Genomic DNA, 42,442 nt, shown 5'->3' with positions numbered 1-42,442 from the left:
ACGTCAAGTTAGTAAGACCCCTTGAAGACGACGAGGTAGATAGGGCAGAGGTGGAAGTGCAGTAATGCATGGAGCTGACTGTTACTAATAGGTCGAGGGCATAACCAAGCAAGGTGATAGGAAATGGATGTTTAAAAGATTCTTTGTATGTAGTTTTGAAGGTACACAATTATAGGTAATATTCCTCGATAGCTCAGTGGTAGAGCATTCGGCTGTTAACCGAAGGGTCGTTGGTTCGAGCCCAACTCGGGGAGCTTGTAGACCGTGAGCACTACTTACGGTCTATAAAATTGTTAAGACTGTTACAATATAAGGCTCCGTGGTCAAGCGGTTAAGACATCGCCCTTTCACGGCGGTAACACGGGTTCGATTCCCGTCGGAGTCATTTAGTTTTGGACATTTGGTGATGAGTAATGATAAATAGTTAGTTACTCAATGGAAAACTAAGTATGCCGATGTGGCTCAATTGGCAGAGCAGCTGATTTGTAATCAGCAGGTTATCGGTTCGAGTCCGATCATCGGCTTTGTTCCTTTAAGGGACATAATACACGTGGACCTTTAGCTCAGTTGGTTAGAGCAATCGGCTCATAACCGATCGGTCCTGGGTTCGAGTCCCCGAAGGTCCACTAATTAAATAAGGCCCAGTGGCTCAGTTGGTTAGAGCGCCGCCCTGTCACGGCGGAGGTCGAGAGTTCGAGTCTCTTCTGGGTCGTTGACATCGGAGCAAAAAAGGTGTATAATCTTTTCCGATGGATAATTAAATATTGTGGGATCTTAGCTCAGCTGGGAGAGCATCTGCCTTACAAGCAGAGGGTCATAGGTTCGAGCCCTATAGGTCCCATTTTGCAGTAAATATGCTGCAAAATTTAATTTAATTAACTGCAAAATGTGACACGATGCCTGGCATCGATGCACACAGCTTAAAAGCTGGCGCAGTAATGCCGCAGTGGCGGAACTGGCAGACGCCCGGGACTTAAAATCCCGTGGGTAGTGATACCCGTACCGGTTCGATTCCGGTCTGCGGCATTAGTGAGAGGTGCTTCAAACCCTTATAAACAGAGGGTTTGAGGCATTTTTTATTTGTTAAAAAAAGTTGTACAGCCAGTTAATCATGCGGGTTAGGCCAATACTCGAGCCATTTCAGAGGTATCTCTTTTGGCGACTGCAACGTTTGGAAGGATCGTACTACGCAGAAGTAGGGTAGCGCTGGGGTTATTGTGGCTGGCAGGGCAGTCTCAGACAGAAAACGGGACCTCCAAGGGGGGAATCCTCCACCCAGATTTTTCCTTTGTGCAGGTGCATAATCTCTCGTGCAATACTAAGTCCGAGGCCAAAATGCTGTTTATCCTTTCGTGAGGTGTCCGCACGGAAAAAACGGTCGAAAATCTGTTCCTTTTGCTCATCGGGAATAGACGGTCCGGTATTCGCAATCCAGATTTTCAGAGTACGGTTTTCCTGCATGATACCGAGTGTGATCCGGCCGCCCCGGGTCGTGTAGCTGATTGCATTGTCCAGCAGAATGCACAGGACCTGCTCCATACGCAGTCTGTCGCAGACGGTGCAGGGGAGGGAATCCTCCGGCAGTTCTATGGTAGAATCAATTCCTTTTTCGTGGATTATCGGAAGATAGGCTTCATACAGATCGAGCAGCATCGTATCCATCGGAACCTGTACAGGATGCATAGGCCAAACCTGATTATCTGCAGCGGTCAGAGAAAGCATATCATCGATCAGACGGGACATGCGCCTGCCTTCGGATGCAATCACCTCATACAGGGAGTCTTTTTCCCCTGCATCTGCGGCCTTCAGAGTCTCTGCGCTGGATAAAATAACGGCAAGCGGAGAGCGGAGCTCGTGGGATGCAGCCGCGGTAAACTGTATTTGTTTTTTCCGGCTCTCCTCCACAGGCTTTAGTATACGGGCGGAAAAAATCCTTGCAAATAGAAACAGCAGTAAACAGGCAATGACAATGATAGCCAGCATACTGAAACGAAGCAGCCAGATCTGCTGATTCAACTGGCTGCACTGGTAAGCAATGACTATACATACGGTTCCGTATTTCCTTGTGAGTGGAGCAAGTGTGATCAGATAAGAGACATCGTCAAGCTCCAGCGAAAAATTTAGCGTGGTGATGATTGCCCCAGGTTTTGGCGGGGTCTGTATGTCAAAATTGTATTTCTCAAGGGCAGTTTCACAGGCGGTCTCCATCAGAGCCTCCTCTTTTGGACTATGATGTCTGGAATAAACGGTTCCTCTGTCATAGACAGAAATCGTATAAAAATTATTATCTGCAATTCTGTTGATCGTGTCATAATCCAGAATATTCTGTCCGTCAAGATAAGCAAGTACTGAGGATACTGTTTTTTCATAGGAGGCTGTATCGTTTTTACCAAGTAAGGACTCAAATACTCTCAGACCGGTAAGCGCCATGAGGATTAAGATGCCCCCCGTGACTGCCGTACAGAAAAGAGTCATTTTAAGATGAAGTTTTCGAAACATTTACACCTCCAGGCAATATCCGATGCCCCGTACTGTTCGAATGGACATAGTACTGTGCACCGATCTCAGCCGTCTCCTTAAAAAATGGATATAATTGTCCAGGTTGCCGTCTTCAATCTCCGTATCAATTCCCCAGACTTTGGTCAGAATTAGATTCCTAGCAAGAACCGTGCCCGGATGCCTTAAAAAGACTTCCAGCAGGTCTCCTTCCTTTCTGGAAAGACTGCATGACTCACCGTTGCAGCTTAAAATCTTAGAATTGAGATCGAGAGAGAGATCATGATACCGGAGAAGCTGCCCGTCCGTCAGATTTCGCGGTCTTCGCTGGATACTTCGGATTCTGGCCATCAGCTCCTCAAAGGCAATCGGCTTGACCAGATAGTCATCTGCCCCGGCATCCAGCCCCTGAACCCGCTGGGAGATATCACCTAAGGCGGTGACAAGAATGACGGGCGTTTGAATCCCATCCTCCCGGATGGCTGATAATACTTCGGTGCCGGAAAGCCCCGGAAGCATACGGTCGAGCAGAATCAGATCGTATATGTCTTTTCCCGCAGCCTCGAGTCCGTCCTCACCGTTTAGGCATATATCGGCATTGATCCCTTTCTTTTTGAGTTGATAGGCAAGATTCTGACAGAGCTGTCCGTCATCATCAATAATCAGTATACGCATTGTAATGATACCTCCTGAATTTCTAGCACATTGAAGAATAGAAACTTCGTTGCCGGTGCAGATGCTTTCATACCGACCTTACGCCCAGTATACCATCTTATCGTTTCCAAAGACAGCGGACAGGTCAAATTAGATATTAATTAGAGATTGGATAGAGGATGCATAGAGAAAACCCATGTTATACTGAACGGGTAAACAAATCACTGTATACAAAATGGGATACAGGAAATAAAAGAACGGATGCGCAGCCGGCGGGAAGGGGAAGAAAATATGAATAAATGGAAACGGATACTGGCAGCAGCTATGACAGGAATGATATGTCTGTCTTTTACAGCATGTGGAAAAGACGGCGGGGAAAATAAAGATTTGAACGGAACGAAGGAGGCCTCTGCCGAAGACGGGGAAGGCAGTGGTTCCAGGGGCAGACTTGTCGAACATATTCAGGATGGTCCCAAGGGTGAACTGCTGGATATACAGGTCGTAAAGGATGGGAATCTGAGGGCATTTACCAGCACAGGAATCTATGATTCCCCGGATCGGGGGGACTCCTGGAAACCTTGGGATGCACAGCCGAAAGAGCTGTCAGACGGCTTTGAAACTTCGCTTCGTGAAGACGGTGATACAGGTTTGAGAATCTCGGCTGCCGCAATCGGAAGCGACGGGAGTCTGTTCTATGCTGCCTTACGGGACGAGGCCGAATATAAAGTCATTCGCCCGGACGGATCAGAACAGATTCTGAATCTGGAACTGCCTGCGGCAGAACCGGACCAGAGAGGGATGACGGCTTTATCGTCATTTGGTTCCAGAATCTATGCAGCAGCATTTGCAGAAAACGGAGATTTGTTTTGTACAGACAATCTTAATATTTACCAGATAGATGCCGATTCTCTCACCGTAAAGCATACATACGAAGTTGAGTTGACAGATTATGAAGGGATGACCGGTGGTTTTGAATTCTGTACTTCAGGTGACAAGCTGTATGTGATCGTTCAGGAGTATCAGCCTCAGGGCAGCTCTGCCACGGAAGAATCCGGTGCTTCAGATATTAAGTTTGACATTGAAGTCAGGACGTATCAGACGGATACCTTTGAGAATACAGAGGACGAGGATGTGTTGAGTGATTTTCTCTCAGGCAGTGAGGGAGGCGCGGGGGATTTTGCCAATCTGACTCTGCCCGGAGCTTCCGATCATGCGCTGTACTTTGTAAATAAAAATGGAATATACCGGTACGACACACAGGGAACCATCGTGGAAAAAATCTTCAACGGTTCCTTCGGACAGATGAGCAATCCCGCAGTCATGTTATCAATCGGTGCTGCTCAGGATAAAGATCACCTTTATCTGAGTGACACAGATGGAAGAATCATCCGGTATGAGTATGATCCGGATGCAGCCTCTTCACCAGAAAAATCTCTGGCTGTCTATACACTGTATGACAACCGGGCAGTCCGTCAGGCCATTTCCGCTTTTCAGACGCAGAATCCGGATGTACTCGTAAAGCTTGAGGTGGGAATCACGGGAGAAAATGCAGTGACCAGAGCAGATGCCTTAAAGACACTTAATACAAGTATCATGGCAGGGGATGGCCCGGATATTTTGCTTATGGATGGTATGCCTATAGAAAGCTACATGGAAAAGGGACTTCTGGCAGATATGTCCGATGTCATAGAGAAAGTGGATCAATCGGACGGATTATTTAAAAATATCCTCGGTTGCTATCAAAAGAAAGGGGAGTATCTTGCGGTCCCTACCCGTTTTGCAGTACCTGTTCTGATGGCAGAAAATGATTTTTTAAGTCAGACGGAAACGCTTGGGGATCTGGCGGACGCACTTACGGAGTATGGACAGGAATATCCCGATAAGAGCACTTTCATGGAAAATATCGCTGCATCTAATCTGCTTCTAATCCTGATGCCGGCATCATCCCCGGCCTGGATTAATCAGGATGGAACACTCAATCAGAAAGCGCTTAAACAGTTCTTCACGGACGCAAAGAGGATACAGGACATTCGTCAGCCTTATGAGTCTTTTGAATATACTGCTTCGGATGCAGAATTTTTTAATCAGGCGCCCTTTATGACCAGCGCGGAATATTTAACTACAGAAAGTGGTTTTACAGATTCCGAAATGTATCTGGCAAATATCAGGAGGGGCATGGACCTATGTGCACTTATTTCAAAGATCAATACAGTATCAGACGGCAGCTACAAGCTAGCACCGGGGCAGGCAGAGGGGACTTATATCCCGATGAGCACCATTGGCATAAGTGCGAAGAGCACAAAAACAGAGCTGGCAGAGGAATTCTGTACCTTTTTGCTTCAGGATGCACAGGATTTTACGCTGGAGGATTCATGGCCGGTAAATATTGCTGCTTTTGATAAGAAACTGTTAAAACCGGAGGATATACAGGAAGGAATGCGTACGATAGAAAGTGATATAGGAGAGGGCACTTTTGAGATGGAATATACCTGGCCCTCAAAGGAACAGGCCGATGCCTTTAAAAAGCTGGCAGGTGAGTTGAAAACGCCGGCAGTTACAGATGAATTTATAACAAGGACTGTCTTTGAGGAAGGAACAAAATGCATGAACGGGGAGAGCAGTGTTTCGGATACGGTGGATAAAATTACACAGAAGGTGAATCTGTATCTTGCTGAGTAAGTATACTGGAAAACGGAGAAAACAGGCCATTACCGGTTTGTTGTTCATCCTGCCCAGTCTGGCAGGGGTAATGGTCTTTGTCTTCTTCCCGTTTCTGGATGTATTGTGCCAGTCTTTCCAGGGACCGGTTCTAAGGGAATGGAGGGGCATCGAAAATTACCGTATCCTTTTTGAGACGTCTGCATTCCGGCTGGCAGCCATGAATACGCTTCGGTTCACTGCTGTATGCATCCCTGTTCTGGTCGTATTATCGCTGCTGCTTGCAATCGTTCTTCAGAATATCGGTACATCTGGCCGTATTTTTAAATCTGCCTTCCTTGTACCTATGGCAGTTCCGGTAGCGTCGGTTGTCCTGTTCTGGCGTGTGATGTTTCACGAAAAGGGGCTCCTTAATGCCCTGCTGGCAAAGCTGGGAGGGATTTCAAAGGACTGGATGAATACAGGGACGGCATTCTGGATTCTGGTAGGCAGCTATATTTGGAAGAATCTCGGATATGATATTGTACTGTGGATGGCAGGGCTCATGGGGATTCCTTCCGCTATCTATGAGGCAGCCAGGGTGGATGGGGCAGGCCATTTTCAATGTTTTCTGCATATCACACTGCCGAACTTAAAACCGATGTTCTATACTATTACTGTTCTCTCTTTTTTAAACTCCTTCAAGGTGTTCAGGGAGGGGTATCTGGTGGCGGGAGATTATCCGCATGAGAGTATGTATCTGTTGCAGCATTTGTTTAACAACTGGTTCGGGAAGCTGGAATTTGACAAGATTGCCTCTGCCGCAGTGCTGGTGGTTCTAGTGATCACATGTCTGATCCTGCTTCTTAAGAGAATCTGGGAGCAGGAGGGGAAGCATAGATGAAAAAGAAAATAATCAGCATATGTCTGCTGCTTATGATAAGCGCGCTCGTCTGTTATCCCGTGTTGTTTTTGCTGACGGGCTCTGTCATGGGGGATCAGGAGCTCAGTCAGGAGCTGGGAACCGCGTTATCCGAAGGGAAAGGTTATGTTTCCTGGAGACTTTTACCGATGACACCAACTCTTCGTCATTATGTGGAGCTGCTTCTGGATTCACCCGAATTTTTCCACATGTTCTGGAATTCAGTGAAAATTACAGGGGGAGTGCTTATAGGGCAGCTTTTGGTGGGAATACCGGCGGCTTGGGGATTTGCTAAATATCGTTTTCCATTAAAAAAAGTCCTGTTTTTTCTCTATCTTATTTTAATGATGATGCCGTTTCAGGTGACTATGCTCCCGAGTTATCTGACGTTGAACAGGATGGAGCTGATTGATACACAGTGGTCCGTAATTCTGCCTGCCGTGTTTTCCACCTTTCCAGTCTTTATCCTGTATCGTTTCTTTTGCAGTGTGCCGGAAGCTCTGCTGGAGGCTGCGAGAATAGACGGGGCAGGGGAAAAGGAGGTTTTTCTGTATATAGCCCTGCCAATGGGGTCATCTGGCATCATTGCGGTCTTTGTGTTGGGATTTCTGGAATACTGGAATTTGATTGAGCAGCCACTGGTCTTCTTAAAAAGTAAGAATTTGTGGCCGCTTTCACTTTATCTTCCCAATATTGATGCCGGGAGTGCGGGAATAGCCTTTGCCGCTTCGATGGTCACATTGCTGCCGGCCTTTCTGGTGTTTTTGTGGGGAAGAGATTATTTGGAACAAGGCATCGTTGCATCAGCCGTAAAGGAATAGGAGGTCATAAAAATGCAGTGGATGAGGCTGGTAACATATAAGACAGAGAAAAAAATACCCGGAGGGAACCACAAAGCCGGGAAAGCTCTGGCCGCTTTTCTGGCGGCGATGATATTTTGTACTATTTTATCGAGAGCGGCATCGAATATGATTACCCCGACGGTGAAAGTGGCAAGTCCCCGGAAGGGGACTATATCGCACAAAATTTTTGCTGCAGGAACGACGGTGGAGAATCAGAACCAGGCCGTTTTTACGGTATCGGATATCCGCATAAAGCTGGTGCCGGTCAAAAAGGGGGAATCTGTTCAGAAAGGAGACACGCTGTTCGTACTTGATCTGGAGGACCTTCGGGATAAGATAGAGGAGAAAGAACGGGAGGTGCAGAAAGCGGAACTTCAGATGAAGGATATGGATTCGCAGGAATCTCTGCAGCAGGAGAAAAAGACGCAGGCACAGCAGCGGGCGCAGGAGGACTATGACAGAACCGTGCGCAGTACGGATGCGCAGGTGGAAGAAGCATACCAGGCAAAACTGGACGCAGAAGAAAGACTGCGTGAGTTTATGGAACAGTCAACTGGCGAGACATCCGAAGACATGGATACGATTCAAAAGGTCTTACAGCAGACCTGTGATGATAAAAGCAGACTTCTGGAAGAGGCTCAGGCAAGACTTGACGAGGTACAGGGGAATCCGGATGCCACCGATGCAGAGAAGCAGTCTCTTGAACAGGAAGCAGCTCAGGCAAAGGCTGATAAAGAGGCTGCAGATGCGGCGCTGGAGCAGTTCACCGCAAAGCAGGAGTCTGCACAGAGCGAGAGTAATAAAGAGCAGATTCAGAGTCTTCAGGATGCCAGCAAACAAGCCGATCAGGCATATCAGGAAGCACTGCGTAATCAGGAGGAAAGCTTGGCTGCAGCGGATCGGAACAGAGAGGATGCAGGGACACCTTCTGCATCGGACAGCAGCCGGAAAATTATGGAGCTTGATAAGAAGACACTGGAAAAAAAGCTGGATAAAATGAAGGCTCTTTTGAAACAGAAAGGGGTTCTCACAGCCCCTGTCAGCGGTGTCATACAAAAGTTGAATGTAGAACCAGGGAGTTTTACCACAGAGGCACTGGCTGTTTCCATAGCGGATAGCTCTGCTGGCAGCAGGTTCGTTGCCCAGATACCAAAGGAACAGAAAATGTATGCCGCCGCAGGAGATGAGGTCACCTTAAAGACCGTGGACAAAAGGGAGCTGACCGGTCTGACTGTGGATACGATAACGGAAAACCGGGAGAACAGTGAATTATATGATATTTCTGTTCTGCTTAAAAAGGGAGAGCTTGGAATCGGAGAGTCCGCAATACTGAACCTGGAGAAAGAATCGTCTGCCTACGGATGCACAATTCCGACGGAAGCACTGCGTACAGATGAGAACGGATGGTTCGTGCTCGTGGTTCGGGAAAAGGAGACAGTCCTGGGAACAGAGTTGTCGGCGGAACCTGTCTATGTGCAGATACAAGAAAAAAATGAGCAGACTGCTGCACTGGAGGATGGGATTCTTGGGGGCGGTGACCGTGTGATTATAAGTTCTGACAAGCCCATAGAAACGGGAGACAGGATACGGCAGGGGGAGGAATCATGAAACGGGTCAGAGTATTGCTGCCGGTCAGTCTGTCAGTCCTCTGCCTGGTATGCATCGTACAGTCAATGATATATGGCATGAAGCCGGAGCATGAAAAAGAGGTCTGTATTGTCAGGCTGGATCAACCTTATAAAGGAGGCGATGCCGGGGGCTTACAGGAAGCAGATTCAGATTATGACAGCAGTTATACACTGTGGGGAGAGCAGAAGGAATGCTTCGCTGTCAGTCCAAAGCTGGGACGGAAAAGTAGAGGGACTGTGCTGACGATCAGCGGGAAATCAGGTCTGGTTATGGACAGCAGCCGGGAACTGGGTGCACAGCAGAAGGAGCAGTGTTTGATCGATGATAAAATGGCATGGAATCTGTACGGCAGCATGGATGCAGCCGGACAGATCCTTACAGTCAATGGGAAGGAATATCAGGTTGCCGGCAGACTGTATCACGCGGAAAATACGGTACTCATTCAGCAGGGGAATGAAGAGGCGCATACTTTGCAGTCGGGCAGTAATGGGGGAGAGAGCAGCAACACCACAGGGATTGGGCTTATACCAGGGGAAGGCAGGAATAAGTCAGAAGAAAATAATGCAGCAGGAGGAAATGAGAATATAATTGAGGGGACGACAAATGCGGCAAATGGTTCAGAATGTTCAGACCGCAAATTGAATTATGCATCTGTAATGGTTCAGATAAATGAAAGCCGGGAGGATGCTGTGAAAAGATTTGAGAAAACGACCGGCCTGGGCGCAACGGAGATTTCGAATCATCTGTATCAGTTCTGGGGAGAGACGGCGTCCCGTGTGATGCAGATACTTTTGCTGATTCCATTGTTTTATGAATGGGGAAAACTTCTACTGAAAAGCAGGCGATACCCGGTTTTATTCGTGCTTCTTCTGGCTGGAGGAATATTTATTCTTTCTGCTTTTTTCTGGATTATGAACGTTCACCCGCACATTCCCGGGGAATATCTCCCATCCAGATGGTCCGATTTTGAATTCTGGCCATCGCTGTGGAAACGGAAATGTAAGGCAGCCAGAGAACTGATGCTCATGGAGAAGACGCTGCCACTGGTTCACGATTACGAAAACTGTATCCGTTCTGTCTGTTACAGCGTGGCAGCTCTGCTTCTGGCACACGTTACCTTCTTAAAACATAAGATTGATTCAGAAAAAAAGCTCTTTTTGGGAGTACTGATCTCTCTTACTATTACTTTTGTAATCATAGTGAGTAATAGTGACACAGGTAGTTATGCGGTGGATATAAGAATGGTATGGCTGTTCATTCCTGCCTGGCTTACCGCAGAGTATTTGCTTACACTGCTTCAGAAACGGCAGGCAGAAAAATAGAGTTCCTCACGGCCCGTATTCATGACGCTGATTAGGTGAATGGGTTTTCTACGGGCGGGGATGATTATATTGTCGAACGATTCTCTCTGGTGGAGCAGATTTCAAATATCCGCTTTGCCCCTGTAAACGGTGCGATTATTTTGGTGATGAATACAACCAATTTTGTGCTCTATCTTGTTAATAAAATTCTTTTGATTTATACTAACTAAAATATGATTTATAAGGCTGTAAAAGTACTGCTTTAAATTTACAGTATTTATAAAATATAAAGGGAACGTTGATGACAACGTTTCCTTTTGTTGATATAGTGTGTCCAGCGAAGCAGGACCACGCTTGCCGGCGAGAAAGTAACCAGCAGATACAATGAGAATTTCCGGAGGGGGATATGAAATTTGGAAATGAATCAGAAGAAACATGTATTGATGTTAGGAGTTCGTATAGTTCTTGTTTTTCTTGCGGCCTTTAGTATTTTAGTATTTACAGTTTATGTTGTGTTTTCAAAGAATTTTCAATCTATGTTGACAGATTATACAATGCAGCTGATAGGGTCTATGGTCGACCAGGGTGTGATATCGGTAGAAAATGAACTTAACAGCAGCAAGGAGGCACTGGAAGATTTTGCAGGATCTTTTGAAGTACCATCAGATATAGAGCAGATTGAATTTCCTAAAAATTTTAATGCATCCAATATGCTGAGGTTAGTCTATGTATCTGAGAGCGGTACGGTTTCCTCTGATGGCCGAGAGCTTGACGTGCGTGAACGCCAGGATATCAGGAAGGCTTATACAGGGGAAAGCTGTTTATATGGTCCATATTTTAATGAGGAAAAGGAATATGTGATGTGTTATTCTGCACCTGTATATAAGAATGGCAGAGTAGCAGGTGTTTTGAGTATGGAAAAAGACGGGTACTATTTTTCTAACTTGATTAAGAATCTCACTTATGCTAATACTGGAGAGTCTTATATTATTAATGCAGAGGGGACAGATATCGCAGTCAGTAATCAAGATCATATTTCCTGGGTGAATGACTGCTACAATGCCAGACTGGTTCTACGGGAGGGAGAAGAGGCTGAGGTGCGTTCCGTAATGGAACTAGAGGAAAAAGGACTAAGTGGGGAATCGGGTGTTGGAACGTATTATTGGGATGATGGCCTTTGTTACCTCGCTTATGCTCCCATACCATCCGTACACTGGGTATTGCTGGCAGGTATTCGGGAGGAAGAATTGATTTCGATGATGAAGTCTACTTTTATTACCTCGCTTGCAGAAGGTCCGATTCTTCAGATGTGTTTAATTGTATTCTTTATTATGATGTCACTCATCTCTTACTGGATTATTTCCAGTGCAAAGAAAAATGCTGCGATTCATCAAAAATTAAATATAATTGCAAATTACGATACTCTTACAGGAACAAAGAACAGAAACAGTTATCATACGGCTATTGATACATTCGATGGTCAGAGCTATCATTCCTTTGGGTGTATTTATACAGATGTTAATGGTCTGCATGAGATTAATAATAGATTGGGACATCAGGCAGGAGATCTTATGTTGGAGACAGTTGCGGATAAACTTGTTGAGGCTTTTCAGAAAGGGGAAGTCTACCGTATTGGCGGGGATGAATTTGTAGTATTGTGTCAGGACATGGAGAAGCAAGATGTATATGATTATATAAATCAGGTACGACAGGACTTAATGCTGAAAGGGTATGAAATTTCTATCGGGGTGGAATGGAGAGATAAAGAGATTGATATTAAATCAATGGTAACTCTGGCCGAAAAAGCGATGCAGCGGGATAAAGAGCACTTTTATAAAGAAAATGGAAAAGAACGGCAGATGCGTACCTTAAATCAAGCAATAGAACAGATGGTTCTTGAGAAACAGGATGCGGATACATTTCTGTCTGTGTTATCGCCGGAATTTAAAGGCGTTTATTTCGTGGATTTGGCAAGTGATACGATCAGACATTTATTTATCCCTTCCTATTTTGAAGAAATGCTCAAAGAATCAGGAGATAAATTCAGTAAAGCGATGGTACTGTATGCAGAACGAATCGTAAAACCAGAATTTCGTAAAGATTTTATAGAATTTTGTGATTACCAGAATTTAGAAATACAGTTGAATAGCAGCTCCTCTACGGAATATTCATATCAGAGAATGGATGGGAGCTGGTTGACGCTTCGTATTCTAAAGTTTAAAAATTATAAACCTCAGACTCAGGAGACTTTATGGATTTTTGAAGTGAATGATAATGAGAATACCATGTGAACTCTTTAAATGAGAATATTTTTGTCAAGAACCAGAAGTACTAATTATTTAAGTACTCCTGGTTTTTTGTATATACAGGTATGTGTGATAAAAAATCTTATTTATAAATATAATAATGTTTCACATTCTGCAATAATATTGTAAACAGAACGGCTAAGGAATTGTTAAAAAACATGAATTATATTGACAAATACATAAATTGAATATACAATATTGTATACAAATACATATACAATTATGAAAAACTAGAGGAAAGGAGGTATACTCCATGGGTATGAGGCAGATTGGAAGTAAAAAGTCACTTTCAGAACAGGCGTATGAAGTTTTGAAGGAAGCAATCATTACTGGAGAACTAAGGCCGGGACAAATTCTAATAGAAGAGCAGTTGGCAAGTCAGCTTGTGATCAGCAGGACCCCAGTCAGAAGTGCAGTACGCAGACTGGAGGCAGACAACCTTGTGGAAATCACACCTTCCAAGAATATTGTGGTTGCAAGCATTTCAGAAAAGGAGATACAGGATGCATCTCAGGCCAGACAGCTTGTCGAAGTGGAGGCAGTTGGGATGCTTGCTGAGACGATTACAGAAGAGCAGTGCGGGGAATTAGAGGCGATCATCCAGAAACAAAAGGATGCCATGACAAGGAAAGAGTATCTGGAATTTATGGAATATGAATATCAGTTCCATGTTAAGATCGGTGAATTCTGCGGCAATATCTGGTATGGGAAGATGTTGGAGAGTATCAGCCTTCTCCAGCGCAGAGTATTGATTCTTACCTGGCATCTGGAAAAAGACTGGGATTATGTAATTGATGAACATACACAGATTCTGGACGCTCTTAGGAGCCATGATAAAGAGAAAAGCCGAAAGGCGATGCAGTTTCATATTATTAATACACCGATGGAGTTGAAAAATCAAAAATAAAGAAAGGGGCAGTAAAATGGGAACAAAGAAGAAAATAGTAATGGTCAACACAGAAGGTGTTGGAAAATCTGTAGAGGAGGAGTATTTAGCAAGAAACGGCTATACAGATTATGATCTGATTCGAATTGACAGTGAGGACGACGAAGATTTTTTCAGAGAGGCAGAAGATGCGGATGGTGTAATCATTGTCTATGCAAATATGAATGAAGAGGCATTTTCCAGATTGAAGAACTGTAAAGTCCTGACAACACAGTGCATCGGAGTGAACAATATTGATCTGGCTGCAGCAACGCGGCATGGTGTCTATGTGGGAAATGTCCCAGATTATTGTATCGAAGAGGTGGCAGTACATACGGTTGCCATGTTCCTGAATTGTGTGCGTAAGATTGGAATCTATGACAGAAGCATCCGGGCAGGTCAGTGGGATGTTGCAGTAGGAAAGGAGCTCCACCGTACAAAGGGAAAAACCTATGGATTGATTTCTTATGGAAATATCCCGCGCAGGATCGCAGAACTTCTTAAGCCATTCGGAATCAAAGTTATCGCCTATGATCCATATACAAAGGACAGTGCTTTTGAGAATGGCAATGTAGTCCGCGTGGATACATTGGAAGAATTATTAGCAGAAAGTGATTATATTTCTGTACATACACCATTGTTAGACAGCACCAGACATATGATTGGTAAGGAACAGTTTGCAGCGATGAAGGATGGCGTCATGATTATCGCAACAGGACGCGGCGGCGTTGTGGATGAGGAAGCGTTAAAGGAGGCCATTTTGAGCGGAAAAGTGGCCGCAGCAGGGATTGATGTGATTGAAGATGAAAAGGAATGCAGCAGCGTTTTAAAAGGGCTGGAGCAGGTAATCATGACGCCCCATGCAGCATATTATTCCGAGGAAGCTCTTGTGGAAGTAAGGGAAAAGGCAATTTCTCAGATCATGGAGGTTCTGGAGGAGAACAAGAAGCCTACATATTTAGTGAACCGGTAACAGCACAGTAATAAGCAGACCGAAATCGAAATGGAAAGAAGGAAGTAAGATGAAGAAAAAAGCAATTGACAGCCCATATTTTGCACACAGTGATGCACCTTATTCACATGGAATTTTGATGAATGGAATGGTGTTTACAACCCAGATCGGAGAGACACAGGATGGCAGCCTCATCAGTGAGGACGTTTATGAACAGACAAAACAGACAATCGAGAATGCAGAGAGAATCATCAAGGAAGCCGGCGGCACCCTGGAAGATGTCTGCAAGGTGACAATTTATATGCTGGATATGAAAAATGATTTTGATAAGATGAACCGTGCTTACAGAGAACTGATGCCGAATCATCCATTCCCAGCAAGAGCCTGTGTGCAGGTAGGTGGAATGATCGATGGTGTTAAGGTGGAGATGGAATTTACAGCATTTGTCAGTCAATAGCCAAATCATAAATTCAGAAGGGAGAAACGGATATGACAAGTGCAGTTTGGACCTTACTAGCGCAGATTTTATTAATGATCGCATTTGGAATATTTATTACAAAGAAAAAGATTCTGACCGAGGGGATGAAAAATCATTTATCCACCTTCCTGCTTAAAGCGGTCCTTCCAATCAGTATTTTATCTTCGGCGGGATCAGAATTTTCAATGGAACGTATCGGCGGATTCGGGATGACAGCATTGATTGCTGTTATATACTATATTGTTATGCTAGTCGTAATGAAGATACTTTCCAAGCGGTTGAAATTGCCGGAAAAAGGAGAACCCATCTTTGTTACCATGTGTACGTTTGCGAATGTTGGCTTTATCGGACTGCCGCTCGCTGCACAGCTCTTCGGTGAACTGGGAATGCTGTGTGCGATTGCATTCAATATTCTTTATAACCTGATGTTGTTCTCTTTTGGTGTGATGATGCTTAGTGGAGAGAAGACATTCAGCCCGAAGGTCATTTTTGGTAATTCAGCGATTCAAATGTCAGTTGTGGCTATGATCCTGTATGTACTGCCGTTCAGATTCCCGGCGTTCATCCAGACGACGTTATCCTCTGTAGGAAGTATGATGGTACCGCTGTCCATGATTATCATTGGATATGAGATCGCAGTGATGGATCTGAAGGATATCGTGAAAGATAAGTACTCTTATCTGATCTCACTGATTCGACTTTTAATTGTTCCGATTATTGCATGCGTGATCTTAAGCTTCCTGCCGATCAATCATACGGTAGCAAGTGTCAGTGTTCTTTTGATGGCTCTGCCAGCTGGAAGCTTTAATGTTATTTTAAGTCAGCAGTATGACTGTAATCCGTCCTTTGCGGCTAGGTCAGTAACACAGAATATGCTGTTCATGGTCGTTACATTGCCGATTATTTTGTACCTGATGGGAGTTTTATTGTAGTTGAAACATAGAGTAACGTTTGAAAAAAGGAGGTTTTATCATGGTAGCAGATAAGATTTTTTACAACGGAAAGTTCTATACGATGGCAAAAGAGGGAGAGACTGTAGAGGCAATCGCGGTATATAATGGGAAGATTGCAGCCGCAGGAACGAATGAAGAGGTCAAAGCAATCGGTGCTAAGGAGTTCATTGACATGAAGGGGCAGCCTATCTTACCAGGTATGGCAGATACGCATATGCATCTTTATTCAGACTGCTTGGAACAGGAAAAAGTGACAGCGGCTGACATTCATTCCTTCGACGAACTTGTAGAGAGATGTAAACAGCATCTGGATGATGTAAAAGAGGGCGACTGGCTATTGATAGAGAATCTTCATATGGATTTTCTGAAAGAAGGAAGTTTTCCGACAGTAAACGTCTTGGATCAGGCATCTACAGAGATTCCGATTTGTGTTGGAAGTTTCTGCCACCATGTACATATGCTGAATTCAAAAGCTTTGGAGCTATGTAATTTGGGACCAGATGTGGTGGAGCATACCCCGGATACTATTGACAGATTTGAGGATGGTTCTTTGACGGGTGTGATCAGTGACCAATCTTATAGTGAATATGTAGAGCCTTATCTTCCAAAGCTTACGATGGAGGAAAATATCGAAAAGGTCGATAAGTATCTGCAGTACTGTTCTTCTGTAGGACTGACGCAGCTCCATGCGTATCAGGAGGATAACCCGGATGGAATCAGGATGTATCAGGAGATGAGGAAGAAAAAAGGACTGAAATGCAGGGTTGCATTCCATTTTGTTCTGGATGAGAACACACCGCGTAATATTGTGACCGGTTTCGGAGATGATATGCTGAAATTAGGTTCCGCAAAATTCCTGCAGGATGGTTCCGTTGGTGCAGCGTCCTGTCTGATGAATGAGCCATTTGCGGATCAGCCGGATAATTATGGAAAAGGCTGTTATACGCAGGAGGAATTGAATAAGCTTGTTAAGGATGCTTATGATGCTGGACATGAGGTCGCTGTTCATGCAATCGGGGATAAGGCAAATGATATGCTGCTGACAGCAATCGAAAATGCTTATCGTCCAGAGCTCGGATGGAGCAGGCGATTCTATATGATTCATGCGACTGTGATCAGTGAGAGCTTTATCGAGCGAGCAAAGAAGCTTCCGGTTATCATCAGTATCCAGCCGATTTTTATCCGCAATTATGTGAGCATGGCGAGAAAGAGGCTGGGCGATGAAAGACTGCATTACTGTTTTGCACTAAAGGACATGATGGACGCAGGATTGATTCTGACAGGCGGTTCGGATGCTCCGGTATGTGAAGTGAACCCATTCCATGGAATTCAATGTGCATTGACCAGAATGGATCTGACAGGAAACCCAGAGATTATTTCAAAAGAACAGGCGATCTCCGTATATGATGCTGTCTCTCTTTATACCAGGAATGCAGCTTACTTCCTGGAGGAAGAAAATCTGAAAGGAACTCTTGAGGTCGGAAAGGTAGCAGACTTTGTAGTCACGGATAAGGATATTTTTGAGACAAAGGCAGAAGAAATTGCTTCCATTAAAGTCTTGGAAACAGTTCTGGGAGGAGATACTGTCTATCAGGCATAAGTGCCATAAGAAGACAGCCAATGCCTGGGATATGACGATGATTACGTAAAATAAGACATCAGCAGGACTTGCGGCAGATACGATCAAAGGAGAATGTGATACATGAAGGTAACGGTACTGATTGAAAACACGTCTGAGTCAGAGTTGAAATGCGAACATGGACTGAGCCTGTTTATTGAATATGCTTCAAAACAGTATTTGTTAGATGCGGGCACAACAGGTGCATTTTTAGAAAATGCAGCCGCGTTAGGTGTCCCTGTGCTAGCAGCAGATGCATGCATTCTATCTCATGGACACTATGATCATTCAGGTGGGTTTGCAGAATATCTGGAACAGAACCAGACCGTAAAAATATATGCCATGAAGGGCATTGACGGCGAATATTATTCCGGGTCAGGGGGAGAGATACACAGGATCGGCGTTCCGGAAAATGTATTGTCTAGAAATTGGGAACGGTTTGAGTTCATTGACCAGTTATTCAGATTGGATCAGGATGTTTATCTGGTGCCCCATAGTACAGAGGGGCTTGAAAAAATCGGTGAGCGTTCCAAATTATATCGAAAATATAAAACGGAGTATCTGCCAGATGATTTTTCGCATGAACTGAGCCTAGTATTTGATACAGAAAAAGGGCTGGTTATCTTTAACAGTTGTTCTCATGCCGGGATTATGAATATTATGGAGGAAGTGATGTCCGTTCTGCCAGGAAGAAAGATTTATGCATTTTTAGGTGGACTTCATATGAAAGGAAAAAAGGACGGAAAAGAAGTCTGTACGTTTTCTGATTCAGAGGTAGAAGCGATGGCAGACGGCTTAAAGGAAGCCGGGGTGCAGTATCTTTATACCGGACACTGCACCGGGCAGCCTGGATATGCGCTGCTGAAACAATATGCCGGGGACATGGTACAGCCGCTTACTACTGGAAAAAAGATTGAACTATAAAAGAGGACTTAGAATCTTCTGCATATCATCTGGTAGCGGTGCAGTAAAATCCATGGTTTCTCCAGTAATGGGATGGCGGAAGGTCAGGCGGTGAGAGTGAAGGGCCTGCCTCTGAATATACTCCATATCGGGATTATAAAGGTAATCGCCGACAAGTGGGAAACCAAGATATTTCATATGGATTCGAATCTGATGGGTACGGCCGGTCTCTAATATTAGAGAGACCAGGCTGTGCCCATTTTTTTCCTCGATTATTCTGTAATGGGTGACCGCTGCCTCCCCATGCTCAAAGTCTACCGTTCGTTCAATGATAGATCCAGGTTTGCGGGAAAGCGGAGCATCAATCGTACCGGATGGAGGATTCACATGGCCGCGAACAATAGCAAGATATTCCCGCCGGATCTCCTTGCGGACAGCCATACCAGAGAGGATATTAGAACTGAGCATGTGTTTTGCAATCACCGTCAGTCCAGAGGTATCCCGGTCGAGACGGTTGGTACAGCGGAAGATAAATGCCTTTCCCTGGCTTTGAAAATACCAGGCCAGTCCGTTCGCAAGGGAATTCGTGTAGTTGTTCATAGAAGGATGGATCGGCATTCCTGCAGCTTTATTGATTACAATTATATCTTCATCTTCATAAACAATGTCCAATGGAAGTTGTACAGGAGGAATATGTTCAGACGATTCCATTTCCTGGATATGAACCGTAAGTACATCACCAGTATTCAACTTCTGCTTTAAATAGAACCATTCTCCATTGACAAGAATACTTTCGTGCATTTTTTTGAGGTCCGTAAAATTCTGTTTGGAATAACCATGTCTTTTTAAATATTGTTCTATGCGCAGGCCACTGTCCGGTTCTGCAATATTGTATGTTAAAATTCTTTCCATGTGAGTACTCCCAATTTTATTCAATGAATATAGTATAGCGATATCCCTAACATCTGTCAAAGATTCGCTTTTACTAAGTTCGCTTTTACAAAGGAGTACGAAGTGGATTACTAATGTACAATCAGTATACATTTGAAAACTTTGTCTATAAGTTATCAATCTTTTGAAAACCTCTTGACATTCCATGAGAAAGGTGATATATTTCAAGACAAGCAAGTAAAAGGGAGTAGCCGAACACCGAAAGGTGGGTTTGAAACCGTCACCCGATACCGAGAGGTATCCGTATCAAATGAGATGTGCAAGACTTTTATTGCGGCAGATATGTCGTGAATAAAAGTCTTTTTTTATTCCAATCATATAGGGATATGAATGATCTGCTGCATGAAAAAGGCACCAGAAAGGAGATTCTAATGATGAGAGAAAAGGAAAATGTTGTGGAGATGAATGAGGCAATTATTGCTGGAAAGAAGTCGCTAAATGCGATGAAGAGCGCAAGAGATGCCCTCAACAGTGCAGGAAACTGGGGGATCGCAGACCTGCTTGGAGGAGGCTTTATCGTAGACATGGTGAAGCATTCCAAATTGGAGGAAGCGGCTGAAAAGATGGAGGAGGCAAGATGTCAGCTCGAACTTTTTAGATGTGAATTAAAAGATGTGGATCTGCCATATAATTTTACAATACAGATCGATGACTTCCTTACATTTGCTGATTTCTTCTTTGACGGACTGATAGCAGACTGGCTCGTACAGTCTAAGATCAAAGAGGCCAAGGAAGAAGTGGAGTATGCGATTGAACGTGTGGAAGCTATGGTTGCCAATCTCCAGACGTGGGAGAAGCAATTACTGCTTGGAAAGGAGGAGTAAGACGTTATGGGATGTCTGGGAAATGTTTTATGGTTTATATTTGGTGGATGTATCAGTGGGTTGAGCTGGGCATTTGCCGGGCTTCTGTGGTGTATCTCGATTGTGGGGATACCGGTAGGAATGCAGTGCTTTAAGTTTGCTGCACTTAGTTTTTTCCCATTTGGGAAAGAAGTACATTATGGAGGCGGGGCAGGCTCCATGCTGCTGAACATTATTTGGATGATCGTATCAGGGATTCCGCTGGCATTGGAATCTTTGGTGATCGGGGCGCTGCTTTGTGTGACGATCGTAGGTATCCCGTTCGGGATGCAGCAGTTTAAACTGGCAAAGCTGGCCTTGATGCCATTCGGGTCAGAAGTGTATTAGCCGAAAGAAAATGATTGTATAGTGAGAAGACCGGAGAGATGTCCGGTCTTCTTTTGCATTTTCCTGGTATCCAATGTTGCCTGTGGCATTAAAGTACTGAAGAACCGAGAGTAAAGAAAAGAGAGGGGACGTTTGAGGGCATAGGGCATATGATAAATATGAGAGTAATTTCATTGGGATTTAGATCATGAATAGAATATCTTTAGAACCTCAGGCATTGGAGGTATGCAGACAGAATGCCGTCCCTCCACTGATTTTTCAGCTTCCGCCCTGTGAGGGACGAAAAGTTTTGGAAGAAGCGCAAAGTACTCCTATATGTATGTATCCGGCGGAAATCAAAAGGATGACGATTGATACAGGAAAATGGGGGAAGATTTCAGTCTACGTTGTTCTGCCGGAAAGATATCAATGTCCTGCGGATGTCGTCTTATACATCCACGGTGCGGGATGGGTGTTTGGCAGTTTCCATACCCATGAAAAGCTGGTGCGTGAACTTGCGGCCAGAACTCAGTCAGTTCTTGTGTTCCCCGAATATTCGCGTTCACCGGAGGCGAAATATCCTACGGCGCTGGAACAGTGTTATCAGGTCATGGAAATGCTTCCTGGGCTTTTACAGAATTTCAATGTAACGATGAGAGAAAAGACCCTCACAGTTGCCGGGGACAGTGCAGGCGGGAATATTGCGGCGGCATTGGCGTTGATGGCGAAATACCGCAATGGTCCCTATATCCAGAAACAGCTTTTATATTATCCTGTGACAAACGCTTGCTTTCAGACCTCTTCTTATTGTCAGTTTGCAGAGGGATATTATCTTTATCGTGCAGGAATGATGTGGTTCTGGAATCAATATACTTGTGCCGTAAGTGACAGGAACCAGATTACGGCATCGCCGCTCATGGCTTCTTTATGTCAGTTGAGCGGCCTTCCCGATACAATGATACTCAATGGGGAGGCTGATGTGCTCCGTGACGAAGGAGAGGCCTATGCCAGGCGGCTGAGGACTGCGGGAGTCGATGTTACGGCTGTCAGATTCCAGGGAATCATTCATGATTTTGTGATGCTGAACACACTGGACGGAACAAAAGCCTGCCGGGCGGCCATGGATGTATCAACAGATTGGGTAAAAAATAGAAATGGACGAATGTGTTAATATGATTTCCTGGATTTTGATGAAAAAGGAGGAAAACAAAAGGAAAAATGTTGTAAAGGAAGGGGCAATTCCTGTATAATATAATACGTTATGATTCTTTAGAGCCATATTGCATGAGAAAAAGAAAGAGGTACAGGATATATGGATATTAATCAGAGATTGACAGAAGAACTGGACGTAAAACGCTGGCAGGTAGATGCGGCAGTGAAATTGATCGATGAAGGGAATACCATTCCTTTTATTTCACGATATAGAAAAGAAGTAACGGGTTCTTTGAATGACGAGCAGCTTCGTAAGCTGTATGAGCGTTTGATCTATCTTCGGAATCTGGAAGAGAAGAAGGAACAGGTCTTATCCATTATTGAGGAGCAGGGAAAGCTTACTGCGGAATTAAAGGCGCAGATTCTGGCAGCGGAAACATTGGTCGTAGTGGAGGATCTTTACCGTCCTTACCGTCCGAAACGCCGGACGCGGGCTACGATTGCAAAGGAAAAGGGCTTAGAGCCGTTGGCAGCCCTGATTACCCTGCAGCAGACCAAGGAACCGCTCGAAAATGAAGCAGCAAAGTATATTTCCGAGGAAAAAGGAGTCAGCAGTGCCCAGGAAGCGATTGCGGGAGCAAAGGATATCATTGCGGAGTCGATTTCCGATGAAGCGGATTACCGGAGCTGGATTCGTAAGATTACAATGCAGAAGGGAAAACTGATCTCTGTTGCGAAGGATCCGGAGGCGGAGTCTGTCTATGAGATGTATTATGACTTCGAGGAACCGATAAATAAGCTGGCTGGTCATCGTATTCTGGCTCTGAACCGGGGCGAAAAGGAAAAGATACTGACCGTGAAGATCGAGGCCCCGGAAGAGGAGATTCTGCGTTATCTACAGAAAAAGACGATCCTTCGGGAGAACCCTTACACTACTCCTGTGTTAAAAGAGGTGACAGAGGACAGCTATAAGCGTCTTATCGCACCCGCGATCGAGAGGGAAATCAGAAATGATCTCACAGAAAAAGCAGAGGACGGCGCAATCGAGGTCTTTGGAAAGAACCTGCACCAGCTTTTGATGCAGCCTCCAATTACCGGACAGGTAGTGCTTGGCTGGGACCCGGCCTTCCGTACAGGATGTAAGCTGGCGGTAGTGGATGAGACGGGAAAAGTACTTGGTACAACAGTGATTTATCCGACAGCTCCGACAACACCGCAGAAAATCAAGGCATCTAAGGATTTGTTAAAGAAGATTATTGCAAAGTATCATATTACTTTGATATCTGTGGGAAATGGAACTGCCTCCAGGGAGTCTGAACAGTTCATCGTAGAATTATTAAAGGAAATCCCGGAAAAGGTGCAGTATGTGATTGTAAATGAGGCTGGTGCATCCGTATATTCTGCAAGTAAGCTGGCTTCCGAGGAATTTCCGAAGTTCGATGTGGGACAAAGGAGTGCGGCATCCATCGCAAGAAGACTGCAGGACCCATTAGCGGAGCTTGTAAAGATAGATCCGAAATCCATCGGAGTCGGACAGTATCAGCATGATATGAACCAGAAAAAGTTAGGCGAATCCTTGAATGGTGTGGTGGAAGATTGCGTGAATAAAGTCGGTGTCGATCTGAATACGGCATCGGCGCCGCTGCTTTCTTATATTTCCGGTATTTCTGGAGCAATTGCTAAGAATATCGTGATATACCGGGAGGAGAATGGTAGATTTACAGACAGGAAAGAGCTATTAAAGGTTGCCAAGCTTGGACCAAAGGCATTCGAGCAGTGTGCCGGATTCATGAGAATTATGGATGGAAAGAATCCGCTGGATGCTACAGGAGTACATCCTGAGTCTTATGAGGCGGCAGAGAAGCTGCTTAAGAAACAGGGCTTCAAGCCGGAGGATATTACTGGCGGTAATCTGACGGGGCTTTCTCTGTCGATTAAGGATTACAAGAAACTGGCAGAGGAGCTGGGAATCGGCGAGATTACTCTGCGGGATATTGTGAAGGAGCTGGAGAAACCGGCACGTGACCCCCGAGATGAGATGCCAAAACCGATTCTGCGCACAGATGTGTTAGAGATGAAAGACCTTAAGGAAGGCATGGTCCTGAAAGGTACAGTACGTAATGTCATTGATTTCGGTGTTTTTGTAGATATAGGAGTCCATCAGGATGGTCTGGTCCATATTTCACAGATTATAGACAGATATATCAAACATCCGCTGGAGGCGGTCAGTGTTGGAGACATCGTGGATGTGAAAGTCATGAGCGTGGATTTGAAAAAGAAACGGATTCAGTTGACGATGAGAGGAATCCAGGATTAAAAACAGACTGATTTTAGATTGTATATATTAGAATCATTTCGTGAGAAGGAAAATAAGCGCCCCTTTCAAAAGCTATAAAGCTTTTAAGAGGGGCGTTTTAAATGGGAAGGGTCCCGAAAAACCTATGACACAGATATTAGGTCCTATTTAGTTTCCCAGGCGCTGGATTGCCGTCCGTAATTTGGGACCGAACAGGCATGCAATGATGATTTTTATGATATCACCTGGCAGGTAGGGGATGACACCGGCGGCCAAAGCCTGCATAAGGGAGAGGTTCATCTGTACCCCAAGCCAGATGGTTCCGAATAAATAGCATAGGGCTGTGCCAAGAATCAGACCGAGTGCATAAAAGAGCGGTCTTCCAGAAAAATGTTCTACAAAAAAACCGACTGTCAGGGTGAGAAAAAGGTAACCGAGCATATACCCTCCGGTCGGTCCTGCAATCTTAGCAAAGCCTCCGCTGAAACCGGAGAAAACAGGCAGGCCGACTGCACCGAGGAGCAGATAGATCAAGCAGCTTATGGTACCTAGTTTTGGACCAAGGACAAAGGCTGTGATATAAAGGACCAATGTTGCAAGAGTGATTGGGATGGGGCTGAAAGGGATGGGAATTGCGAACGGCGCCAATAAACAGATGACGGCCGTCATAACTCCTATCAGGGTCAACTGCTTTGTTGTAATCAATGAGTGCTTAGAAGATGTCTGTTCCATATTGAGATTCCTTTCCAATTTCAAAGTGTTGCAAAAAAATAAGCTTTTGTATGTCGAGTATAAGTATATCGAATGATATGTTGAATGTCAACCGAGATATAAAGATAGTTAACAAATAAAAGCTATGTGCACATTAAGAAGAACACCTTAAATTATCATTTTAGATATCATCGCAATTTAAGTATAAATAGGAAAATTCGAGTGATAAAAAGCATGGGAAAATTTGTAAACTTGCTAACTACGGTCATAGACACTGCCACGTTACTATGTTAAAATATAAGTAATCACATGTAAGATAGCTAATTATAAGAGGGGATTGGCAGGTGGTTTATCGTGGAATGGAATATCACAGGGGAAATGGTTTCATTAATTATGCTAGGCATTATCTGGGTCTATGCAAGAAGGGGAAGTCAACTGCCTTCTCTGAAGAATAAAATTTTTCATGGATGCCTGTTAGTGACTTTTAGTGCAGTATTGACGAATCTTTTGTCTACCACAATGGTTTCACAGTACAATAATTTTCCTATGTGGCTGACTTGGATCGTGACGACCATCTACTTTATCCTGACTCCACTTATGGGACTTACATATTTTTGTTATACGGTATCTGTGATTTATATTGATCTGGAAAAGGCAAGGAAACTGATTATAGCGGGAACGGTGCCGGGGATATTGTATGTATTGCTTGTTTTCAGCAATTCTTATAATAAGCATATTTTTGACATTACTGCGGCGGAAGGATATATGCTTGGAGACTGGGTCTCTCTGATGTTTTTTTTCTTCTACTTGTATTCACTGGCAAGTGTCGGTGTGACATTATTCAACCGCAGACGGCTGGAGAAGGAGATTTATCATATTCTTATCGTTTGTCCGCTGCTTACCATGCTGGTGATTTTTGTGCAGCAGCTCTTACCGTATGTAATGCTTTCAGGTTCAGCAGCAACCTGTGCTCTCCTGATTATATACCTGCATCTGCAGAATAAACAGATTTCTGTGGACTATCTGACGAATTTACCTAACCGTCAGGAATTGCTCGATATGATAGGTCTTTTGTTGAAAAGAGATGCGGAGAGGAGTTTTGTGCTTCTGATTGTTTCGCTTCGGTCTTTTAGACATATTAATAATACCTGCGGACAACAGAAGGGAGACCTTTTTTTAAAAGAGGTGGCTCATTTTTTAAGTAAGATCGGACCAAAGGGGAATGTCTACCGCTTTAGCGGGGATGAGTTCGCACTTCTGTTTTATAAAGAGAATTTAGATGATGCCAGGAAGTGTGTAGGTGAGATACAAAAGCGGATGCAGCGTCCATGGCAGGCAGATGAATATCGGTTCATGCTTTCGGCTGCGATGGGATTGATCAGTCATTCCGGGGAGGCAGAGACGGTCGAGAATATTATTAATTCGATTGAGTATGCCGTTGCCCAAGCCAAGCTTGGAAAGGGCGGAAAGATCTGCTACTGTGACAAGGAGATGCTGCAGAAACTGGAAAGAAAGCGGAGGATCATACAGATATTAGAGGAACAGCTTGAGCATCCGAGCTTTGAAATGTATTATCAACCGATTTATTCTATTGAGGTCGACAGATTTCTTTATGCGGAATCCTTGATGCGGATTGTGGATTCTCCGATTGGACCAATCTATCCATCCGAATTTATCCCGATTGCGGAGGAGACAGGACTGATCGTGGAATTGACCTATATTATCCTGGATAAAGTGTGTAAGTTTGCTGGAAAGCTTAGAGAACTTTCATCAGAGATTGAGGCTGTACATGTGAACTTTTCGGCGCTTCAATTTTCACAGCCAGATCTTGCCGACCGGGTATTCGATATTATTGAAAGGAACCAGACGCCTCCAGAGATGATAAAGATTGAATTTACGGAAAGTACCCTTGCGGAAAGCCCACAGGTGGTAGCGGATTTTGCAATGAAGATGCTGGACAGAGGAATTATGATGGGGCTGGATGACTTTGGCACTGGGTACTCGAATATTGCAACGGTAATTCATATTCCCTTTGGAACAGTCAAGCTGGACAAGAGCCTTGTGGAGGCTGCAATGGATAGTGAGAACTCTGCAATGGCGGTCAGGAACCTATCTCAGATCTTTAAGGCATTGGGGATGAAGGTAATTGCGGAAGGAGTAGAGACGGAGGATCAAAAACAGCTTGTGACGGAATTTGGGGTAGATCAGATACAGGGATTTTACTATGCCAAACCGATGCCGAAGGAGGAAGTACTGCAGTTTATACTCGGCAGGAAGTAGAAAAGAATAAGGTTGACTATAAAAACTGGTATTGAGCTTGTCGGCTTGATGCCAGTTTTTTTGCTATACCAGGTTAATATTGGAGTCAGTTTTATTTTGGTTGTTAAAACAACATACATAAAACAAAGAATGTAATATACTGAATCCGTAAAATAAGTGAAAAGGAACTAGCTGTAAATAATAGGAGTCAAGGAGATGGATGATATGAGTGATAAAATGTTTTGTTTTCAATGTGAGCAGACAGCTGGATGCTCAGGATGTACAGGAAAGTCAGGCGTTTGTGGTAAGAGTGCGGTAAATGCGAGACTTCAGGATGAATTGACGGGGGCACTGATCGGGCTTGCGCGTGTCTGCGCTGCAAACCCTAAGACAGATAGGACAGACCGCCTGATTCTGGAAGGTCTGTTTACGACAGTGACAAATGTGAATTTTAATGATGATACACTGTTAGATATGATTAAAAGAGTGAGGGAGGAAAAAGCAAGTATCGTTCCTGGGTGCGCAGGATGTATGGCTAGATGTGGAAATACAGACGATTATGAGATGTCCTTTATATGGGAGGCACAGGAAGATATCCGCTCGCTGAAGTCCCTGATTTTATTTGGAATTCGGGGGATGGCGGCCTATGCATACCATGCTCTGGTATTGGGCTATACCAATAAAAGAGTGAATGAGTTCTTTTATAAGGCACTTTATGTGCTGGCAGAGGACTGGTCTATGGAAGATTTACTTCCGGTCGTGATGGAAGTCGGTGAGATGAACTTAGAGTGTATGGAGCTGCTGGATCTTGCAAATACACAGACCTTTGGGACTCCTGTACCGACGGAAGTGTCTATGACAGTGGAAAAGGGACCATTTATCGTGATTACGGGACATGATCTTTTGGATCTTAAACTTCTGCTTGAGCAGACAGAAGGAAAAGGAATTCATATCTATACTCATGGGGAAATGCTGCCGGCCCATGCATATCCTGAATTAAAGAAGTACCCTCATCTCAAAGGAAACTTTGGGACGGCATGGCAGAATCAGCAGAAGGAATTTGCAAATCTTCCGGCACCGATTCTATACACGACGAACTGTCTGATGCCAGTGAAAGAGAGTTATGCGGACCGGGTATTTACAACAGAAGTCGTTTCTTACCCTGAGATGGTGCATATCGGCAAAGAAAAGGATTTTTCTGCGGTAATCGAAAAGGCGCTTGAATTGGGAGGTTTTAAGGAGAATCGGGAGTTTACAGGGATTAATGGAGGTAAGACGCTGCTCACTGGTTTTGGACATGAAACTGTACTTGGGGCTGCCGACCAGGTGGTTGAGGCTGTGAAGTCAGGGGCGATTCGCCATTTCTTCTTAGTGGGAGGCTGTGACGGCGCACGGCCGGGAAGAAGCTATTATACAGATTTTGTGAAGCTGGCTCCAAAGGATACTGTAATCTTAACACTGGCTTGCGGAAAGTATAGATTTAATGACTTAGATCTGGGAACAATCGGAGCTCTGCCGAGACTGATGGATATGGGACAGTGTAATGATGCCTATAGCGCGATCAAGGTTGCCATTGCACTGGCAGAGGCTTTCGAATGTAGTGTCAACGAGCTTCCTCTGTCAATGATTCTGTCATGGTATGAACAAAAAGCGGTATGTATCCTTCTGACACTGCTGCATCTGGGCATTCAGAATATCAAGCTGGGCCCTACACTACCGGCCTTTGTTTCTAAGAATGTGCTGGAACTTTTAGTGGATCATTACAAAATCGCTCCAATCAAGACTCCAGAGGAGGATTTAAAAGAGATTCTCGGTGAGGCATTATAGTCGGAGAGCGCTTTGTGAAAGCGTTGTTTAAGTAAAATTTTATTGGTAAAGATAAGACAGGTGAATTGAAAAAGGAGACGAAAAAGGCGCGGTAGTTAAATCCGCGCCTTTTCCTCGAAAGCTGCTTAAGGGGTGGTCACTCTGTTGAGCTCACTGTTGCTGAGTTTGGAAAGTTCTTTTACTCTGTCAAGATCAAGTCCCATTGCCTTTGTTGCGCACTCACCATATTCTGGGTCTGCAAGATAGCAGTGTACTGCATGACGGTACTTGATATTTTCTGTGACAGGTGCGATATTTGCAGCCGTATTTTTGATGAGAAGTTCTTTCTTGTCCTCGGTCATAACACGCCACAGATCGCCGCCTGCACGAAAATCGTCATTTGTCGGGTCGTCTTTCGGGTCATAGTTCCACATTGCACCTTCCAGGTCAAGAGGCGGTTCCATGACTTCTGGCTGTGCAGTCCAGACACCGAGGGAGTTGGGACTGTAGGCAGGGGCACTGCCGTAGTTTCCATCGGTACGCATAGCGCCGTCACGGTGGTAATCTGCGACGCCATTTTTGACGCCTTTTGCCTGATTTACAGGAATCAGGTTGTGATTAACACCGAGCCGGTAACGCTGGGCATCACCGTATACGAACAGGCGTCCCTGCAGGAACTTGTCCGGTGAGAAGCCGATGCCCGGTACGACGTGTGCCGGAGTAAAGGCTGCCTGCTCTACCTCTGCAAAATAATTCTCCGGCCAGCGGTTCAATTCCAGCTCGCCCACCTCGATCAGTGGGAATTCCGCATGCCGCCATATCTTTGTGATGTCGAATGGATTTTCATAGTGGTTCTTTGCCTGTTCTTCGGTCATGATTTGAACATACATGGTCCACTTCGGATAATCCCCGCGCAAAATGGCATCAAACAGGTCATGTCCTGCGCTTTCACGGTCTTTTCCATTGATGGCCTCAGCTTCCTCATCTGTCAGGTTCTTGATGCCCTGCTGAGTCTTGAAATGGAATTTGCACCAGACCCGTTCATTTTTCTCGTTATAGAAAGAGAAGGTATGCTCGCCGTATAGATGCATGTGACGGAAACCATCAGGAATTCCGCGGTCAGACATTACCACTGTAAGCTGATGGAAACACTCTGGAAGCAATGTCCAGAAGTCCCAGTTGTTCTGCGGATTACGCATACCGGTATAAGGATCGCGCTTGACCGCACGGTTCAGATCAGGGAAGTTATGTACATCGCGGATAAAGAAGGTCGGTGTATTATTGCCTACCAGATCCCAGTTGCCTTCTTCTGTATAGAATTTGATGGCAACACCGCGGATATCACGCTCCGCATCAGCCGCACCGCGCTCACCAGCTACAGTAGAAAAGCGGACAAAAACCTCCGTTTCTTTGCCGATTTCGGAGAAGACCTTGGCCTTGGTATATTGTGTAATATCATGTGTTACAGTGAATTTGCCGTAAGCGCCCCAACCCTTTGCATGCATCCTGCGTTCCGGGATGACTTCACGGTCAAAATGAGCCAGCTTTTCTAAGAGCCAGACATCCTGCATCATAACCGGTCCTCTTGGCCCAGCAGTAATGGAGTTCTCATTATCGGCAACAGGTGCACCTACTTCATTTGTGAGTTTTCTGTAATTTTCGTTCATCTTCTTACTCCTTTCTTTGTAACTGTATATTCAACGCCCATGAGACGATTGAATCAATAAATGAGTGAAGCAAAGCTTATACTGTGATGTAGGGGGGAGGGATCTGAGATTTGCTTTCATATGAAGCAGAGACAGATGTAATAAAGAAAAAGACAGTCCCTTGTGAAATAATGAATGAAATTGATAATTGTTTTCTTAAATTCATCATATAGCAGTCAGAGATAAACTGTCAAGAAAAAAGTTTCAATTAGCATGACAATCGTTGTTATAAGCGATGTCTGTCTGTAAAATGTACTATATTTTATGGATGGATTTCAGTAGATTTCCACAATTGGGTAAAGTTGACAAAAAAAGTCCACTATGCTAAAATATTAACAAAGATAAGAGGTGGACCTATGCTTTTAACGAGAGAGAATGATTATGCGATTCGGATGATGCGTTCTATGAAGGATGGAGCAAAACATACGGTAAAGGATATGTGCAGGGAGGAAGAGATTCCCGAGGCATTTGCATACAAGATATTACGCAAGCTTCAGGATGCAGGGCTTGTGGGAGTAGAGCGCGGTGCATCTGGCGGCTGTTACTTAAAGAAGCCTTTGGAAGAGATGGATCTATATGATGTTGTGACGGCTGTGGATGAGGAGCCTCTGATCATGACCTGTTTAAGAGAGACCTGCAGTAGGAACACAAAGGCGGGCGGGTGCCGGGTACATGGAGAGCTCGTGAAGATCCAGAAGGTTCTGGTGGAAGAGTTAAAGGCGCGCAGGCTTTCAGATTTGTTTTAGCGCAGCAGGCTGATTATGAATATATCAGTATACTCAAGGTAGTAAAATAACCCCTTGATTGCCAGGGGGAATTTTTATAAATTAAAAGTGGACTAAAAAAGTCATATTTAAGGAGGTACGATTATGAATCAATGTTATGGATGCAGCACATGTAAGAGTGCAGATAAACCGTTGGAAGGATTTATCGCAGATCTGCCGATGGAGACATCCCATCACCGTGTGGAAGGACAGAGTACGAAATGTGCGTTCGGACTTCAGGGGGTATGCTGCAGGCTGTGCGCGAATGGACCGTGCAGGATTACACCAGAGGCGCCGAGAGGAATCTGTGGTGCAAATGCGGATACGATCGTGGCAAGGAATTTCCTCAGAGCAGTTGCTTCCGGCTCCGGCTGCTACATACATATTGTGGAGAATACAGCCCTGAATGTGAAGAATGTAGCTAAGACAAAAGGGGAAATCAAAGGAATCAATACACTGAATCGTCTTGCTTCTATTTTCGGTATTGACGAGGAGGATGTACATAAAAGAGCGGAGGCAGTAGCGGATGCGGTGCTAAGGGATCTTTATCTGCCGGAATATGAGAAGATGCAGCTTACAGAAAAGATGGCGTATGCACCTCGCTATAAAAAATGGAAGGAGCTTGGCATCCTGCCCGGCGGCGCAAAGTCAGAGGTATTCCACGGCGTCGTAAAATGCTCCACGAATCTGAACTCTGATCCTGTCAATATGCTGCTGGATTGCCTGAAGCTGGGGATTTCCACTGGAATATATGGTCTGGTCCTCACAAATCTGCTGAATGATGTGGTGCTGGGAGAGCCTGAGATTCGTTTTGCTCCGGTAGGGCTGCGTGTGATCAATCCAGATTATATCAATATTATGATTACGGGACATCAGCATTCCATGTTTACCTTCCTGCAGGACCGCCTGACAGAGCCTGATGTGATTGAAAAGGCGAAGAAGGCAGGAGCAAAGGGCTTCAAGCTGGTAGGCTGTACCTGTGTTGGACAGGATCTGCAGCTTCGCGGTGCGCATTATACCGAAATCTTTGACGGACACGCAGGGAATAATTACACGAGTGAGGCCATCCTGGCGACAGGCGGGATCGATGCTGTCATTTCTGAGTTTAATTGTACACTGCCCGGAATCGAGCCGATCTGTGATGAACTAAAGATTAAGCAGATCTGTATCGATAATGTAGCGAAAAAGGCGAATGCGGAATTAAAGGAATTTGATTTTGAGAACCGTCCGGCCGTGACAGAGGAGATCATTGATGAAGTGATCGAGGCTTACAGTGCACGCCGCGGCAGTGTTCCGTTGAATCTGATGAAGGATCATGGATATGAGAATACATTGACCGGTGTCAGTGAAGTTTCTTTGAAAAATTTCCTCGGAGGGACATGGAAACCACTGATCGATCTGATTGTGTCAGGAGATATCAAAGGTGTGGCAGGTGTTGTCGGATGTTCGAATCTGACTGCAGGAGGACACGATGTACTGACTGTAGACCTTGTGAAGGAACTGATTTCCAGGGATATCATCGTCCTGACGGCCGGATGTTCTTCAGGTGGAATCGAAAACTGCGGGCTGATGACACCGGAGGCGGCTAAGTATGCCGGACCGAAGCTGCGAGCAGTCTGTGAGAGCCTGGGCATCCCTCCTGTATTGAATTTTGGACCGTGCCTTGCAATCGGACGTCTGGAGATCGTGGCAACAGAACTGGCAGAAGAACTGGGCGTCGACCTTCCTCAGCTCCCACTTGTTCTCTCCGCCGCACAGTGGCTGGAAGAGCAGGCTCTGGCTGACGGATGCTACGGATTGTCACTGGGACTTCCGCTTCACTTAGGGCTGCCGCCGTTCATGACAGGCAGTAAGACGGCTGTAAAGGTGTTGACAGAAGATATGAAGGAGCTGACTGGCGGACAGGTGATCATTAATCCAGATGCAAAAGAATCTGCCGATATCCTGGAACAGATTATTCTGGAAAAACGTCAGGGACTCCAGATATAGAAAGGGGCGGAGAAAATGAAACGTATTATGGTCGATTATGAAAAATGCGATGGCTGTAAGAACTGTACGGCAGCCTGTATGCAGGCACACAGGAAAACTCCGGGAACGATCTATGATCTGGATCTTGGGGACCCTGAAAATGAGTCACGCAATTTTATTTTAAAGGATGATAAGGGACGTTACAAACCGCTGTTCTGCCGCCACTGCGATGATCCAGAATGTGTGAAATCCTGTATGAGCGGGGCACTGAGAAAGGATGAAGTAAGCGGGCACGTATTTTACGATGAGACACGCTGTGGTTCCTGTTTTATGTGTGTGATGAACTGTCCATATGGGGTATTAAAGCCCGACCGGTTCACCAAGAGTAAGGTCATCAAGTGTGACTTCTGTGTCAACGCCGGCGGAGAGCCGTCCTGTGTAGCCTCCTGTCCGAAAAAAGCGATTTATGTGGAGGAGGTGTAAGATATGAAGCATGTGATTATAGGCGCCGGTGTCGCAGGTGTGGAGGCGGCAAAGACCATCCGGGCTTTGGATGAACGTGCAGATATCCTGATGATTTCTGCAGATACACAGATTCATTCCCGGTGTATGCTCCACAAATTTCTTGCGGGAGAGCGGGATGAAAAAAGCCTGGACTTTACAGAAGAAGACTTTTTTGAGAAGTACAATGTTCAGTGGAAAAGCGGTGTAAGAGTCATTCAGGTATGTCCACAGGAGAAAGAAATTGTGTTGGAGACGAAAGAGCGTGTCGGCTATGACAGGCTGCTTCTGGCGAATGGATCTGATAGCTGCATCCCTCCTGTCGGAGAGTTAAGGAAAGCATCGAATGTATATGGTCTGCGCAATCTGTGTGATGCCCAGGCAATCGTAAAAGAAGCTGAGCAGGCGGAAAACGTGCTGATCATCGGATCAGGTCTGGTAGGGCTTGACGCGGCATACGGACTGCTTGAGAGAGGGAAGAAGATTACCATCGTGGAGATGGCACCTCAGATTCTTCCGGTACAGTTGGATGCCCATGGGGCGAAGAGCTACCAGAGATTATTTGAGCAGGCAGGTGTGCGCTTTCTACTCGGAAGAAAAGCCTGCCAGGCACAGTGTGGAGCGGACGGGAAGATTCATGAGGTCATACTGGACAATGAAGAAAAAGCAGCCTGTGACATGATCATCGTGGCAGCAGGCGTACGGGCATCCGTCGGCTATCTGGATGGCAGTGGAATTCTCTGTGACCGTGGTGTCAGCGTGGATTCTTATCTTAAGACCAGCCAGCAGGATATCTATGCGGCCGGAGACATCACCGGACTTTCTGGAATCTGGCCGAATGCGGCGGACCAGGGGCGCATCGCTGGTAAGAATATGTGCGGTGTTCCTACCGAGTATACGGACCGTTTTGCCATGAAGAATACCATCAATTTCTTTGGACTTTTAAGCCTGTGCGTGGGCCGCATCTGCCAGGAAGAGGGCGATGAGATTGTGGTCTGCGAGGATCAGAGGCAGTATAAAAGAGCGATAATAAAGGATGGAAAAATAGAAGGAATCCTGCTCCAGGGAGAAATCTCCCATGCCGGGACCTGGCAGTATCTGATTAAAAATCAGATTGATGTCAGTGGGATTCAAAAAGATATTTTTAAGATTAGCTATGCAGATTTCTACCGTGTGGGAGAACGCGGGAAGTATGAGTGGGCTGTGTAAAAGCAGAAAAGAATTATCAGGGAAGGGGCATCATGATTTAGCAGATCATGGTGCCCCTGTAAGTTTATCAGGGATAAATAAAGCAGCGATACAGTGATATATGTGATATTATAGTTATAAGAAAATGATTACGGAGGTAGAATATGAATGATATGCTGAGGTTTTCAGATAGAATGGAATTTCGCGCATGGTTAGAGAAGAATAGTACCACTACTGATGGCGTATGGCTGCTTTTTGGAAAGAAGAATGGACCAGTTACACTTTCTGCGAATGACGCTCTGGAAGAAGCCTTGTGCTTCGGATGGATCGATGGTCAGATGCAAAGCATTGGCGATACGTCCTATAAGAAATATTTTTCCATGAGACGGGCCAATAGCATGTGGTCAGAGAAGAATAAAAAATTGGCTGCACAGCTTGAGAAGCAGGGGAAGATGACTGACTTTGGCAGGGCAAAGATTGAGGAAGCTAAGAAGAACGGCCAATGGGACAAGCCGAAAGCACCAGCTATTACAGATGAGCAGATAGCCGTTCTATCGGACTTGTTGAAGTCATATGAGCCAGCATATACGAATTTCCTGGCAATGTCTCCTTCCGTAAAGAAGACTTACACACGTGCGTATTATGATGCAAAAACAGATGCCGGGCGTGAGAGCCGGATGAAATGGATGGTCGATCGGCTGAACAGAAATCTTAAGCCGATGTAATAGCTGGTGCTGAGTATGGAATAATGCAGAATCTGTGAATTTTTGGAGGAGAATACTCTGAAAACAGATTCTGTATTTTTGTGTAATATGTATAAAAAGCAAACGAAAAGTTTGTGAAGGCATACAAAAAGAAAAAATAACGTTGACAAATCAAAGTGCAGATAGTATATTTGAATCAAGAAATGGGAACGTTCCCTAAAAAGAGATGTAGAGAGTGAGATGTTATAAATACAAATAGTATAGATAAAATAAAAGTTATTTTTTTTACTCTGTTATGGGAACGTTCCCTAAACAACTGTTATGGTAAACAAGCGGACATTCTTGTATAATGGAAGACAAAGCACATGAAAGGAAGTTCGCATATGAGCACAATTTTTGATGTCGCTAAGGCGGCAGGAGTATCAAAGTCAACCGTGTCCCGTGTTTTGAACGGAGAAGACGGGGTCAAAGAAGAGACAAGGATTGCTGTGGAGAAAGCAATCAAAGAACTGAAGTATTCTCCCAGCTATTTTGCACAAGGGATCCGCACAGGCCGGACGAAGACCATTGCGATGATGGTTCCCGAATATACAAATATATTCTACAGTGAGATGTTCCGCGGGGTGGAGGATGTTGCCCTGGAATATGGCTACATGGTACTCGTATGTAATACAGAACGGCATGCCAATGCCGAAGTAGAGTATACGAAGGAACTGTTGAAGCGGAAAGTAGACGGGATCATCTACAATACTTATTCAAACAGCGAGGCAATGCTGGATTATCTGAAGAAATTATCAAAGCAGCTTCCGGTCGTTTTTATGAATAAACTTTTTTCAGAAAATGATGATGTGGCTTATGTTTATACAGATGGATTTAAGTGCAACCGTACGGCAGTTCATTACCTGCACGAGCATGGAAAGCACAAGATTGGTTATATCAGAAATACAAGTGATATCAGTGTCATAGAGGAACGGTATGAAGGCTATCTGCAGGGGCTTAAGGACTGCGGTCTGCCATACCGCGAGGAGTTTGTCTACCGGATTACCCAAAATAAGGAACCGGATTACATTAAGCTAGGACAAGAAGCGGCAGAGTATTATATGAACTTAGAAGAAAGACCGGATGCCATACTTGCTGCCATCGATACCCTTGCAATCGGATGCGTACAGCGTCTTTTAAAAAAGGGTGTAAGAATTCCAGAAGATATGAATATCGTAGGGTTTGATAATATTTCTTTAAGTGAGATGATCGAGCCTCCGCTTACCACGATCAGCCAGCCGATCCGAAGGATGGGCCAGAAGGCTGCTGAGATTGTGATTGCCAAAATCGAGGGCAGAGAGATGGAGGACCATATTGTATTCGACGGAGAACTCATCGTGAGAGAAACGACAAACTGATATTTCCCTTTTCCTAAGGCTTGGCCGGCATACCTCTGGAAAAGGTGAATATAAAGCCAAGTACTTTTGAATAGGGAGGAAACAGAATGAAGAAAAGAATATTAAGTGTGATGTTATGTGCAGCAATGGCAGCCAGCCTGGTGGTCGGATGTGGAAGCAATGGAGGAGACAGCAAAGACAAAGGGTCTGCCTCTGATACAGCAAAAGAGGATGATGCGAAAGAAGACGGATATAAAATTGGTATTTCTGTTCTTACAATGTCAGGCCAATTTTTTATCGACATGGTAGATTCTGCACAGGCAGCAGTGGACGAGCTCGGCGGCGAACTGATCGTAAATGACGCGGACAATTCCTCTGAGACTCAGGTAGCAGCACTGGAGAACTTTATTTCCGCAGGGGTGGATGGAATTATTGTGACAGCAGTAGATACAGAGGCCGTAGCTCCGGTCATCAAGGAAGCAAAAGAGGCAGGTATCGCAGTAATCTGTCATACCTCTAAAGTAGAGGGATACGATGCTTATATCGGTGCTGATGAATATCAGCTCGGTTATACACAGGGACTTGCAGTTGGTAAATGGATTGCTGATAACTGGGGAACAGACGAGAAGATCGAGGCCGCAACTTTGAACTATGATCTTCTGGAATCTGTCATCCAGAGGAAGGTCGGAATCATGGAAGGTGTAGCAGAGAATGCACCGAATGTAAAGTTTGTTGCAGATGCAACAGCGGCTGACCAGTCAGAAGGTATGACAGCGACCGAGAACTTCCTGCAGGCAAATCCTGACTTAAGAATTGTATGTGGTGTCAGCGATGGTGCAGCACTTGGTGCTTACGAGGCGTTTAAGGCAAATGGCATGACAGATCCAAAGAAATATATCATCGCTGGCGTAGATGCAACAGAGGAAGCATTGAACAAGATTTCGGAAGGAACAATCTATCAGTTCACTGTGGATCAGAATCCGACAGCAACAGGAAGACAACTGGTCGAGACTTGTGTGAAGGTCATCAAGGGCGAGGATGTGGAGAAGGACTTCAATCAGGAACTGGTTGCAGTGACACCGGAGAACATCAAAGACTATATAAAATAGGATCTAACGAATGGATGTCCATGGCTAAGGACAGACATATTAAGAGACAGATGAGATTGGAAACAATCTGGTGTAAAACTAAAAAGGCATCGTTTTTTCGGGAGTATATTGCCAGGATGAAAAGGCGATGCCATTTTTGCGCCATTTTTTACTAGGAAAAAGGACTCTGCTAGATGGAGGAGGAGAGGTATGCAGGCAGTACTGGAACTAAAAAATATTACAAAGGAATACCCCGGTGTAAAGGCACTCGATAATATCAGTGTCCAGTTTTATCCAGGGGAAGTGCATGCGCTGATGGGGGAGAACGGTGCAGGAAAGTCGACCCTGATTAAGACGGTATCCGGCGCGATTCAGCCCAATGCAGGCAAAATTTATTTCGAAGACAGGGAATATGACCATATGACGCCGGCTCTGTCACAGAAACTGGGAATCGGTGTAATCTATCAGGATTTTAATCTGGTTCCTGAGTTATCTATCGCGGAAAATATCTTTCTGGGACATAAGCTGAAAAAGGGGCTGACCATTGACCGGAAGCTTATGAATCAGAAAGCAAAAGAAATCATGGATGGGTTCGGCATTGAAATTGATGTCACCCAGCCGGTGAAGAGTTTGACAGTTGCCTATCAGCAGATGGTGGAAATCGCAAAGACTATTTCCGGGGAGGTAAAGGTCCTGATCATGGATGAACCTTCTGCCCCGCTTACAACGAGAGAAATTGAGGCCATGTTCGGCATTGTAAATAGATTGAAAGAAAAAGGGGTATCCGTAATTTATATTTCCCACAGGATGGAAAAAATTTTTAGGATTTCAGACCGGGTGACCATCATGAGGGATGGACAGTATATCGGAACAAAAATGACAAAAGAGACGAGTCGCCCGGAGCTGATCAATATGATGGTCGGCAGGACGCTGGAGGAGCAATTCCCGTCAGCCAAGAGGCAGATCGGGGAGATTGCTTTAGAGGTGAAGCATCTGTATACACATGCGTTGTTAAAAGACGTTTCCTTCTATGTCAGAAAAGGAGAAATCTTAGGACTGGCCGGGCTTGTTGGTGCCGGAAGGACAGAGACGGCACGTGCCATATTCGGGGCAGATCCGATTGCAAAAGGCGAAATATGGATCAATGGAAAGAAGGCGCACATTACAAGCCCAAAGGATGGAATCGGGGAGGGAATTGCGCTGATACCAGAGGATAGAAAGAAACATGGTGCCCTTCTGGAAATGTCCATACGGGAAAATATTTCTTTTATCTCCATCAAGGAACTTTCGAAGGGAACTATCGTGAGTAAAAAGAAGGATCAGGAATTATCCAGGCAGTTCATTGAACGTCTACGGATCAAGACTCCTTCGATGGAGCAGTTGACTAAGAATCTTTCAGGCGGTAACCAGCAGAAGGTAGTGCTTGCAAAATCGTTGGCAAGTAAATCGAATATTATCATATTTGATGAGCCTACGAGAGGAATTGATGTGGGTGCAAAGCAGGAAATCTATGTTCTGATGAATGAACTGGCGGCGGAGGGTATGGCAATCATCATGATTTCATCCGAAATGCCGGAGCTTTTAGGCATGTCAGACAGGATTGTTGTAATGCATGAGGGTGAAGTGACGGGAGAACTTTCAAAAGAAGAGGCGACCCAGGCTAAAATTCTGGATCTGGCTTCAGGGAAATAATACGGGAGGACATAACATGAAGAACAAAAATATTTTAAAACAATTCAGCACGGTAATTATCCTTGTCGTACTGGTTGCATTTTTCTCAATTATGACAGATTCATTTTTAGCTGCAAAAAATATATTCAATATTCTTAGACAGGTCGCTGTACTTAGTATTTTATCCGTTGGTATGACCTTTGTTATCATCTCGGGAGGAATGGATCTGACAGTAGGGTCACTTCTGGGCTTGACCGGCGTCATCTGTGCAAAGCTTTTGGTCGAGGCACAGATTGCGCCTGTACTGGCAATTTTGATTACACTTTTGGTAGGAGCCGCATTCGGTACAATTACAGGAATCCTGATTGTGCGGCTGCAGGTGTCGGCGATTGTTATCACATTGGGCATGATGACGGTTGCAAGAGGTCTTGCTTATATTATTTCAAGTGGGATTCCAATCTATAAAATCCCGGAATCCGTTGTATCTCTCGGGCAGGGGTACGTGGGAGGAATTCCGATTCCAGTCATTATCATGCTGGTAATCGTTATCTTCGCAGGATTTATCCTGAATCGTTCCTATTTCGGCCGTTACATTTATGCAATTGGTGGAAATGTAGAGGCAGCCCGGCTGGCAGGTGTATCTGTGAATAAGATTACTGTTTCTCTGTATTCTATCAGCGGTTTTCTGGCAGGTATCGCAGGCACGATATTAATGGCAAGGATTAGTTCCGGTGCCCCTGCGTCCGGCCTGGGAATGGAAATTGAGGTCGTGACTGCGGTCGTCATCGGTGGAGTCAGTGTGAATGGTGGAAAAGGAAAAATATCCGGTGCATTTCTTGGAGCATTGATTATCGGTGTGCTGGGGACAGGGCTGACGATTATGAATATCGGAGAATACTATCAGCAGGTTGTTAAGGGCTTGGTATTGATTCTGGCAGTTGCCTTTGATACCTTCTCCAACCGGGAAAAGGTGAAGAAAATAAAGGCAGAATAAAACGATTGGAAAGAAGGAATTGCATGAAAACAATATTATGTTATGGGGATTCAAATACATACGGTCTGAAATCTGACCTGCAGACCCGCTATCCAAGGGAGGTTAGATGGACGGGAATTCTCCAGAAAATGCTGGGTGAAGAATACTATGTGATAGAAGAGGGACTGGGCGGAAGAACGACTGTCTGGGATGATCCGGTAGAGGACTATAAAAATGGGAAGAAGTATCTGCTTCCCTGCCTGGACAGCCATAAACCGCTGGATCTCGTGATCATCATGCTGGGAACGAATGACTTGAAGACACGTTTTTCGGTCTCTGCATTTGACGTATCTGTGGCCATGGAAAACTTGGTTAAGACGATTCTAAAATCTGATGCGGGAATTGATTTTCAGGCACCACAGGTTTTGCTTGTCACTCCTGTACCAATCCACAGTGTAAATAATCCAGATTTGGATCAGATGCTGGCAGGGGCGGAAGAGAAGAGTAAAATGCTGGCACCTTATTATGAAGAGATTGCTAAGAGAAATCAGATTCATTATCTGAATCCCGAGGGAATGATTGAGGTCAATGATGTGGATGGAATACACTATACAGAGAAAGGGCATCGGCAGATGGCAGAAATGATGGTGGAAAAAATCAGAGAAATCGGGATTTAATAAAATAAATGAAATATACAGTAAGGGTGTGTTATAGTAATAGCACATCCTGATTTGCTATAATCAGGATATTCATTCTCAAAAAGCAGTGAAAGGAAAAGTAAGATGATAAAAGCAGTATTCATGGATTATACAGGGACAATGGTGCAGGAAGAAGGCAAGGAGATTCAGGAGGTCGTGATGCGAATCTGTAAAAACAGTGATCTACACGACCCGCAGGAGGCTGTCTCATACTGGTGGAAGCAGGTGAAGGAGTATGAAGAGAGCCGTTATGGTGATTGTTATTTGACAGAAGAAGAGATTGTAGATGAGGTACTGACAAAATTGGAGGATGAATTTCATCTTGAAGATGATTTGGAAGAACTGCATGAGCTGTTCAGAGAATTCTGGGTACATGCGCCGCTGTTTCCTGATGTGAAAGGCTTCCATGAGCGTTGTGGTCTGCCAATCTATGTGATTACGAATAATGGAGTGCAGTACGTAAAGAAGAGTATGCAGGAAAAGGGGCTCCACCCTGCGGGAATTATTTCGGCGGATATGGTAAGAGCCTATAAACCTCATAAGGAAATTTTTGACAAGGCGTTGGAAATCAGTGGTTGTAAGCCAGAGGAGGTCGTTCATATCGGGGACTCTTACATGTCTGATGTACAGGGCGCACTTGAAGCAGGGATACAGCCAATTCTTGTGAGCAGAGAAAAGACACGGGAATATCCGGGAGTGACGGTGGTGCGGTCACTGGATGAGGTTGCGGAAATACGCTAGACCTGACTGATTGGAGAGAAAGATGAACGAGAAAATAATCTCAAAAAAGAACAGAGTAGAAATGGGAGTCTTTCTGGCAGTTTCATTTGGCACAGGAATTATTT

36 protein-coding genes, 7 tRNA genes and 1 rRNA gene (1 of these 44 running past the window's edge) are annotated in these 42,442 nt (G+C 44.9%); 39 read left to right on the top strand and 5 right to left on the bottom strand.

The window, feature by feature from the left end; translation table 11 throughout:
- The 8 genes from HGO97_RS05855 to HGO97_RS05820 all read left to right on the top strand — a co-directional run.
- A 23S ribosomal RNA gene (locus HGO97_RS05855) occupies positions 1 to 108 on the top strand; the annotation flags it as partial.
- A 74-nt stretch (positions 109 to 182) separates the two neighbouring features.
- Positions 183 to 254: transfer RNA gene (locus HGO97_RS05850), tRNA-Asn, on the top strand.
- Between the two features lie 59 nt (positions 255 to 313).
- A tRNA-Glu gene (locus HGO97_RS05845) sits at positions 314 to 385 on the top strand.
- A gap of 66 nt (positions 386 to 451) precedes the next feature.
- A tRNA-Thr gene (locus HGO97_RS05840) sits at positions 452 to 524 on the top strand.
- A 28-nt stretch (positions 525 to 552) separates the two neighbouring features.
- Positions 553 to 626 (top strand) — tRNA-Ile (locus HGO97_RS05835).
- 12 nt (positions 627 to 638) lie between these two features.
- Positions 639 to 712, top strand: a tRNA-Asp gene (locus tag HGO97_RS05830).
- A gap of 56 nt (positions 713 to 768) precedes the next feature.
- A tRNA-Val gene (locus HGO97_RS05825) sits at positions 769 to 841 on the top strand.
- 99 nt (positions 842 to 940) lie between these two features.
- Positions 941 to 1,026, top strand: a tRNA-Leu gene (locus HGO97_RS05820).
- A gap of 186 nt (positions 1,027 to 1,212) precedes the next feature.
- Here the strand turns inward: HGO97_RS05820 and HGO97_RS05815 are convergent.
- Complete coding sequence (locus tag HGO97_RS05815) at positions 1,213 to 2,499, bottom strand: sensor histidine kinase (protein WP_216240250.1); 1,287 nt, start codon at positions 2,497 to 2,499, stop codon at positions 1,213 to 1,215.
- A complete protein-coding gene (locus HGO97_RS05810) occupies positions 2,500 to 3,171 on the bottom strand; it encodes a response regulator transcription factor (protein WP_216240249.1) in 672 nt (223 codons plus the stop codon).
- Positions 3,172 to 3,441: 270 nt separating this feature from the next.
- Here HGO97_RS05810 and HGO97_RS05805 point away from each other — a divergent pair, with 270 nt between their 5' ends.
- The 13 genes from HGO97_RS05805 to HGO97_RS05745 all read left to right on the top strand — a co-directional run bounded on the left by HGO97_RS05805 (position 3,442) and on the right by HGO97_RS05745 (position 18,637).
- Positions 3,442 to 5,829 (top strand): ABC transporter substrate-binding protein, encoded by a 2,388-nt coding sequence (locus HGO97_RS05805; protein ID WP_216240248.1) that lies wholly within the window; start codon positions 3,442 to 3,444, stop codon positions 5,827 to 5,829.
- A complete protein-coding gene (locus tag HGO97_RS05800) occupies positions 5,819 to 6,691 on the top strand; it encodes a carbohydrate ABC transporter permease (RefSeq protein ID WP_246597313.1) in 873 nt (290 codons plus the stop codon). Before HGO97_RS05805 ends, HGO97_RS05800 begins: the two co-directional genes overlap by 11 nt.
- The gene (locus HGO97_RS05795) at positions 6,688 to 7,530 is read left to right on the top strand and encodes a carbohydrate ABC transporter permease (RefSeq protein ID WP_216240247.1); all 843 of its coding nucleotides are present in this window, start codon (positions 6,688 to 6,690) and stop codon (positions 7,528 to 7,530) included. The genes HGO97_RS05800 and HGO97_RS05795 overlap by 4 nt, the downstream gene beginning before the upstream one ends.
- A gap of 12 nt (positions 7,531 to 7,542) precedes the next feature.
- Positions 7,543 to 9,159, top strand: coding sequence for a hypothetical protein (locus HGO97_RS05790; RefSeq protein ID WP_216240246.1), 1,617 nt, complete (start codon positions 7,543 to 7,545; stop codon positions 9,157 to 9,159).
- The gene (locus HGO97_RS05785; RefSeq protein WP_216240245.1) at positions 9,156 to 10,502 is read left to right on the top strand and encodes an ABC transporter permease; all 1,347 of its coding nucleotides are present in this window, start codon (positions 9,156 to 9,158) and stop codon (positions 10,500 to 10,502) included. The genes HGO97_RS05790 and HGO97_RS05785 overlap by 4 nt, the downstream gene beginning before the upstream one ends.
- Before the next feature lie 35 nt (positions 10,503 to 10,537).
- The gene (locus HGO97_RS05780) at positions 10,538 to 10,711 is read left to right on the top strand and encodes a hypothetical protein (protein WP_216240243.1); all 174 of its coding nucleotides are present in this window, start codon (positions 10,538 to 10,540) and stop codon (positions 10,709 to 10,711) included.
- Positions 10,712 to 10,900: 189 nt separating this feature from the next.
- On the top strand, positions 10,901 to 12,772 hold the full coding sequence (locus HGO97_RS05775; RefSeq protein WP_216240242.1) for a sensor domain-containing diguanylate cyclase: 1,872 nt from the start codon (positions 10,901 to 10,903) through the stop codon (positions 12,770 to 12,772).
- 268 nt (positions 12,773 to 13,040) lie between these two features.
- On the top strand, positions 13,041 to 13,694 hold the full coding sequence (locus HGO97_RS05770) for a GntR family transcriptional regulator (RefSeq protein WP_216240241.1): 654 nt from the start codon (positions 13,041 to 13,043) through the stop codon (positions 13,692 to 13,694).
- Between the two features lie 16 nt (positions 13,695 to 13,710).
- Positions 13,711 to 14,685, top strand: coding sequence for a C-terminal binding protein (locus HGO97_RS05765; protein ID WP_216240240.1), 975 nt, complete (start codon positions 13,711 to 13,713; stop codon positions 14,683 to 14,685).
- A 49-nt stretch (positions 14,686 to 14,734) separates the two neighbouring features.
- A complete protein-coding gene (locus HGO97_RS05760) occupies positions 14,735 to 15,121 on the top strand; it encodes a RidA family protein (protein WP_216240239.1) in 387 nt (128 codons plus the stop codon).
- 32 nt (positions 15,122 to 15,153) lie between these two features.
- A complete protein-coding gene (locus tag HGO97_RS05755; protein ID WP_216240238.1) occupies positions 15,154 to 16,074 on the top strand; it encodes an AEC family transporter in 921 nt (306 codons plus the stop codon).
- A gap of 40 nt (positions 16,075 to 16,114) precedes the next feature.
- A complete protein-coding gene (locus HGO97_RS05750; RefSeq protein WP_216240236.1) occupies positions 16,115 to 17,695 on the top strand; it encodes an amidohydrolase in 1,581 nt (526 codons plus the stop codon).
- Between the two features lie 102 nt (positions 17,696 to 17,797).
- A complete protein-coding gene (locus HGO97_RS05745) occupies positions 17,798 to 18,637 on the top strand; it encodes an MBL fold metallo-hydrolase (RefSeq protein ID WP_216240234.1) in 840 nt (279 codons plus the stop codon).
- On the opposite strand, the gene HGO97_RS05740 is transcribed toward HGO97_RS05745, so the two are convergent.
- The gene (locus HGO97_RS05740) at positions 18,632 to 19,528 is read right to left on the bottom strand and encodes an RluA family pseudouridine synthase (RefSeq protein WP_216240232.1); all 897 of its coding nucleotides are present in this window, start codon (positions 19,526 to 19,528) and stop codon (positions 18,632 to 18,634) included. The genes HGO97_RS05745 and HGO97_RS05740 overlap by 6 nt on opposite strands.
- Before the next feature lie 410 nt (positions 19,529 to 19,938).
- Between HGO97_RS05740 and HGO97_RS05735 the strand changes: the two genes are divergently transcribed.
- The 4 genes from HGO97_RS05735 (at position 19,939) to HGO97_RS05720 (ending at position 24,205) form a co-directional block, all read left to right on the top strand.
- The gene (locus HGO97_RS05735) at positions 19,939 to 20,391 is read left to right on the top strand and encodes a hypothetical protein (RefSeq protein WP_330641513.1); all 453 of its coding nucleotides are present in this window, start codon (positions 19,939 to 19,941) and stop codon (positions 20,389 to 20,391) included.
- A gap of 6 nt (positions 20,392 to 20,397) precedes the next feature.
- Positions 20,398 to 20,757 (top strand): YccF domain-containing protein, encoded by a 360-nt coding sequence (locus HGO97_RS05730; RefSeq protein WP_216240230.1) that lies wholly within the window; start codon positions 20,398 to 20,400, stop codon positions 20,755 to 20,757.
- Between the two features lie 187 nt (positions 20,758 to 20,944).
- Complete coding sequence (locus HGO97_RS05725) at positions 20,945 to 21,907, top strand: alpha/beta hydrolase (protein ID WP_216240228.1); 963 nt, start codon at positions 20,945 to 20,947, stop codon at positions 21,905 to 21,907.
- Between the two features lie 141 nt (positions 21,908 to 22,048).
- Positions 22,049 to 24,205: a Tex family protein gene (locus HGO97_RS05720; protein ID WP_216240226.1), complete on the top strand. Its 2,157-nt coding sequence runs from the start codon at positions 22,049 to 22,051 to the stop codon at positions 24,203 to 24,205.
- Between the two features lie 147 nt (positions 24,206 to 24,352).
- Here the strand turns inward: HGO97_RS05720 and HGO97_RS05715 are convergent, their stop codons facing one another.
- On the bottom strand, positions 24,353 to 24,916 hold the full coding sequence (locus HGO97_RS05715; RefSeq protein WP_216240225.1) for a biotin transporter BioY: 564 nt from the start codon (positions 24,914 to 24,916) through the stop codon (positions 24,353 to 24,355).
- 357 nt (positions 24,917 to 25,273) lie between these two features.
- Between HGO97_RS05715 and HGO97_RS05710 the strand changes: the two genes are divergently transcribed.
- Positions 25,274 to 27,175, top strand: a complete 1,902-nt coding sequence (locus HGO97_RS05710; protein ID WP_216240264.1) for a putative bifunctional diguanylate cyclase/phosphodiesterase — start codon at positions 25,274 to 25,276, stop codon at positions 27,173 to 27,175.
- A 204-nt stretch (positions 27,176 to 27,379) separates the two neighbouring features.
- Positions 27,380 to 28,981, top strand: a complete 1,602-nt coding sequence (hcp, locus tag HGO97_RS05705; RefSeq protein WP_216240224.1) for a hydroxylamine reductase — start codon at positions 27,380 to 27,382, stop codon at positions 28,979 to 28,981.
- 125 nt (positions 28,982 to 29,106) lie between these two features.
- Here the strand turns inward: hcp and HGO97_RS05700 are convergent, their stop codons facing one another.
- Positions 29,107 to 30,627 carry a catalase gene (locus tag HGO97_RS05700; protein WP_216240223.1) on the bottom strand — a complete coding sequence of 507 codons (1,521 nt, stop codon included), beginning with the start codon at positions 30,625 to 30,627 and terminating at the stop codon, positions 29,107 to 29,109.
- Positions 30,628 to 31,022: 395 nt separating this feature from the next.
- On the opposite strand from HGO97_RS05700, the gene HGO97_RS05695 reads away from it, so the two are divergent.
- From HGO97_RS05695 to HGO97_RS05640, 12 genes are all read left to right on the top strand, one after another.
- Entirely contained in the window at positions 31,023 to 31,412 is a 390-nt protein-coding gene (locus HGO97_RS05695) for an RrF2 family transcriptional regulator (protein WP_216240222.1), read from the top strand.
- Between the two features lie 123 nt (positions 31,413 to 31,535).
- Positions 31,536 to 33,419 (top strand): anaerobic carbon-monoxide dehydrogenase catalytic subunit, encoded by a 1,884-nt coding sequence (cooS, locus tag HGO97_RS05690; RefSeq protein ID WP_216240221.1) that lies wholly within the window; start codon positions 31,536 to 31,538, stop codon positions 33,417 to 33,419.
- Positions 33,420 to 33,434: 15 nt separating this feature from the next.
- On the top strand, positions 33,435 to 33,881 hold the full coding sequence (locus HGO97_RS05685; protein WP_216240220.1) for a 4Fe-4S dicluster domain-containing protein: 447 nt from the start codon (positions 33,435 to 33,437) through the stop codon (positions 33,879 to 33,881).
- Between the two features lie 3 nt (positions 33,882 to 33,884).
- Positions 33,885 to 35,108 carry an NAD(P)/FAD-dependent oxidoreductase gene (locus HGO97_RS05680; RefSeq protein WP_216240219.1) on the top strand — a complete coding sequence of 408 codons (1,224 nt, stop codon included), beginning with the start codon at positions 33,885 to 33,887 and terminating at the stop codon, positions 35,106 to 35,108.
- A 143-nt stretch (positions 35,109 to 35,251) separates the two neighbouring features.
- Complete coding sequence (locus HGO97_RS05675; protein ID WP_216240217.1) at positions 35,252 to 35,812, top strand: YdeI/OmpD-associated family protein; 561 nt, start codon at positions 35,252 to 35,254, stop codon at positions 35,810 to 35,812.
- A gap of 362 nt (positions 35,813 to 36,174) precedes the next feature.
- Entirely contained in the window at positions 36,175 to 37,188 is a 1,014-nt protein-coding gene (locus HGO97_RS05670) for a LacI family DNA-binding transcriptional regulator (RefSeq protein ID WP_216240215.1), read from the top strand.
- An 86-nt stretch (positions 37,189 to 37,274) separates the two neighbouring features.
- On the top strand, positions 37,275 to 38,276 hold the full coding sequence (locus HGO97_RS05665; RefSeq protein ID WP_216240214.1) for a sugar ABC transporter substrate-binding protein: 1,002 nt from the start codon (positions 37,275 to 37,277) through the stop codon (positions 38,274 to 38,276).
- Between the two features lie 189 nt (positions 38,277 to 38,465).
- A complete protein-coding gene (locus tag HGO97_RS05660; protein WP_216240213.1) occupies positions 38,466 to 39,947 on the top strand; it encodes a sugar ABC transporter ATP-binding protein in 1,482 nt (493 codons plus the stop codon).
- 16 nt (positions 39,948 to 39,963) lie between these two features.
- Positions 39,964 to 40,920: an ABC transporter permease gene (locus HGO97_RS05655; protein ID WP_216240212.1), complete on the top strand. Its 957-nt coding sequence runs from the start codon at positions 39,964 to 39,966 to the stop codon at positions 40,918 to 40,920.
- 23 nt (positions 40,921 to 40,943) lie between these two features.
- Complete coding sequence (locus HGO97_RS05650) at positions 40,944 to 41,576, top strand: SGNH/GDSL hydrolase family protein (RefSeq protein ID WP_216240211.1); 633 nt, start codon at positions 40,944 to 40,946, stop codon at positions 41,574 to 41,576.
- Positions 41,577 to 41,681: 105 nt separating this feature from the next.
- Positions 41,682 to 42,338 (top strand): HAD family hydrolase, encoded by a 657-nt coding sequence (locus HGO97_RS05645; protein WP_216240210.1) that lies wholly within the window; start codon positions 41,682 to 41,684, stop codon positions 42,336 to 42,338.
- Between the two features lie 22 nt (positions 42,339 to 42,360).
- Positions 42,361 to 42,442 carry the start of a CPBP family intramembrane glutamic endopeptidase gene (locus HGO97_RS05640; protein WP_216240209.1) on the top strand. Its footprint extends 857 nt past the window's final position, so only the first 82 of its 939 coding nucleotides appear in the window; its start codon is at positions 42,361 to 42,363; its stop codon lies off the right edge, out of view.

The organism is Faecalicatena faecalis, assembly GCF_012524165.2.
GTDB lineage: Bacteria > Bacillota > Clostridia > Lachnospirales > Lachnospiraceae > Faecalicatena_A > Faecalicatena_A faecalis.
Note: the sequence above shows the minus strand (reverse complement) of the source record. Positions and strands in the feature narration are given on the sequence as shown.

Coding starts and splice junctions, on each gene's coding strand:
- HGO97_RS05755 (WP_216240238.1), top strand. CDS start 15,154: ATGACAAGTGCAGTTTGGACCTTACTAGCGCAGATTTTATTAATGATC.
- HGO97_RS05795 (WP_216240247.1), top strand. CDS start 6,688: ATGAAAAAGAAAATAATCAGCATATGTCTGCTGCTTATGATAAGCGCG.
- HGO97_RS05775 (WP_216240242.1), top strand. CDS start 10,901: ATGAATCAGAAGAAACATGTATTGATGTTAGGAGTTCGTATAGTTCTT.
- HGO97_RS05765 (WP_216240240.1), top strand. CDS start 13,711: ATGGGAACAAAGAAGAAAATAGTAATGGTCAACACAGAAGGTGTTGGA.
- HGO97_RS05745 (WP_216240234.1), top strand. CDS start 17,798: ATGAAGGTAACGGTACTGATTGAAAACACGTCTGAGTCAGAGTTGAAA.
- HGO97_RS05700 (WP_216240223.1), bottom strand. CDS start 30,627: ATGAACGAAAATTACAGAAAACTCACAAATGAAGTAGGTGCACCTGTT.
- HGO97_RS05685 (WP_216240220.1), top strand. CDS start 33,435: ATGAAACGTATTATGGTCGATTATGAAAAATGCGATGGCTGTAAGAAC.
- HGO97_RS05740 (WP_216240232.1), bottom strand. CDS start 19,528: ATGGAAAGAATTTTAACATACAATATTGCAGAACCGGACAGTGGCCTG.
- HGO97_RS05645 (WP_216240210.1), top strand. CDS start 41,682: ATGATAAAAGCAGTATTCATGGATTATACAGGGACAATGGTGCAGGAA.
- HGO97_RS05750 (WP_216240236.1), top strand. CDS start 16,115: ATGGTAGCAGATAAGATTTTTTACAACGGAAAGTTCTATACGATGGCA.
- HGO97_RS05735 (WP_330641513.1), top strand. CDS start 19,939: ATGATGAGAGAAAAGGAAAATGTTGTGGAGATGAATGAGGCAATTATT.
- HGO97_RS05785 (WP_216240245.1), top strand. CDS start 9,156: ATGAAACGGGTCAGAGTATTGCTGCCGGTCAGTCTGTCAGTCCTCTGC.
- HGO97_RS05695 (WP_216240222.1), top strand. CDS start 31,023: ATGCTTTTAACGAGAGAGAATGATTATGCGATTCGGATGATGCGTTCT.
- HGO97_RS05770 (WP_216240241.1), top strand. CDS start 13,041: ATGGGTATGAGGCAGATTGGAAGTAAAAAGTCACTTTCAGAACAGGCG.
- HGO97_RS05670 (WP_216240215.1), top strand. CDS start 36,175: ATGAGCACAATTTTTGATGTCGCTAAGGCGGCAGGAGTATCAAAGTCA.
- HGO97_RS05650 (WP_216240211.1), top strand. CDS start 40,944: ATGAAAACAATATTATGTTATGGGGATTCAAATACATACGGTCTGAAA.
- HGO97_RS05660 (WP_216240213.1), top strand. CDS start 38,466: ATGCAGGCAGTACTGGAACTAAAAAATATTACAAAGGAATACCCCGGT.
- HGO97_RS05790 (WP_216240246.1), top strand. CDS start 7,543: ATGCAGTGGATGAGGCTGGTAACATATAAGACAGAGAAAAAAATACCC.
- HGO97_RS05715 (WP_216240225.1), bottom strand. CDS start 24,916: ATGGAACAGACATCTTCTAAGCACTCATTGATTACAACAAAGCAGTTG.
- hcp (WP_216240224.1), top strand. CDS start 27,380: ATGAGTGATAAAATGTTTTGTTTTCAATGTGAGCAGACAGCTGGATGC.
- cooS (WP_216240221.1), top strand. CDS start 31,536: ATGAATCAATGTTATGGATGCAGCACATGTAAGAGTGCAGATAAACCG.
- HGO97_RS05720 (WP_216240226.1), top strand. CDS start 22,049: ATGGATATTAATCAGAGATTGACAGAAGAACTGGACGTAAAACGCTGG.
- HGO97_RS05805 (WP_216240248.1), top strand. CDS start 3,442: ATGAATAAATGGAAACGGATACTGGCAGCAGCTATGACAGGAATGATA.
- HGO97_RS05730 (WP_216240230.1), top strand. CDS start 20,398: ATGGGATGTCTGGGAAATGTTTTATGGTTTATATTTGGTGGATGTATC.
- HGO97_RS05710 (WP_216240264.1), top strand. CDS start 25,274: ATGGTTTCATTAATTATGCTAGGCATTATCTGGGTCTATGCAAGAAGG.
- HGO97_RS05665 (WP_216240214.1), top strand. CDS start 37,275: ATGAAGAAAAGAATATTAAGTGTGATGTTATGTGCAGCAATGGCAGCC.
- HGO97_RS05680 (WP_216240219.1), top strand. CDS start 33,885: ATGAAGCATGTGATTATAGGCGCCGGTGTCGCAGGTGTGGAGGCGGCA.
- HGO97_RS05725 (WP_216240228.1), top strand. CDS start 20,945: ATGAATAGAATATCTTTAGAACCTCAGGCATTGGAGGTATGCAGACAG.
- HGO97_RS05655 (WP_216240212.1), top strand. CDS start 39,964: ATGAAGAACAAAAATATTTTAAAACAATTCAGCACGGTAATTATCCTT.
- HGO97_RS05810 (WP_216240249.1), bottom strand. CDS start 3,171: ATGCGTATACTGATTATTGATGATGACGGACAGCTCTGTCAGAATCTT.
- HGO97_RS05675 (WP_216240217.1), top strand. CDS start 35,252: ATGAATGATATGCTGAGGTTTTCAGATAGAATGGAATTTCGCGCATGG.
- HGO97_RS05815 (WP_216240250.1), bottom strand. CDS start 2,499: ATGTTTCGAAAACTTCATCTTAAAATGACTCTTTTCTGTACGGCAGTC.
- HGO97_RS05760 (WP_216240239.1), top strand. CDS start 14,735: ATGAAGAAAAAAGCAATTGACAGCCCATATTTTGCACACAGTGATGCA.